Source organism: Arthrobacter gyeryongensis (assembly GCF_039543785.1).
Lineage (GTDB): Bacteria > Actinomycetota > Actinomycetes > Actinomycetales > Micrococcaceae > Arthrobacter > Arthrobacter gyeryongensis.
The window spans coordinates 228,219-281,874 of record NZ_BAABKK010000024.1 but is presented as its reverse complement, the minus strand read 5'-3'; the positions used below and the strand labels follow the sequence as shown (position 1 = coordinate 281,874).

Sequence of the window (53,656 nt, the reverse complement as noted above, 5' to 3'; positions counted from 1 at the left end):
CAAGATGGGACGGGCTGAATAGGGCCTTGAGACCCTGCTCAATGCCGAACACCGAATGCCAGGCGAAGTCGGCCGCTCCGGAGATGAGGAAGAGGAGGACTCCGGCTGCCGCGGCCCCATAGCCGGCCGGGATCGCGTCGGTCCACCGCGCGCCGGGGGCGTGCCGGCGCCAGGTCAGGGCGGCGATCCAGACGGCGCAGGCCGCGAAGCCCGAGTAGAGGATCGCATGCCACGGAGTGAAGAACGTCTCGAGGTCGCGGAGGTTGTTGTGCGCCCAGCCGTCAACATAGGTTCCGGTGAGGAGCCAGACGCCGGCCGCGAGGGTGATGATGTCTTCAACGGCAGTGGTGGGGCGGTGGAGTGATACCGGTGGAGTCGCAAAGGCGTGGGCTGCTGTCGCGTCCATAACTCCACAGTAAGTCTCGCCGCCTTCCGCGGCGAGAGGCAATCCCCTTTGGACGGCGACCCCTGGCCGCTTCGCCTTTTGCGGTGCCTGTTGACCAGGGTTCTTGCCCGGACCTAGCATGGCGTTGCTGGCGCGTGAAGCTCTTGGTCATGAGCGGAGGGGAGCCGCACCCCGATGAACGCTGAGCAGGCTTCGGGACAGGAACGTCTGGGGTTGATGACGCGTGCGCTGGTGCGCGGTTTGGCTTGGGACGTGGGGGCACCTCTGGCTACCTATTACGTGCTGCACTTGGCCGGCGCCACGGACTGGGTCGCGCTGCTGGCGGCGACGGGAGCGGCCGGTTGCCGGCTGTTGTGGACCGCGTTCAAGCGACACTCCCTGAATCCGTTTGCGATGCTGATGGTCATCGTCTTCGGACTCGGTCTGGGATTGTCTTTCCTCACAGGTGACCCGCGGTTCTTGCTGCTCAAGGACTCGGCTATCACTGGCGGAATGGGTATTTCGTTCCTGGTTTTTGCCGCCTTGGGGCATCCCTTGACTTTGGACGCAGCCAAGACGTGGAGACCGGAGCGTGCCAGGGAACTGGATCGCGATTTCCACAGCAACCCCGCGGCGCACCGCTGGCACCTCAAGGTTTCCGCCGTTTGGGGTGCGGGACTGATTGCCGAAGCCAGCACCCGGGCCGTACTGGTCTATCTGTTGCCTATTGATGTCATGGTGGGGGTTTCCGCCGCCCTGGCAGTGATCGTTTTCGCCGCCCTCATCGCCTGGACTGTCTGGGACCGGAAACGACGGCAGGCATCGTCGTCGTCCTGACGGCACGATGTCAGGGTGGTCCGGTCCGCCTGTGCGTCGGTTACCGCCGGTACTGGCCCGCGAGCGGACAGGTGAACGGGTCCGCTGCCGTGAGTCCGACCTTGTTGAGGTGGCGGATCACTATTGCGTACGAGTGAAGCAGCCCGGTTTCGGTGTAGGCGATCCCCTCGGCGTCACAGTGGGCCTTGACCAGTTGGCGGACCTCCCGCAGGTGGGGGCGGGGCATATCGGGGAATAAGTGGTGTTCTATCTGGTGATTAAGGCCGCCCATGAGCAAGGTCACGAATCGTCCTCCGGCGATGTTGCGGGACGTGACCACCTGCCGTGTCAGGAAGTCCACCCGGCTGTTTTCGGACAGGATCGGCATCCCCTTATGATTCGGCGCGAAACTTCCGCCCATGTACAGACCGAACACGGCGACCTGCACCACGATGAATGCGACGGCGAGCGCGGGGGAGAGGACGAGGAAAAGCAGGCCGACGTAGGCACCGAAGCGCAGACCCAGCAGGGCGATCTCAAGCCACCGGTACTTTACCGGCCCTCGCCGGAGCAAATACTTCAACGAGTCAATATGCAACGTCCATCCGAGGAACAAGAGCAAAGGGAAGAGCAAGTAGCCTTGGTGCTTGCCGAGGGCCCTGCCGATTCGTCCGCGGCTGCTTGGCACTTCGTTGTGGAAGATGACCGCACCCTGTGCGATGTCCGGGTCTTGATTGACCATGTTCGGGCGGGCATGGTGCCGTGAGTGCTTGTCGGTCCAGTACGCGAAACTCATGCCTACTACCAGGGTGGCAATGAGCCGTGCAGTCCACTCGTTCGCGGACCGGGACGCAAACACTTGCTGATGGGCTGCTTCATGGCCGAGGAAGGCGAACTGCGTGAAGACGACGCCGGAGGCGCCTGCCACGGCCAGCTGAAGCCAGGAGTCTCCCAAAATGAAGAACACCACCCAGATCCCCGTCCCCACCACGGCCAGGATCGTCAGCAGGAGGAGGTAGTAGCGTCGGCACCGCCGGAGCAGCCCCGCTTCCCGGACGGTTTTCAAGAGGCCCGCATAGCTGCTCGTGACCTTGTTGATCCGGTTCCTTGGCGGAGCGGGTCGCGGCGGCATCATAAACGCGGGCACGGACGGTGAAGGCTGGTTGGTCAAGGGCAAGTAGTTGCCTCCTCGGATGCGCTAATGACGCGCTGCCGGGGTCCGGGGCAACACCACCAGCCTAGGCGCCGCTGGCCCTACCAGTCCAGAGGAACGGGATCAGGGGCGGGACGATCAGTCGGCGATTGGTTTGGCATTCGATACGGTCCGGGGTCGACCAGCGGGTGCACGTTTTCTCACAATTGCAGCACGCTATTGCAACCCGCCGGTAAGTTACCGCAAAGTAGCTAGGGATGCCGCGGACATAGGGGTTCGCGGCCAGGAGAAAGGCAAGGCCATGCGCCGATTCAGACTCACCGCCGTCCTCGCCGTTGCGGCGCTCACGATTGGACTCTTCGCCGCACCTGCGGCTCAGGCCGACTCGATCTCGCCGGACCCGCCCGGAGCCAATGACTGGACGTGCAAGCCGTCGAGCGTGCATCCGTACCCGGTAGTCCTCGTCCCAGGGACGTTCGAGACGATGTACAAGAACTGGGCGCTGTTCTCACCCGTACTTAAGAATCAGGGGTACTGCGTCTTCTCGCTCAACTACGGGGTAGTCAATGGTGTCCCCGCCAGTGGACCAATTCGTGACTCCGCGGCTGAGCTTGCGACGTTCGTGAGCTCAGTTCTCCGTGCAACGGGTGCGAAGCAAGTAGATCTCGTCGGCCACAGCCAAGGCGGGATGATGCCGCGCTACTACATCGGCTTCCTCGGAGGCGCCAAGTATGTACACCATTTGCTTGGCATTGCGCCGTCGAACCATGGCACCCAAGGCCTTATCGCGCCGTCGCCCGCAGGGATGATTCTCGACACGACCGCAACGAGCACCCTGTGCCAGGCCTGCGCGGACCAGCATGCCGGGTCGGCATTCATGGCCGAGCTCAATTCGATCGGCGACGCCGTACCGGGGCCGTCCTACACAGTGATCTCGACCCGCTACGACGAGGTCGTGACGCCCTATACGAGCCAGGCTCTTGTTGGGCCGCTCAAGCAAGTGTCCAACCTTGTGCTGCAGGACTACTGCCCGCTCGACACGTTCGAACACGATCAATCTCCCAACGACCCGAACGTGTGGTCTCTTGTCTCCAACGCGCTTCTCCAGAGCGGCCCCGCAGATCCGAGGTATCGCCCGGAGTGCGTGTAGCGGGTGGTGGCCCGCCTGGGCTTTTGGTCCAGGAGGTTGCAGGCCCCGACGGCCATGCACGGTCCGCAGATCAGTCGGGCCGCCGATAATGTGCTGCCTGTATTCTCGCCCGGCACCGTTAGGATCGGTCCTGTGTACCAACGACAATGCGAAAGCCCATGATCCCCGACCCTTTCCCGACTGGTACAGGTCTGCCTCCGGACCCGCCGGAGGTTCCCGGCAAAGGTCCAGGCACAGAGCTCAGTCCCGGGCTGCTGACTGACCGGGTACCGGGACAGGCCGTGATAGCCGAGCTCTTGGCCGTGCGGGAAAGGGACGCTCCGCGGTCCCGGCTGGGGCGCGTGTTCGGGCTTGACCCGCTGACCGCAGACAGCCGCCCCTGGTACACGGGCGCCGTCGGGGAATTGGCGGTGGCTCGGGTTCTGGCGCGGCTGGGACCGGAATGGACAGTCCTTCATGCGGTTCCGGTCGGGGCCGGCACGTCAGACATTGATCACGTGTTGATCGGGCCGGCAGGGGTGTACACAGTGAACACCAAGAATCATTCAAACCAGAGAATCTGGGTGGCTGGCCGCACTCTGATGGTGGCCGGCACGAAACAGCGCTATCTTCCCAACGCCATGCACGAGGCGGCCCGAGCCGCCAAGCTCCTCTCCGCAGCAGCAGGTCTGGCGGTGGAGGTCACCGGTGTCCTGGTGTTCGTGGAGCCCAAGGGCATCACGGTCCGGGAACGGCCCGAGAGCATACCTGTGCTGAGCGATGGTCAGCTGTTGCGCTGGCTTAACCGGCGCAGACCGGTCCTCACTCCGGAGCAGCTCGCCCGCATTGTCGCCGTTGCTGGGTTGCCGGGAACCTGGCACCGCGATCCCGCCGCGCCCGGGGACGCCGTCGCCCTTCAACGGGGTTTCGCCGCCCTCCGGACGGAAGTCGTCGGGGCCCGACGACGGCGGGCGGTATGGGCGCTTGCCGTCGCGGCCTGTTTCGTCACTGCTGTTTTCAAACTTCCGGTGATTATCGCGTGGGTCTTGCCGATGCTCACGCACGCGGGATAGCCACTAAAGCGACAAAGTGGGCTTTGGATTGCCAGCAGGCGTTGTGCCTGGATTGCCGGAATCGGTGAAGCCCAGGCTTCGGTATGGAGCAGCAGCATAAACGCCAAGAACCCTGACTTCATCGGTGAAGAACTCCAGCTCCTCGAGCGCAAGTCGCACGGGTGTGTCGGATGGGTGCCCTTCAACGTCGGCCATGAACGTGGTGGCAGCAAACTCGTTACCCACCATGTAGCTTTCCAGGCGCGTCATGTTCACACCGTTCGTTGCGAAACCACCCAGGGCTTTGTACAGGGCCGAGGGGACGTTCCTGACCCGGAAGACGAAGCTCGTGATCACGGGACCGGGCAACTCGTCGCGGGTTTGCTGCCGACGCTCCCTTGACAGGGCGACAAACCGGGTCGTGTTGGTGGCGTCGTCCTCGACGTCTTCTGCCAAGACGTCCAGCCCGTACATCTGGGCGGCGAGCGGAGGCGCGAGCGAGACCTTGGAAGCGTCATTCCAGTCGCGGACCTCCCGTGCGGATCCTGCCGTGTCGCCGGCGACAACTGGTTTCAGCCTGAGTGACCGGATCAGTTTCCTGCACTGGCCGAGGGCATGAACGTGGCTGTGCACTTCGCGCGCCTGTTCGAGGGTGCTGCCGGGTATGCCCAGCAAGTGGAATCGGATCCTGAGAAAATGTTCGCCCACAATCTGCAATCCGGATTCAGGCAGGAGCACATGGATATCCGCAACGCGCCCGGCGATGGAGTTCTCAATCGGAATCATGGCGAGGTCCGCGTCGCCGGATTTCACTAGTTCGAAAGCATCTTCGAAGCTGGGGCACGGTACTGGCTCCATGTCGGGGAACATCTGTAGGCAGGCGATGTTGGAGTTGGCGCCGGGCTCTCCTTGATATGCAACTTTACGAACCATGGAGCAAATGGTGTCACATTTTGCCGGGTGGGAAGCGCCGCGCCAGAACGGACTTTGGGTGTGAACCGGCTCGGAGCGCGCCGATGCGTGTGCGGAGGTATCGGGTTACCCTCACTGAACGGGTCGCACACTCGGACTACGCCCTGATCCACGAGCCGCCGGCTGGCAGCAGCTCAGACGGCGGTGTAGCCGCCATCGACGAGTACGTAAGAGCCGGTCATGAAACTGGCCTTGTCGGAAAGTAGGAACGTGGTGACGTTCGCGATCTCCTCAGGCTGTCCCAGGCGGCCGAGCGGATGCTTCGCCTCGAGCCCATTGAGGACTTCTTTCGGCGCAGCGGCCAGCAGCGGCGTATCTATATAGCCGGGGCCGATAGCGTTGACGCGCAACCCCTGGGCCCCATATTCAGCCGCAGCATTCTTGGTCAGGCCCACGACGCCGTGCTTGGCCGCGGTGTAAGCGGCGTTGCCGGGAGCGGCGACGGTGCCGTGGATCGACGCCATGTTCACGATGGCACCTTCGGAGGCGCCTGCGGCAAGGATGGCCGGAACCTGGTAGCGCATTCCGTAGAGGACTCCGCTCAAGTTGATGGCGATGACCCGGTCCCAGTCCTCGACGTCGAGGTCTCCGACAGGAGCGTTGGCGCCCCCGATGCCTGCGTTGTTGACGGCATAGTTGAGGGCGCCATAGCTCGCCACCGCGAAGTCGACAGCATTCTTACTATCCTCGGCGACCGCTGTGTTGCCCTGAAAGGGAACGGCGGTGCCGCCAGCGGCCGTGATCTCGTTGGCCACGCGGGTGGCACCGTCCAGGTTGATGTCGACGACGACGACGTTGACACCGTTCTTCGCGAGGTCTTTGCTGATCGCTTCCCCAAGTCCGGAGCCTCCGCCGGTGACGATCGCGGTCTTGCCTTCGAAGTTACTCATAGTTCCTCCTCGTGCGGCGGGATCGGTTCCGCGATTTCAGTGTTGAGCGGTGGTTGAACCGCTCGCTTGTGGCAACCGTACTCCGTCCCGCGAGAAGAAGCCGCGACTTCGAATCTCCTGGCTCCACAGGGAGGGTCCTTTGACCTCGGGGTCAGGGCTCCGAGGTCACGGGTGACCGATGGTCCACATCCTCGTCCACAACAGCCACTACCTCAACGCGAACCCCGGAATCCCGGAACTTCTCCAGCTGCTTTGCATCGGCGCCGTCGTCCGTCACCAGGGTCCAGGGCAGCGGCAGCCGCGCCCACGCGTGGAACGGCCGCAGGCCCAGCTTGGAAGAATCCGCAAGCACGTAGACGTCGTCACCGCGCCGTGCCATGAGCTCCTTGAGCCTGGTCTGGGAATGGTCCGCTTCACAGATTCCGTCCTCGGCCGTCACTGCATCAGCACTGAGGAACACGCGGTCGAAGCTCATCCTTTCCAGGGCCGTCTCGGCGAGCGGTCCGACGAAGCTCTGGCTCAGGCTTCTCAGCCGGCCACCCAGGCAGTCGACCTCGACGCCTTCCGAATCTGCCAGTTCCTGCATGGTGTTGATGCCGGGGGTGGTCACTGAGAGCCGATCGAAGTCGCGCAGTTCGTGGGCCAGTGCGCCCACGGTGGATCCGGCGTCGAGCAGGATGTTCTCTCCGGGCTGGACGGTCGAAGCCGCCCAGCGCGCAATGGCCTGCTTCTGTTCGAACGCTTCCCCGGTTCGCTGGCGAAGGGAAGCTTCAGGGTGCGCGCTCAGCGCCATGGCGCCGCCGTAGGTTCGTGCCAGCCGGCCCTGTCCGTTAAGGAGGGCAAGATCGCGGCGGATCGTGGAGGCAGTGACATCAAAGCGGGAGGAGAGTTCATCGACGGATGCCAGGCCAGTGGTGACGGCAAGATGATAGATCTCCTCGCGCCTGGCGTGTGCGGACAGCATTCCGGGTCTCCTTCCCGTGGGTGTGGTAACCATGCTAGTTGCGGCCCAGGGAAACCATGTGCACCACTGCCGGCCCGCCTAGATGGCCACAATGGGCCTGGTGGCCATCTCGGCGGCCTGGTGCAAAGCCTCCACCATACTGCGCGGATCGGCGGTGCCCTTGCCTGCAATGTCAAAAGCAGTGCCGTGGTCCACGGAGGTCCGGATCACGGGCAAGCCCACAGTAATGTTGACGCCGGCCTCGATGCCCAGGACCTTCACCGGGCCGTGCCCTTGATCGTGGTACATGGCTACGACCAGGTCGTAATCGCCGCGGCCGGCCAGGAAGAAAAGCGTGTCTGCCGGCAGCGGGCCCGTGACGTCGACCCCGGAATCCCGGGCTGCCTGGACTCCGGGTTCGATTTTCTCGGCTTCCTCGCCTTGGCCGAACAGTCCGCCCTCCCCGGCGTGCGGGTTGATGGCGCACACCCCGATCTTCGGCTGCGGGATGCCTGCCCGGATCAAGGCTTCGTGACCGCGGAGGATGGTGCGTTCCACAAGGGCCGGGTTGATTTTCCGTACGGCGTCCATTAGTCCGATGTGGGTGGTCACGTGGATGACTTTGATCTTGGGGGTGGAGAGCATCATGGAAACTTCCTCGGTTCCGGTCAGCTGGGCGAGCAGCTCGGTGTGCCCGGGAAAGACGTGGCCGGCCGCGTGCAGCGCCTCTTTGTTCAGCGGAGCGGTGCAGATCGCCTGCACCTCGCCTCCCATGGCGAGCTCGCTGGCGACCCGGATGTATTCGTAGGCCGCGTGCCCCGCTACCGGGGACAGCTTTCCCCAGGGCAGGTCCGCAGGCAAGAGTGCCAGGTCGATCACATTCACCCTGTCCGGGCTGAACACCATGTCACGGACCGAGTCCACCGCATGGATATCTGCGTGAATGCCCAAGATCTCCGCAGCCTGGCGGAGGCGCTGGACGTCTCCAATAACCACAGGGCGGCACTCGTTGCCTATCTGCGGGTCCAGGACAGCGGCCACCACCACCTCGGGTCCCACGCCGGCGCCGTCGCCCATCGTGACAGCAACAAGAGGGAGCTTCGCGGGATCAGCAATGTTCATGGAGGGTCCTTTTTCGGGCAAGGGAGGCTGGATTGCCGCCGGGAGAGGGGAGTGCGTTGAAGAGGGGAGTCCGCTCGGGGCGAGGGGCGATTCGGGGTAGCGACCCAAGGCGGCGAGGATGGTTTTGAGGCTGCTGGGGTCGCCGAAACTGCCGGGCCGTGTGACTACCGGGTCCCCGCCAGGGGTCACCGACAGCACCGCGCCGTGTTCAATCTCGCCGAGCACACTCAGCCGCCGAACCCCGAGGGCATCCAGTACCTCACGGGCCGTCTCACCGCCAGTGAGCATGAGAGGCCGGGCGCCCGCCAGCGAACCCAATGCCGTGGCCAATCGCGCGGCGATCCGTGAGGAGAGCTCGTGATCCACCGTAGAGACATCCATGGTCACCGCCGCGGGGCCTGCCGCCAAGGCAGTCTCCAGCGGGGCGAGGTCTGCCGTCCCTGCCAAAATGTCTGCGGGGGAGAGCGTAAGTACGGGAACGCCATCAGAGGCGAGTACCTGGAGTTGTTCTTGAGTGGGAGCGGAAGCCGAACCGACCACCAGGAGGGGAGAACCGACGTTGTGCCCGGATCCCGGGACGTTGCCGTTGGCTGAAGGCATGGCGGAAGGCTGCCGCGGCGGCCATCCGGGGCTGCGGGCCAAAGCGCCTCCCAAGGCTGAGGCGCCGGCGAACCGGATCTTGGGGATCTCAAGGGCTGCACTGACGATTGCGTCCAGGTCGGCCGAGGTCTCGGCGTCGCAGATCACTATGGGAAACGGGCGTCCGGCGCTGGCGGTCTCCAGCGCGACCTTGAGGGCTTTTTTGTCGCTGCGGACGGTGGCCAAGTCCACGATCGCAGAAGTGAGCGGCGCGATCGTTGCGGCTATGGTGGTGGGCGGAGCGGACGGCTCGGCGTGCCACAACGTGGTCTCATGCAGGGGCACTCCGCCGTGGTGCACCGTTCCGTTGACAGTGGTGCGGTTCAGTGGGGGAAGCGCCGGAGCCAAAAGGACGGGACCGTCGGCCGCGAAAACCGCCAATTGGGATGCCACCGGGCCACGCAGTAGCGAATCGACCTTGAGGAACACTGTGGCGGCGGGGTCGCTTTCGGCCAAGGTACAAAGGATCCGCCGCAGTCTCGACGCTGCCTCGATTGCGGGGAAACGGCGGTTGTCCGAGTCCAGCACTAGCGTGCCGGTGCCCGCCGCGAGCCCTCGTCCGACGTGTTCAAGGTCGTCCAAGCGGTGCGGTACCAAGCAGACCAGGGGTGCTCCGTCGTCGGACAAGGTTCCACCATGCGGTCCATCCTGCTTCCACGGCACGAATTGCGCGCTTCGCGCAATAGTGTGGGAAAGTCCCAACGCTTCTTTCCGGAGGGCCGCTGCGGTCTCGGCAGCCCCGGAGAGGTCGTCCGCAATGGCTACGATGCGCCGCATTGCTGCCTCCTTTGGCCTGGGAACTGGGTGCAGCTGGCACGGTATCAACCTGCTTGCACAAAACACGCTAACTCACTTGCGCACTTTGCGCAATCGTGACATTGTGATCGGAGTAACAGCCATGGCGGTCGTGTCAGCAGGATGCGGACGCCCAGCCGGCAGGAGCCGGCTCTGACTTGGAGGTCAAAGATGACTCGATCCGATAGCGATGCCGGCGGCAGCGGATTCCTCGGCGAAGTAGCGCAGCGGTCCCTGTCCCGGCGTTCCGTCCTCCGGTGGAGCGCTGTGGCCGGACTCGGCGCTGTGCTGGCTCCCGCAGTCACGGCTTGCGTGGGACCGTCCGCCCCGGCCGGCAGCGCAAGCGGCACCAGCACACTTACCCTCGGACTGAACCGCTCGCTGGTGAGCCTGGACAACAAGCTCAACCAGTTCGACGCCGCCGTGACCGTCCAGCGCGCCGTCCGTCAAGCCCTCACTGAGATCGGCGACGACCTTAAGCCCCAACTGGTCCTGGCTGAAAGCTTTGAACTAACAAGTCCCACCCAATGGACCGTCAAACTGCGGAATGACATCAAGTATTCGGATGGCACAAAGGTTGCGGTGGAGGACGTTGCTACCGCGCTGCAGATGTACAGCAAGGTCAATGGCTCGTTCCTGGCGCCACAGTTCCCGGAATGGCCCACCGTCAACAAGAAGGACGATCTCACCTTCACCTTGGACACAAAGTCCCCGCTTCCGGTCCTCAAGACCCTGATGTCGAACATCCTCATCACCCCCGCCGCCGCCAACAAGGCTGAAGAACTCCAGACCGGAGTGGGGACCGGGCCCTACAAAGTGGCGTCCGCGGACCGGGGCACGGGCACCTACAAGCTAGTGGTCAACGAGAACTACTGGGGCGCGAAGCCGAGCGTCAACGAAATCAACGTCCGCTTCATGTCCGAGGAGTCCAGCCGCGTTGTGGCCCTGCGTTCCGGCGAAGTGGACATCGTCGACTCCATCACTCCCGACTCCGTTGCCCAACTGAAGTCAGTTGAGGGCATCAAAATCGAATCCATCACTGGAACCCGCTACAACCAGTTGTTCTACAACTTCCGTAAACCCTCAAGCAGCCCCATGTCGGACCCCAAGGTCCGCGAGGCCCTCTCCTACGGCTTCAATAGCCCCAGCGTCATCGACGGCATTCTCGGCGGCACCGTCACCTCGGCAAAGGGCGTTGTACCCCAGACCCTGGCCGGCGCGGTCGAAACCGGCGAGTACAAATACGATCCCGCCAAAGCGAAGTCCATGCTCGCCGCGCTGGGTGTCTCCAACCTGACCATCAAGGTCATTTGGGAAACCGGCGAATTCGCCGGTGACGTGTCCATCATGGAATCGCTGGTTGAAATGATGAAGGAGATCGGGGTCAAGGCCGAGTTGCAGCAGTTCCAGCCCGGCGGTGACATCTCGACTTGGCGCCAAGGCAAAGCCGGCGACTGGGATCTTCTGGGCAACGGATACGGCAACCAGACCGGCCTGGCACTGACCAACCTGCAGGGTATGTACGCCGGTACTGCCGAGAAGGAAGTTACCCGCGACACGTACCACGGCTTCATTTTCCCCGAGATCAGCAGCCAGATCATCAAGGCCACGTCCGAAACCGACGAGGCTGCCCGCGAGAAGCTGCTTGCCCAGGTCCAGAAGGACATCTGGGCCAAGTGGCCATGCATGTGGTCCTTCATCCCCAACGCGGTGCTTGCCCGCCGCGTCCGCGTCGAAGGCATCAAGCTGCGACCCACCAACTCGTACCAGCTCTCCGCAGTCAAGGTGAACGGCTAGTCCAATGCTCAGATATGTCGCCAAGCGGTTAGGGCAAAGCCTGCTCACGATCTTCCTGACCGTGTCCACAGTCTTCGTCCTGATCAGGATGGCTCCCGGAGACCCGGCCTATGCACTGGCCGGGCCTCTGGCCTCCACCGGGGACCTTGAGAAGATCCGGGTCTCGATGGGTCTCAACGAACCACTCCTCACCCAGTACGGCATCTTCCTACGGGATCTCGCCGCCGGAAACATCGGAAAGTCCTATTCCTTCCAGGCTCCCGCCCTGGATGTGGTCATGTCCAGGCTGCCTAACACTGTGTTCCTTGCCGTGCTGGCCATCGTGGTGGCCATTGTTGTGGCCATTCCGCTGGGCGTCTGGATGGCCAAGCATGCGGACACCAAGCGTGAGCTTGGGGTCAATGTGCTGACAATCGCGGGGCAGTCCATGCCTGACTTCTGGATCGGCATCATGCTGCTGACCGTCTTCGCCGTTGTCTTCCCCATCTTTCCGTCCTCGGGCTTCACGAGTTGGTCGGGTGTGGTGCTCCCCGTCGCCACGGTGGCGATCCTTCAGATCGCCTTGGTGTCCCGCATGGTCCGTCGTGAGGTGGGCGCCAATATGGCGGCCCCTTACCTCACAGTGGCCCGGTCCCGCGGTACCGGCGAACAGAAACTCACCTGGGCGTACGCGATGCGAAACTCCTCCATCCCGATCTTGACCACCCTCGGCACCCGGTTCGCCGGCATGCTCAACGGCGTGGTGGTGGTTGAAGTGGTGTTCAACTGGCCAGGCTTGGGATCGCTGGTGGTCCGGGCCCTCGAAACGCGCGACTACCCGCTCATCCAGGCCACGGTGCTGGTCACGTCAGTGCTCGCCGTCGGAGTCCAGCTCCTGATCGATTTGTGTTACCCGTTGCTTGACCCACGGGTCAGGCTCGGAAAGGTGTCCGTCGCATGAGTACTGTCAATGAAATCCCGCTCGCCGTGGAGGCAATGAGAAGGCCGACGGCGGTCACCAAGCGCTTGCTGCGTCGCTCCTCCGCCGCCCGGCGGGAACGCTCAGCCAAGGTGAAGATGGTCCTCGGGGCTTTCCTGACCGCATTGGTAGTCCTGCCCATCGTCCTGGCTCAGCTCCTTCCGCTGCCGGACGTCGATACCCAGGCCATCATGTCCCGGTTCCTGCCTCCGCTCAGTCCAGGCCACCTCTTCGGCACCGACCAGCTGGGCCGGGATATCCTGTCCCGCGTGCTGCACGGAGGCCAGGTTTCACTGACCATCGGCGTGCTCGCCGTCGTAATCTCCGGCGTCGTCGGCGTGGTCCTGGGAGCGCTCGCCGGTTTCTTCGGCGGCTGGGTGGACGCTGTGGTGTCCCGCCTCATCGAGGCCCAGCTCTCACTGCCTCTGCTTATGATGCTCCTGCTCGTGGTAGCCCTTTTCGGCCCTTCCATCCCGGTCATCACTTTCGTGATCGCCATCGCCCAATGGCCCGAACCCGCCCGCCTCACCCGTTCCCTGGTGCTCGTGGAACGCGAGAAGCCCTATGTTCAAGCCGCCAAGGTCCTGGGCCTGCGGCAGATCACCATCCTGGCCAAGCACGTCATCCCCAACATCATCAACCAGGTGATCGTGGTGGTCCTCCTGCTTCTGGCCACCGCCGTGCTGATGGAGAGCGCATTGAGCTTCCTCGGGGCAGGTCCGCAGCGGCCCTTCGCCACGTGGGGCAGGATCATCTCCGACGGCCAGGCTTTCCTCACCACCTCCTGGTGGATCGTCACGCTACCCGGAGTGGTGATTGCCGCCTTGGTAGTCGGCGTGAACCTGCTGGCCGACGGTCTCCGGGACCGCGTACGCCGCCGGAAGGGAGCAACGTCATGAGCGTCCTGGAGGTCAAGGATCTTTCCATCGAACTGATGACCACACGTGGGGTTGTTCGCGCCGTAGACGGCATCTCGTTCTCCATCGACGCCGGACAGACCGTCACCGTGATCGGCGAGTCAGGTTCCGGCAAGAGTACGACGGCGATGGGCCTCCTCAGGCTCTTGCCGGACGACCTTGCCATCATCTCCGGCCACGCGGTTCTGGACGGAGTTGACGTGGTGAGCGAACCGCGGAAATTCGCCAAGCTCCGCGGCCGGTCGGTAGCTCTGATTCCGCAGGACGCCATGACGGCGCTGTCCCCGGTACACACCATAGGCCGCCAGCTGGGCGAGGCGATCAACCGTAAGGGGGCCTTCTCGAAGACAGGGCTATTGAAGCGCTCGATGGAGCTCTTGCAACAAGTCCGTATACCGGCGCCCGAGGTGCAGCTTAAGAAGTACCCCCACCAGCTCTCCGGCGGTATGCTCCAGCGCGTACTTATCGCCATGGCGCTGGCAGTTGACCCCGTCCTCCTAGTGGCGGACGAACCAACCAGCGCCTTGGACGTCACAGTTCAGGCCGGCATCCTGGATCTGCTGATGGAACTGCAGGAACGCACCCAGGTGGCCATCCTGATGATCACACACGATCTGGGTGTGGCCCGGCTGGTTTCGGACCGGATCCACGTCATGAAGGACGGCCGGTTTGTGGAGAGCGGCGAGGTTGAACAGATCGTTGACCAGCCCCAGACGGACTACACCAAGAGACTCCTCGCCGCGGTGCCAAGGTTGGGGCGCTGGGACGGCGAACCACAATTGAATTCAGCAGACGGGGACGAATCCTCGGCCAGCCACGCAACCCTGAACGGAGCCCATTCGTGAGCAAGGCACAGAACGGATCAGCGAACACTCCGGCTGGGCAGGATCTGGTGCTGTCTGTCCGTAACCTCACGGTGGACTACGCCGCACACCGTACCAGCTTCCGGGCAGTGGATGATGTCAGTTTTGATGTCCCGCGTGGCAGCACTGTGGCCATCGTGGGGGAGTCCGGTTGCGGCAAGTCCACCATCGCCAAGGCGATTGTCCGGCTGCTGACACCGACCTCCGGGGAAATCCTGCTCAACAGCCAGGACATTGCGAGGATGCCGGCCCGGCAACTGCGACCCTTCCGGTCAAAGGTGCAGATGGTCTTCCAGGATCCCTACGGTTCGCTTGACCCGCACCTGACGGCCGAGGACATTGTGGCCGAGCCCCTGGTCCTTCGCGGTATCCGGTCGGGAAGGGAGCGCCGCGCGGAAGCTGCCAAGCTCATCGACCAGGTGGGCCTTCCCGTCTCAGCGCTGGGGCGTCGGCCGGCGGAGTTCTCCGGCGGCCAGCGCCAACGCATCGGGATCGCCAGGGCGCTGGCTGCAAAGCCGGAACTACTGGTCTGCGATGAAGCTACCAGCGCCTTGGACGTCTCGGTCCAGGCGCAGGTCCTTGAGCTCCTTGCGGATATCCAGCGCCACAGTGGTCTCACCTATCTCATGATCAGCCACAACCTGGGCGTGGTGCGCGAAAGCAGTAGCCACGTAGTGGTCATGTCCAAGGGAAGGATCGTGGAGCAGGGACCCACCGGTGAAGTCCTCAGCAGACCCAAAGACCCCTACACGCGGGCATTGCGGGCGGCCGCCCTGGATCCGTTGACCATGACCGGCCGAAAGCCCCGCGAGCTCGTATCAAGGCTTAACGTAATGCCGCAAGATGGACCGATACAGATGGAGGAAGCAAGCTGATGCAGGGAATCAATGTGGCCGGATTGGACCTGCCAGTTTCACAATTGGCACTGGGCACCATGACCTTCGGCGACACTGTGAAGGAGGAAGCCGCAGCCAGCATGCTTTCGACGGCGTTCGACGCCGGAGTTACGGTGGTTGACACTGCCAACGGCTACGCGGGCGGCTCGAGTGAAGAAATGCTGGCCAAGCTGCTCCGTGGAAAACGGGATGCCGTCATTTTGGCCTCCAAGGCCGGAATGCCGCACCCGGATGCGGGCGATCACGCTCCGCTGTCCGCGGACGGGCTCCGGCTCTCGGTCGAGGGCAGCCTCCGGCGGCTCGCCACGGACCGGCTCGATCTTTTTTACCTCCACCAACCGGACCGGATGACGCCGGTAGAAGAGACGCTCGCCGTCGTCGGGCAGCTGATCGCCGAAGGCAAGATCGGCGCTTGGGGTGTGTCGAACTTCGCCGCCTGGCAGGTCAGCGAGCTGAACGCGGCTGCTGACGCCTCCGGCGCACCGCGGCCGGTGGTCGCCCAGCAGCTGTATAACCTGCTGGCCACCCGGATTGAAGACGAATACTTGGAGTTCGCCCGCCACGCAGACCTCCTCACCATGGTCTACAACCCCTTGGGCGGCGGTCTCCTCACGGGTAAGCACTCCTTCACAGAGTCCCCCACGGAGGGCCGCTTCGGCACCTCGAGGCTGGCGGAAATGTATAGGCAGCGGTACTGGGATCCCAGGCTCTTCGAAGCGGTACGAAAGCTTGCCGGGATCGCAGACGGGGCCGGCGTGCCGCTTCCGGAGCTTTCCTTCCGATGGCTGCTGAGCAAACCGGGCGTCGGTTCGATCTTGCTCGGCGGGTCGAGGGTCGAACAGCTGCAGTCCAACATTTCAGCCGCCGCAAAAGGTCCGCTGCCACAAGACGTGGAGGCGGCGTGTGATGCCGTGGCAGCTGAAATCCGTGGTCCGATGCCCAAATACAACCGATGACTCCCGCGGCCCCCGCCGTGACCAGAACCTGAACCGCGAGCATCATTAGTCTCGCGCCACCGAACGAAGAGGAAACTGCCATGTCCGCTGCATCATTTGCCGTAAAAGCCCGAGCCAACCAGCCCGTTGTCGGATATTGGGTTGTATTGGATTCACCCGTTTCCACCGAGCGGGTGGCCCGGCTGGGCTACGACTACGTGGCCCTCGACGCCCAGCACGGTCTGATGGGCTATTCGGGCTGGCTCCATGGTCTGATGGCGATTGATGCGGCCGGGTCTGCCGGAATTGTCCGCGTGCCCTCCAACAGCGCAGCGTCCATCGGGCAGGCACTGGACGCCGGTGCGGCGGGCGTCATCGTTCCGCTTGTCAACAATGCGGAGGAAGCCGCGGCAGCGGTGCGTGCAGTGCGTTATCCGCCGCACGGGTTGAGGTCCTACGGGCCCATGCGGTCTGCCCTCCGGATCGGGCCGGTGCCATCCGAAGCGAATGCAACCGTGCTGTGCCTGGCGATGATCGAGACGCCGGAAGGACTGGAGAACGTCAAGGAGATCTGCGCTGTGCCTGGTATCGACGGGGTCTACATCGGGCCGTCGGACTTGTGTTTGGCAGTGGGCGGCAAATTTCCGAATGATCCGGACGTGTCCGAAGAGTTCGATGCCGCGCTGGTTGCCATCCGCGAGGCGGCCCAAGCCGCGGGGGTGATCGCAGCCATCCATACGGCCAGCGGCGAGATCGCCCGGCAGCGGATCGCGGAGGGCTTCACTTTCGTGACCGTGGCCTCGGACCTGACCCACCTTGAAATCGCGGCCGCGAATCACTTGTCCACCGCCCGCGGCGAGTAGCAAAGGCTCACCCGGGATAGCCCGAGGCCCTTTCGGGCTTCAATGCTCGACGACGTTGATGTGTGAAACGTGCAAACGGCCGGAAAGTCTTCCTTCAGGTGCGAAACGGCGGCACCATGAAGGAGAGCAGAACCCGTCCACCGATGGAAGGGAGAGAGCAGCGTGGATGAGCAGAGGTCCCGTCGACGTCCCGGGTTCCCGGGGTGGGAAGTCGGACCGGTGGCGGTCGGACTGGGCCTGGTCGCCCACCTGGTCTCGGGTGGCGTGTCTCCCGGGGTCCCGGTGCTGATCGCGCTGATGGCTCTGCTGAGTATGTGCGCTTCGCTGCTCGCCCGGATAAACCTACCGAGTTGGCTATTGGTCTTTCTCTGCGGTGTCGCCCAGCAGGTCCTGCATCTGGCCTTCGACCGGCTCTCCGGGACCTTCTCGGTTGTTGCGCCAGCCCAACATCAGCATGCAGGGTCAGGATGGCAGCCTGGGGAGCTGGCCGCGACGCCATCCGTGGCGGCCGGGCACTCACCGGATTTGATGCTGGACACGCACGTTGCGGCAGCCTTGCTGACAGCGCTACTGGTCTCTCGGGCGGACATATCGCTTACGCGGGCGTTGGCCCTGTTCCGGCAGTCCGGCCAGACCCCTAGGGCACATCTAGACTAGCTCGTGCCTCGGGAGGCGGCCGTCGACCTCAGGACTTAGCGGTCGCCAGCTTCGACCGGACCCGCACGAGGGGCGCGTTCGGATCCTGCGGTTGGGGGATAGCGGTGAGAGCGAACTGGTCGATGACACCGGGCCGGAAGACGAGGCACTCGGTCGAGCCGCCGAACTGGAAGTACCCCAGTTCGTCTCCCTTGTTCACGTGGTGGCCCGGTACGATTTCCGGATCGATGACGCAGGACGAGACTTCGACCATGCCTACCGGGATCGCCTCCGACGTCGGGCCAGGCGCCGAAGCAGGGGACCTCGGCGGTTCTGGCGCTAAAGGTGGCAGAATTGTCAGATGGCTCACCCTGGATGGCCACGGCTTCGGGCCGATGATTGGACCCCGACCCGGGAGACGGTGCACATGTGGACCCAGATCGTCGGAAAAATCCGCATGGCGCACAGCCCGATGCTGAACCACTGGTGGCAGGTGACGCTTTACGTCACGCCGCGCGGGCTGACGACATCAATGATCCCGTATGGCCGCGGTGCCTACGACATCGAATTCGATTTCCTTGAACACCGGCTGAACATACGCTCCAGCAATGGAACTTCAGCATTCGTCGTTCTCGGAGCCAAGTCGGTGGCCGAATTCCACTCCGAGGTATTCAAAGCCTTGGGCCGGCTTGGTATCGAGGCGTCTATCCGCAGCATTCCGAACGAGGTGGACCCGGCCATACCCTTCGCCGAGGACCATCAGCACGCCTCCTACGATCCGGAGGCCATTGGGCTGTTTTGGCGGCAATTGGTCCAGTCGGACCGCGTCCTGAACGAATTCAGGTCCCGTTTCAGGGGCAAGGCCAGTCCCGTGCACTTCTTCTGGGGAGGCATGGACCTCGCGTACTCCCGCTTCTCCGGACGGGACGCGCCCACCCACCCCGGAGGAATCCCGAACTGCGCCGACTGGGTGATGGTGGAGGGTTACTCCCACGAGCTAAGCAGCTGCGGGTTTTGGCCCGGGGGAGGGGACGAAGGAGCCTTCTATGCCTACTGCTATCCCGAGCCCGCCGGCTACGCCGAATATGTGACCGACGCCGACGGTGCCGTCTATAACAATGACGGCAGGCTGTACCTCCTCCCGTATGAGAACGTCCGCACTGCCGCGGACCCCGACAAGATGCTGTTGCGGTTCCTGCAGTCCACCTACGAGGCGGCTGCGGAGACAGGACGTTGGGACCGGGCCGCGCTGGAGGCGGATCCGGCCCGCTGGCGGCACTCACGACGAGGGCAGCATTCCTTCGGCGTGAAATAGCCGGGGCGTAAAGTAGTGGGTGGTCCAAAGGCACTCCAATACGAGGGAAAGCCACATGAATGCAAATCACGGAATCAACGTTTCGATTCCACCCAGCGGACCTGGTTGCGTCGAATGCGAGGCCAACGGTGGCTGGTGGCTCCATCTGCGGCGGTGCGCCCAGTGCGGGCACATCGGCTGCTGCGACAACTCGCCGGGGCAACACGCCACAGCCCATGCACAATCCAGCGGCCACCCGGTCATCCGCAGCTTCGAGCCGGGCGAGGACTGGTTCTTCAACTATCCCGACTCCGCATTTTTCGCCGGTCCGGAACTTGAACCGCCGGCGCATCACCCGCTCGATCAAAGCGTTCCGGGCCCAGCCTCACGCGTCCCGGCCGACTGGCAGCAGCGACTGCACTGACGGGGATGGAAGGACGATAGCGTGAGCGGCGTGCATCGCTTCCGGGCTGAACGCGGAGGTTGAGGCTGTGACCAGGGTGACGTGGTAGCCGAGATCCATGCCGAAGCGGCCGGTCTGTTCGTTGCAGCACGCGATCGAGCCCGGGAGCTGTTCTAGGACGCGTCGGTGATGTCAGCCAGCAACCAGTCCGGGGATCCGGGACTCCGCTGCAGATGGAATGTGAGCAATACGGAGTCTGAGTTGAGGCGAGCCTGTACCCGCCAGTTTTCAACGGATGCGAGGTGTTCGCTATCGGTGGCGGCGGAGTCGCCGCCATCCCGCCCGCTTCCGCGTCCGAACCAGTGCGCGGCGCCGCCGTCGGGATCCACAGCCCAGATGCCGCCGTCATATCGGACGGCCAACGGGGCGCCGTCGGGGCTGAAGCGGACGGCGATCTCTACTAGCGTATGAATGGCCTCGGCAGTGAGTGTCATTGATGTGTACTTTCCCGGGTTGTACGGCGCGCCGTTGTCATGCAGCCTTCACGAAGGTCAGCTCGGTATTGTCCACTCTTTTAATCGTTTGTGTCCACGGAACAGGTACGCCCTTTTCAAAATAAATTGGCCGGATTGGGGTGACCACGCACGGCCAACGCGTGTTTCCTCCGGGGGTTTCGACCACTTTTCTACGTGAACCTATTTCGCCCGATCCAACGCGTGCATCAAGGCATCGGGCTCACCAAGTTTGAAATACGGATACTGCCATCGTTGCAATGATAGATATTCGGGAGGCTTCGGAAATAGAGTGGCGAACACCTGTACCGATAGCTCGTTTCCATTCCGGGCGGACCGGGACGTGGTCGCATGCCGCCGGGCCTCGGCGGTGCCCCACCTAGGAGGCGATGAGATGCTTGCGGACATCATTGCCCAAGTGGTGGCAGAACTGATCCAGGGATGGTTCGACGGGCGGCCCACGCCTCGCCAGCGTGTCTTAAGGGCTCTGGATCTCTCGAGGGAGCCTGTCCTGTCTCCGAAGCAGCGAGAATTCGGCCGGAAGTGGCTCACGTACGGCTTGGGACATCTCGCGGATCTCGGGCTTGAATCGCGCGCCAAGGATATTCAGAAGGCACTGCAGCGTGTTGAACCCTTCCCTTGGGAGGACAGATGACGTTGCTGCGCAGAGACAAGTCGTAACGGACGTTCCGGATGCCAGCCGCTTGCAGGACTGCCTAGAACACCGGACGCCAGGTCTCGACGGCGTCGTCGCTGACTGCGACAACCTCGCGCCAGCGGTCGAACACCGAGCAGGGGTGGGAGATGCCAAGGTCCACGACGTCGCCGACCTGCACGCCGTCGGCGTCGTCCACGATGGCATGGTGGTCGAAGAGGCGGGTCAGCGTGGCGCCGGCGCCGGCAGGCAGGAGGGCCCCGTTACGGTACCGGGAAACGATCACGGGCATACCGGCGTCGTACGCCAACTCGCGCTTGCCGGCGTTCAGGACCACGCGCCCGGCTTCGGGGGCGGAGATGACAAGCGCCCGCACGACGACGGCCGCGGTGAGGCCGGGGACCGGGGAGACGCCCTGGTAGGTGCCGTGGTCGTGCACGACGTAGCAGCCCGAACGGAGCACATTGACGGAGGCGCTGTTGGGCAGGAACGCCGCCGCACGATCCTGGAACGCAGAGCCGCCGTTGCTGAAGACCGGCAGCTCCACCTCGAAAGCGGGGTGCAGTTCATCGAAGATGTCGCGGGCCAGGCGGCAGTGCGAATCGATTCCGGCCAGGTTTTCATCCGTCCGGGTGTTCGGTGCCACGCCCTCGTAAGCGCTCACGCCAGCCAGCAGCAGGCCGCTGGCGGCACGAATCTCCGCTGCCAACGGCCCGGCCTCGGACTCGCTGCGGATCCCGGTGCGGCCGCCAGGGGTCCCGACGTCGACCAGTACGTTCAGCGCGCGGGGCGAGTCTTCGAACACCTCGGCCATGGCCCGGACACCCGCAGCCGAATCGGCCAGGCAGTAGATCTCCAGCTCCGGCGCGGCCGCCAGCCAGGCACGCAACTGCTCGAGGTGGCCGCGGAACAGCACCTCGTTCGCGATGAGGATCCGGGTGGCACCCCACTCGATGGCCTGGGCGGCCTGCGCCCTGGTCGCCACGGTCACGCCCCAGGAACCGGGCAACTGCCGGCGGACAATTTCACCCGTCATGGTGGTCTTGATGTGCGGGGCCAGCACCATGCCGCGCTCCCGTGTCCAGGCCTCTTTGATGCCGATATTGCGCTCGACGGCGGCAACGTCCAGGAGCATTTGCGGCAAGGTGTGGAGCGGGAGGGCGGCGTCAAGGTGCGGCATGCGGTGCTGTTCTTTCGGGATCGTTCGGGAAGCTGGGTACCCGGAAATCCTAGCCGGGTTCAGTAACTAGAGAACCTTGGACAGATCGCGGCGAATGACAAGTAGTGGCCACTCGGGCGGTTGCCGGGCGGAGTGAGTATGGTCTTTCACGTGTCGGACCGTTCATGCGCATCGTTGTGTGGCCGGCTGCCACGAGCTGAGTCCAGGCCATAGGAGGTCACATCATGTCAGTCATCATTGCAACCAAGGTTTCCGGTGACACGAGCGTTTTCGCCAAGTCGCTCGAGGAGCGCGCGGACGAGTACCGCCAATGGGGCGAGCGCGGCCGGGCGGCGGGCGCGATCCACCATCAGTTCGCGGTCGGCGACGGGTTTGTCCTTGTGGTCGATGAATGGGAATCGACAGAAGCATTTCAGAAATTCTTCGGTGATCCCGAGATCCAGGCGTTCATCGGCTCGGTCGGCGGCGATCCGAACGTGGCCCCCGAAGTCACCGTCGGGGAATCCGTCGACTCTGCGGACAAGTACTAGCTGAAGATCAGGGCCCTTGCCGGTATGTCGGTCCCCGTCAACCTACTGACTGTTCGCCCGCGCATGCTGGCCGCCGTCCGGCGCGGGGTCGCGCCGGGCGAAGTCGGCAATCGAGGAGTGGATGGCGGCGAATCATAGGGAGTCTGCCGGTCACTCCTGGGAGATCTATGGAGACCCGACACCCGATCCGGCCGGCACCGAAACTATGGTCGTGCACTTGCTGAAGGAGGGGCAACACTTCACCGGGACCACAGTTCGTCGAGCAGTCGTTGCACTTTTTCGGGCTGCTCGATGTGGGCAAAATGGCCGCAGTGCGGGATTGTCACCAGCCGGGTGTGAGGGACCATAACCGCCAACCGGGCCAGATCAGGCTCGGGCGTGAACACATCCCTGTCGCCGCGGATCGCCAGCACCGGGCAGAGGATGCCGCGCCACCGGTTGAAATCATAGTGCGCGGCGGCGCTGGCGGCAGCGGAGAAGCTGGCCGGCCGGGCGTCGTAGCCGAGGCCTCGGAACACCGCCGGGGGAATGGCCGCGGGATCTGCGAAGAACGGGGACATCAACGGTCGCATCAGGCGAGTGGCGGCGATGGTACGGACAAGTGTCGTCCCTGCCGGACCAAGGACCGCCATGGAGCGCATGGCAAGCAGCATGGCTGTGAATGACGGGAATCTATAAAGGCCGGGGAGCGGCACGCGTCGGACACGCTGAATGTTGTGGCCGAAATGGCGGCCACGCTCGCAGTCTGTTCCGGCCATGCCGCCGCCATGTGCAAGGCCAGGAAACCTCCCATGGAATGGCCCACAAGATTCCACCGCCGGTAGCCGAGAGCACTTAGTACCCCGTTGACGGCGCGTGCCATCGCCTCGATGCTGAACCGTTCCAACCGGGCACCTCCTGTGGATTCGCCCCAGCCCGGTAGATCAATCAGGACACGGTCGTTGGCCGGTGCGCCTGAAAGCGGCATCCCGGAAAGGAGTGCCTGGAAGGTGGTCCAGGATCCCGCGGCGCCGTGAAGGTAGACCTCCGGCGTGCCGGACGCGGCACACAGTCCCCGGGTACGCGGCTGGACACGCACCACGCACGGACCCAACTCCGTGGGAAAGACATGCCGCCGCAGCGTAGCGGCGCTGTTCTGCTGAACACTCATGGTCACCTTTGTTCCTACTTTTTGAAACTGGTTCGTAGCCACAGAGGTGCCGGATGGGACTTAGGTTGACGGGTAAGCCCGCGATGCGCACAAGCCGAAAACCCGGTGGTCAGGGAGTGAGCGGGCCTTGCAGAACGCGGACCGCAAGGGCTTTGTCGCCTTCGATGAATGCTGTTTCTTGGAGATTGGAGCGGCCCCAGAGACCCACGTACATCCCGTGCAGCGGGGCGGTAATGGAGGCCTCGGCTACCCCCGGGCCGAGTTTCCAGGTCCCGGCCCCGGGTACTTCGAAGGTCACTGCCCCTTCCGGTTGGGGCATCCGTCCCAGCCGAAGTTGTCGCGGCGTGAACATTGTCAGGATTTCGTCGATTCCGTCGAGCATGAAATCTGCTGCGAAAGAGGGGGCCGCCAACGCTGAAGCTTGGCACGCGTCGATGAGGTGGACGGCGTGTTCATGTGCCTGGCGCCGGCGCCAGAAACCGGCTTTGCGCGGCGGTGGGCCAAAGTTCCAGCACGGTTCTTCGGGATCGAGCCCCGACATTGTCCCGAGAAAGGCGTCCGCGCCTTCGAGGAACCACGTTACGGCTCCGGTGGCCGGCGGTGCGGGTGCCTCGACGAACTTGCCCGAAACGACTACTTCGGCTGCCCAGCGTTCGATTGACCCAAGATGCCCGAAGAGATCCTTGAGCGTCCAGCCCGGACAGGCCGGCACAAGTCGAGTCAGAATGTCCTCGGGCTGGCGTGCCAGGACACTTAGGTGGTCCAGGCTGCTGGCCAGCTCGGTAAGGTAGCGATCCGCCGACATAACCCGAGCATAGTGTGCGAGCCGACCATGGTCATGGGTCCATCCATTGCACAGAGGCATCGCGCACTTAGGAAGCAGGCTTACTATGGTGGGAGTATGCCGGACTTAAACGACTGGACGACTCCACGGTTGCTCTCAACTGCAGCGCGATTGATCGAGCATGCCTGGAATGAGGAGCTTGCCGTCCTGGGCCTGACCCATGCGGGGGTCATAGCGCTGGAAGTTCTCGATGCGGAAGGGTCCATGGTGCAGGCCCGGCTTTCAGCCAAGGTCCGGGTGCAGGCGCAAACCATGGGACAGACACTTTCGAGGCTCGAGGCGCACGGGCACATTACCCGGGAACGAAGTCGCCTGGACGGGCGCTCGCAGCGGGTGGCGGTTTCCGAGTTGGGCAAAACGGCCCTTGCCCAGGCTCGGACGCTTGCCCGGAATCTGGCTCCCGGCGTCGAAATGGGCGTGGAGGACCTGCGCGACAAGCTGGTGGCCGTTATCCGCCGGCTCGGGTCTGCCCGCTGGGGCGAAGAGATGCCGGAGGCCGCGTCGACGGCAACAAACAAAGATCTGCCGGAGCAGGGCTAGCGGACCAGCGTGGGGTTGCGCGGGCAGGGTGGCGAGTTCCCCTGCTGTCACGCGGGGAGCCGAATGCAGGACACTGGGCTACGCCATTGCATGCTGCTGCCTTCGCCTCACCACCGTGGCAACCACCAGGATCACGACGACGGCACCCAGCCCGAGTCGCGCCGCCAACGGGCCGTAGGGCTCGGCGCCGGTGAAATACATCAGGGCCAGCACGGGAGCGATCGCGGTGAATTCGTAGCGACGGCTCAGCACCACGAACGGCAGAAGCAGCAGTGCGTACCAGGGGTAGCTGGGCGAAACGATCAGCAGCATTCCTCCGACCATCAAGACCTGCCCGTCCCACGGCCGGGAGACGTCCGTGGTCCGCCATACGTAAATTGCGAGAACAAGCAGCAAGACGAGTGCCGCCGCCCCTGCCCAACTGGCCGGGAGTACGAGCTTCAACAAGGTGAAGCGCGGGCTGTCCTGACCGTCGTATCCCTCCGAGCGAAGATATTCGGGCAAATAGCCCAGTACAGCCCAACCGCTGGCGAGGACATACGGCACGTACGCCACGGCAAACGTGGCCACGGCCGCAGCCACGAAGCGGACCGGTCGCCGGTACAGCAGGGCCGGGGCGCTGATCGCCGGAATCAGCTTAGTGGCCACTGCCGCGCCAAAGGCCACTCCGGAACCCAAAGTGCGCCCGCCCACCAGAAGCAGCGCCGCCGCCAATGCCAGGGAGGCGCCCAAGGCGTCCACGTGCGCTCCGTTGATGGCTTCGAAGGCCACCAGCGGAGACCAGGCCCACCACACGGCTTGATGCGCGGGCCGTCCGGTGCGGCGCAGGAACGCCAGCAACGCCGCCGTGATGGCGAGGCTGAGCAGGAGCCCGGCCAGCTGGAAGGCGATGAATCCCACCTCGGAACCAGTGGTGAGCCGGACTGCCAGAAAATACAACTCTGCTACCGCGGGATAGACGGTGGGCACGGCAGGTCTGTTGATGGCCGTGCACAGGGTGCTGCCGCCGGGAATGTTGGTGGTGGTCTCGGTACCCGTGGGGAAGGGATTGCTATGGCATGTTCCGTCCGGTCCGGCGTCTTGGAACAGCCAGGCCGGCCGCAGCGTCCGCAACGCCTCGTCTGCCGGAACGTGGGCGTAAGGGGAGATTCCGGCCTTCTGGACGATGCCGTCCCACGCATAGCGTGCGGAGTCGTTACTCGTGGCCGGCGGTGCGGCGATGGCTGCTGCTCCCACAAGAAGTGAGCCCACGAGCACGACGGCGGCCGCGTGGCGCGCCGGGATCCGGCGTGCCACCAGTGTCGCCGGGACGAAGACGGTCCACGCCGCCAGCGTGCCAAGGGGCGACACCCATTCCGCTGACGGATCGGTGGTGACCGTCCACCAGACGACGACGGCGAGCAAAGCCACGAGGGCCAGCGCCGCCGCAGCCGAAATGCCAGACGCGCGCCGGGGTGTTGATTCGCTCACCCTTTGATCCTGCATCACTCGCAGGCCGGCAGGCCATGAACCCTAGGGACCGTTTGCGTTTCGTAAGGTCTGGACCGGGACGACCGAAGGGTCTTGGTGGTGTGATCAAGGTATGGACAGATTGACCACTTTCCTCCAAGAGCGGATGGAAGCGGTGAACGGACGGTTCTCCTCGCCCTTGCGCAGCAGGCGACTGACGGTGGTGCTGGGCCGTTGGCTCGGCCTTGCCTTCACTGTGTGCTTCCTGACCGGGCTGTTCAGCCACCTTCTGCAGGATCCGCCGGCTTGGATGCTTTTCCTCACCCGTCCCGCGTGGCTGTACGTAGCTACGCAGGGCATCCACGTCACAACCGGGATAGCGTCCATCCCGCTCCTGGCGGCCAAGCTATGGTCCGTGTACCCCGAACTCTTGCGCTGGCCTCCGCTGAAATCCGTGGTGCATGCACTCGAAGGGGCCTCGATTGCGCTCTTCGTGGCCGCTTCACTGGTGGAAGTCACCATCGGCTTGCTCAACACTTTCCAGTGGTATCCCTGGCCGTTTTCCTTCAGGGATGTCCACTATTGGCTGGCCTGGGTCGTCATCGGATCCTTGGCGCTTCACATCGCCGTCAAGATGCCCCTCATCCTGGCCCATTGGAGCCGTCGATCGGAGACGGACATCATCGCCGCGGAGACCGAAGGGGGAGTGCCGGACGGCGAAACGGTTCAGGCCGCCGCGAAGGCTGGAACCGGGCACGGCTGGAGCCGCAGGGGGTTCCTGGCGGCAATCACCGCCGGCACCGGCGTCGTCGTTTTGACGACTGCGGGCCAGTCATTCGCCTGGCTGTCGGGCCTGAACCTCTTCGCGCCGCGCCGAATGGATACCGGCCCGCAGGCCGTCCCCATCAACAGGACCGCCGCCCAGGCAGGCGTGGCGGACGCTGCGCTGGCCCCCGACTGGGTGCTCACCGTGTCCTCGGGACCGGTGCAGAAGACGTTCACGCTGGCACAGCTCGCGGCCTTGCCGCAGTACAGCTACGGATTGCCTATCGCCTGCGTGGAAGGCTGGAGCCAAGGAGCACAGTGGCGCGGCGTTCGAATCCGGGACCTGATGGCGACGGTGGGCGCACCGGCTGATGCCGAATTGCAGATTTCCAGTATGGAGAAGGGCGGCGTCTATGGGCGCTCCTTCATGCCCGCCGCATACAGCCAGGACGAACAGACACTGCTGGCGCTGGAGCTCAACGGCGAACCCCTGGACCTCGACCATGGATATCCGGCGCGGATCATCGCACCTGGACGCCCGGGGGTCCTGCAGACCAAATGGGTGCATAAAGTGGAGGTGATCTGATGCGGCTCTCTTTGGTGACTCCGCCGGCGCACGGTGAACGCAGGACCGTCTGGTGGGTGCGGGCAGCCCTGGGCACTCTGGGCCTGGCAGCTCTCGGTTATGCCCTCTTCGGATTCCTGGCCAATGTGCCGCCTATGCAGCTGATCGGTGTGGCAGCCTGGCTTGCCGTGGCGTTGTTGTTGCACGACGGCGTGCTGGTTCCGTTGACAACGTTGGCCGGCGGCGGCTTGTCGAGGTTGACGCATGGGCTAGGCCCCGTTCAACAGGGGATAGTGCGCGGGGCCCTGCTGGTCGGGGCATTGGTGACGTTGGTGGCGGCCCCGCTGATCCGTGCCCAGCAGGTGCTCCAGCCAACAGGGCCGGGAAGCGGCGCCAACATCACCGTGCTGCAGGGAGACTATGTGCTGGCCTTGGGCGTATTCTGGGTGGTCCTGGCGGTGGCCGCGGCTGTGGTTGTGGCCGCCCTTGGACTCTACGGCCGCCGTTCCAAGGTCAGAAAGACCCGGTCCTGAACGGTCCGGGTGGCCACGGCATCCAGCCCCGCGCGGGCGGCATGGAAGGCGAGCGCTTTCGCACCGGCACGGGCCCAGGGAAAAGCCGCGCTGGCACGTCCGTCTGAATCCTCCAGCACCGCCAGATAAGCCACATCCAGAAAATCCGAGGCTTCGGCCTCCGCCAGCACTTGCCCGTCTGGCGCCAGCAATGAAGCAACACGCTCCAGCAGCACCCGGATGTTTCCGCCAATGCCGATGTTGCCATCCAGCAACAGGGCCGAACCCCAACCTCGCTCGTGCGGGATGGGGTCAAAGATGGAGCCAAGGATGGCCGCGCCGCCACGGTCGGTGGCCAGCCGCACAGCGGCTGGGCTCGAATCGACGCCCATGGATGCCAGGCCCAATTCCCGCGCGGCCTCCAGCATCCGGCCTGGGCCGCAGCCCACATCAAGGACGGGCCCGCGGAGGGCGCGAAGCAGCTCGCGCTCACTTGCCGTGGCCGGGGCGGACCAGCCGAGCATGTTGAAGTGGACGGACCCGATGGACTCCGGCAACTCCGATTCCGGACGCAGCGTGAGGCGCCCCAGGCCGAGGGGCAGGCTACGGGCGTACGGCTCGTAGCCGCCCTGTCCAAATAGAGCCTGTCCAAACAGGGCGCGCGTGCGGGAGCCCGCAGCAAAAGCGTCGGACCGTGCGCCGGGACCTCCGCGGACCGCCTGGATGCTCATCGCGAGGAACCCCCGGGAGTGACTGCAGCGGGGGACGGCAGCCCACGCGGCATGCCCGTCTCCGGTAGTCCCATGCCCAGGCGCTCGACTGCGAGCGCAAACCGGGTTCCCCTGCTTTCCCGCGCGGCAGCCAGAGCATCGGAAAAGTAGTCCACATCCCTCAGGATGGGAAGCAGTCCGACCTCCAGGCCGGCTCCTGCCAGCCGGGCCAATTGCTGCGCTCCCGTTTGCGGGGTGGACATGTCCACCCCGCGGAGCAGGCCGCCGTCGGGCCTGTACAGGCCCAACGCCCAGAAGCCGCCGTCCGACGCCGGGCCGAACCACGCGCCGCGATGCGGTAGCGGAGCGGGGGTTGCCCAGTCCGACAGCAGCGGGGCCAGTTGCTCCGGGCATAGCTGGGGCGTGTCCATGCCCAGAATCAGCAGGGGCCTGGCCGTGAGCGAACAGATCGCCGCCAGCCGCTCGTCCAGGCCTCCGGTGCCCTGGGCGAATACTTCAAAACCAGCAGCGTCCATTTTGTGTGGCGTGCCGTCAAACACGAGCAATCGCCTAGCTGCCGGAAGGGATCGCACTGTTTCCAGCGTCTGGCTCAGGCTGGCCTGGGCCAGGCCTGCGGCCTGCTCCGGGGTGAGCGGGGGAGTGAGGCGCGTCTTGACCCTGCCTGGGCTGCATTCTTTGGCAATGACGGCGATGGTGAGATTCACGGCGTCGCTCCATGGGCATCGGCTGGTGGTCGATCGGCTTGTCTTCCGCCCTTCGTCCACGGTGTTTGCATCGATGCGACGGCCAACTGTGTCCCCATGTCTTTGAGGGCCGTGAGAGTTCCGCGGAGTGTCCCTGTGACCTTGGACTTCCCCAAGCGGGGCGCGTAGTCGACCGGGATCTCGGCCACACGCCAGCCGTCGCGGTGGGCCTTGAGGAACATCTCCAGCGGGTAGCCGCTGCGTCGGTCCCCGAGGTCCAGTCCCAGGAGGGCGCTCCGGCGGGCAAGGCGGAGGGGGCCAAGATCCGTGACAGGGATGCCGGTTAGCCGGCGCAACCGCCGGCTCAGGGCCATGTTGGCCAAGCGGGCGTGGATCGGCCAGGCACCGCGCGCAGGTCGCCGCGCACCCAACACCAGATCGGCACGACCGGTGCGGACGAGGTCCAGCATCGGGGCCAGTTGGGCGGGGTCCAGTGAACCATCGCAATCGCAGAAAGCGACGAACTCCGCCGTGGCGGCGAGCAGTCCGGCATGTGCTGCCGCGCCAAAGCCGCGCCTCGGTTCGTCGACGACGGTGGCCCCCAGGCTGGCGGCCAGGGCGCCGGAGCCGTCGGTTGATCCGTTGTCCACGACGATCGCGCGGTATCCGGGCGGCAAAGCTCCGATCACCTTGGGAAGGGCCGAACGCTCGTTGAGGCACGGCAGCACCACGTCCACGAGCGCTTGCCGTTGACCGCCGTCGTCATCGGCCGGTCCGTTGGGGATGCCGGCCATGCCGATTCCATCGTGCGGACCGCGTGGACCGCTTTGCTCTTTCTCCACCCTTTGACCGTAGAATCTGCAGGCCCGGCGCAACAGGCGGATTTCCTTACGGAACCGGGACGTTTGCCTCCTACGGCCTAGCTCTGATCCCCGCGCAGCGGTGCAATGGCGAACTCCCGCATTCCGTCCTCGAAACCACGCTTGGGGATCCAACCGAGCTCGGCCCTGGCCCGGGCCGAGCTGGCGGTGATATGACGGACGTCGCCCAGCCGGAATTCTCCTGTGACCACCGGCGCGGGCGCCCCGGCAACAGAACTCAGGACCTCCGCTACCTGCCCTACGGTGTGGACCTCCGACGCGCCGATGTTATATGGCCTCAGGCTGCCCGAGGCAACCCGGCCGCCAACCAACGCGTCAACGGACAACAGATTTGCCTCCGCAACATCCCGGACATGGACGAAACTGCGCCGTTGCCCGCCATCCTCGAACACCCGCACGGCCTCTCCACGTGCCAGCGCAGAGCGGAACAGGCTGGCCACGCCCGCGTAAGGGGTGTTTTTGGGCATCCAAGGGCCGTAGACGTTGTGGTACCGGAGTGCGACGGCGGTGCCTCCGGTTGAGCGCGCCCATGCGGAAGCCAGGTTCTCCTGGGCCAATTTGGAGGCAGCATAGACGTTCCGCGGATCCATGACCGCGTCTTCGCTGACCAGCGCCGGGAGCAGTAGCTCGCCGGTGGCAGGGTCGCGGGGGTCAAAGACTCCGTGCTCCAGATCCTCGACCCGGCGCGGGCCGGGGCGGACCGGCCTGCCAGTGGAATCGGTGTAACTGCCCTCACCGTAGACCACCATCGAGGAAGCCAGGACAAGTTTGTCGACGCCTGAGGCTGCCATGCCTGCCAGGAGGACGGCTGTGGCCAGGTCATTGTTGCGGATGTAGTCCGGCGCGTCGAAGAAGTCCACACCGAGGCCCACCTTGGCGCTCTGGTGCACGACGACGTCGACTCCCGCGAGCGCTTCTGCCACGGCGGCCGGGTCTCCGACGTCGCCCACCTGCAGGAGCACGCCGCGAATTCCCGGCGGTCGATCCGGGTGCACAGCCGGATCCAACGAATCCAGGATCCGGACCTCCCAGCCGCGCGCCACGGCGGCGTCGACGATATGGCTGCCGATGAAACCGGCTCCGCCGGTGACCAGAATCCTCATGGCCCTGTTCGTTTCGTACCATGGCTGGCCGGGCCGGCGGCTCCCATCACGGTGGCCACCGCGGCGGGCGGCATGAGCGCCATCCGCCACATTCCGCCGTCGTTCGCTGGCTCAGCGCTGGCCAACCCCGCGGACACTGTCCGCACCGCGTCGGACAACACCGCGAGGATCCGCGGCTGCGCGGCCGCCAGGCGGCCCAGGACAAGATCCGCCGTCACTGGCTCGGAACCGTCGTGCCCCGTGTCGGCGTCAGTGATGAATGCCAGCGCGGCGAAGTGCATGTTCAACTCCGCCGCGAGCATCGGTTCCGGGTACTGGGTCATACTGATCAGCTGCGCCCCGGACTGAACCAGGGCCGCGGACTCGGCCTTGGTGGAGAATCGCGGACCATTGATGACGGCCACGGTGCCCGCCCCGGCGAAGTCTTCGCTCCGGCGCTCCAGGGCAGCGATGAGTGCCGCCCGCAGTGGGGCGCTGTATGGCTCGGCGGCGGGCAGGTGCTGCACTCCGGTGGGCAGCGAGCCGTCGTAGAAGGTGTCCGCCCGGCCCCAGGTCTTGTCCAGGACCTGATCGGGTACGGCAAAAGTGCCGGTTCCGTGGCTGGAGACCAGTCCGCCGACGGCCGCGGAGGAGATAACGGCTTCTACCCCCAGGCTCTTGAGGGCCCAGAGGTTGGCGCGGTAGTTGATCTGCTGCGGGGCAACGCTGTGCCCGCGGCCGTGCCGGCTCAAGAATGCGACCAAGGGGCCCTCGCCGTCACCGCCGCCGTCCCCGTCTTCGTCGCCGGGGCCGGCCTGCGTCGCGAGCCGGGCGACCGTCACGGCACTGGAGGGAGGTCCGAACGGGGTCGTGATGTCGAGCGTGTCGAGCACGACGGCCCCGGGCAGCTTGTAGAGGCCGGTGCCGCCAATGATTGCAATCCGGGCGCGGTGTTCTGTGCGGGGTTCTTGGTGGGGTTCCGGTAGCAATGACATGACCCCATCATGCCAACGCCGGCGTCCGGCGTCGCGGGTGGAATCCTTACGTGTCAGGAACGCGCGCGCTGGCACCCGGGGATCGATCAACTTAGCCTTCGCGGTCGATCTGCAGATAACTGAGTCCGCTCACATCGAGCCAGTACCGTGTGGGCGTCTCCACGAGGCGCAGCAGCACGCCCTCGCAGGAAGCGCAGCGCACGACGATTCCAGGAGCGTCAACGTACACCATCGTCTCCCCGAAGACCCGGACCGCGCCGCAATGCTTGCACCGTCCGATCGCGGCCACGATATCGAAGCGGAACAGTTCCCACAGCGGTCCTGCCACCGCGTTTCCGTCCAGATGGGCTATTGCATTGCGTGCGATTCCAGCGATGTCCTGATCCTCGAAGCCCGGATCTTTCGCACTGGGAGAATCGGAGCCGTTGTTGCCACTCACCGGGTTCCTCCTGTTCCGCCGAAGCGCTCGGTCTTGATCGACGCGGCGGGATATCCTGCTCGCACGAGCCATTCCGCGACCGTTTCCACAAAGACCGTCTGGCCGCAAATGAAGATGTCCGGGGTGGGGTCAGTCGGCAAGATGTTGGCCAGCAGGGTTTCCGCCGTGAGCCGTTGCGGAGCAGCCGGCCAATCCGCGGGCGCCTTGCGTGTGTAGACGTAGTCGATGATGAGCTTGCGGGATTCCTGGGCCAAGGTTTGAAGTTCTTCCCGATAGAACCCTGACTCGGGTGACTTGAGCGAATAGAGCAGCCGGAACTGCGCAGGATTCTCCGAAGCATGGTGCGCGCGGATCATGGACATGAGCGGCACGATCCCGGATCCTCCGGCAATCAGCTGAACGGGGTTTGTGTCCGTCGGTTTCCACACGAACCAGCCGCCCACTGGTCCGCGGATCTCCAACTGGTCCCCGACGGCCAGTTCCCTGACCAGATAGGGGGAAACTTCTCCGTTGGCCAGTTCATCAACGGTGATCTCCAAGGTTTCGTCCATGCCTGCCCTCGCCACGGAGTACGAGCGCACGGCCGTATAACCGTCGTCGGCGGTGAGGCGGATATCGATGTGCTGTCCGGCGAGATTGCCGTTCAAACCGTTCACCCGCAGCCCTATGGTTCTGGCGGTTTCCGTTTCCGGCATGCTGCTGACGACGTCGGCCACCCGCCACAGCGTGCTCATCCGGAGCACCTCATGAGTAGCGCTCCTCCCGCCACGGATCGCCGTGGATGTGGTAGCCGTTGGATTCCCAGAAACCAGGGACATCATCCTGCGTCAACTCGATGCCGTTGATCCATTTCGCGCTCTTCCAGAAGTACAAATGCGGCACCAGGAGGCGGGCAGGTCCGCCGTGGGCGCGTTCAAGCGGCTCACCGCCAAATTCCCAGGCCACCCACGACCTGCCCCCAAGAAGGTCCGCGAGCGGGACGTTGGTCGTGTATCCGCCGTAAGAGTGGGCCGTCGTGAACCTGCAGCTTGTTTCCACGTTCTCAAACAAAGTGTCCAGGGACACTCCCCGCCAAGTGGTACCCAGCTTTGACCAGCTGGTCACGCAATGGATATCCGTATGGATGTCCATCTGGGGCAATGACATGAAGGAATCCCAAGTCCACGCATGGCGCTGCCCTGCTTCAGTGATGATGAAGAATTCCCAGTCGTCAGTGGGGATCCGCGGAGCGGGGCCGGCGGTAAGGACAGGGAAGCTGCCGGTCTCGTATTGGCCCGCTGGCAGCGCTGGATTACCACTCTGCCGTCTTCCGTGAAATCCAGACGAGATGATGCCCACCATGTACCTCCGATGCGGAGACTCAAGCCGACTATGCTCGGTCCCCCCACGATAGGGCAACGGCCGGGCACGGTCTAGACACTGTGCAATGGAGGCCTAACGAACACCGCTACATTCTGCGTGGGAAGGGGAACGACGCCGTCACCAACCGCCGCGCGTGGGCGTGTGCCCCTTTCGTGCATCGTTGGGCATTGCCATTTCGGCACGCAGGCCCAGGAGCCGGATCGGGCGGCCCGCCTCGATTCCGGCTGCGAGGTCCAAGGCCCGCGAGAGGATTTCGTTCCGGTCGAAGGTCTCCGGAACCTTCTTCCCCAGGGTCGTGGTCAAGAACGGCGCGTAGCGGACCTTCAGGGTCAGCCCGATGACGGGCCGTCCTTCGGCCACAACATCCTCAAGGACATGGGCTGTCAGCTCCCGCACGGCGTCCTCGACTTGGGCCGGATCGGTCAGGTCCTGCTGGAAGGTGGTCTCGCGGCTATGCCCGCGGGCAACCCACGGGGTGTCGTCCACAACGCTGGTCCCGTCGCCCCGTCCGAGCTGTGCATACCACGGACCCATCCTGGGGCCGAACTCCGGGACCAGGTCCTGGGGGTCGGAAGCGGCGAGTTCGGCGACGGTGTTGATGCCGAGTTTGGCCAGCCGGGCCGACACCCTGCCGCCGACGCCCCACAGCTCCTTGGTGGGCCGGCTGCCCATGATATCAAGCCAATTCCCGGCGGTGAGGCGGAAGACGCCGGCCGGTTTTCCGAACCCGGTGGCGACCTTGGCCCGGACCAGGGTGTCGCCGATGCCCACGCTGCAATGCAGCTGTGTTCGCGCCAGGACTGCGGCCTGCATCTGGTGGGCATAGGCTTCCGGATCCTCTGTCTCAACCCCTACAAAGGCTTCGTCCCAACCAAGCACCTGCACTGTGGCGCCGGGCTGCGCGCGCAGGGTGGCCATCACCGCTTCAGACGCCGCGAGGTAGGCCTCCTGATCGACGGGCAGGATCACGGCGTCGGGCACTTTCCGCGCGGCAATGCGTAGGGGCATTCCCGAACCCACGCCGAACGCCCGGGCTTCGTATGACGCGGTCGACACCACGGCCCGTTCCGTGGGGTCCCCCCGGCCCCCGACAATGACCGGTTTGCCCGCAAGCTCCGGCCGCCGGAGCACTTCGACCGCTGCGATGAACTGGTCGAGATCAACGTGCAGCACCCACGGGTTTCCGCCCACGCCACCGGTTGTCATGTCTGTGCGCGCTCCGCCTCGATGTCGACGCCCGTGACCAGATCGCCCGCGCGATCGTAGACGAGCCAGACCGCACCCTTCGGGAAGGCCCGAGGCGGCTGGGCGACGGCGAAGGCGGCCGGAACGGTACCGTCCCGGAAGATCCGCTTGCCCGTGCCGAAAGTCACCGGGTACAGCCAGAGATTCAACCGGTCGACGAGGTCCTCGGTGAGGAGGGTCTGGAGGAGGTCGCCGCTGCCGATGACGTGCGTCTCGTCATGGCGTTCGCGGATCCCACGGACCTCGGATGCGACATCCGTCAGCACCGTCGTCCCGGCCCAAAGGGGGTCGGTCAGTGTGTGTGATGCGACATATTTCGGCACGGTGTTGAAGCGGGCCGCGATCGGGTCATCGGCCGGTGCGGTTGGCCAGAACCCGGCGAAGATGTCGTACGTTTTCCGGCCGAGGAGAAGCGCGTCGATGCCTTCGATGCCCGCGCCGATCGCCTCGCCGGACTCCTTATCGAAGTATGGTGCCTGCCAGCCGCCGAACTCGAAGCCGCCCTCGCGATCTTCGTCTGGTCCGCCGGGCGCCTGGTAGACACCGTCAAGGGTGCTGAACAAGTCGACGACGATGATTCCCATGCGCTCATTTTTCGGCGCGCACTGCGAGAAGGCAAGAGCTGGTACGAAACCTAGCTATTCGCTGAGTCCCGCTCGTCGAACAGGCGCGTCAGGCAATCGGTGTAGTGGATCATTGTGTCTGCGAAATTGAGCAGTCGGAGACCCTCGGCGTTGGCGCCCCCGGCCCTTTCGGTGCCTGCTTCGTTGGCGTGGCAAAGTAGTGGTTCGCAACTGGTTCCGTTCGCGGTGAGCCTTGCGATTCCCCAGGGATGACTGGGGTCGGCGACTGCTATGCCTGCCGCGTCGAAGGTGTCGCGAAGGACATATCTCGTGACGGTCCTCCAATACTGGAGGAATTGTGGCTGCAGCTGTTCAATGAGTTCATCGTCGTTACTGTCGTAGGCGCGACCCAAGTCAGCGGATAGCTGGTCCCACTCCTGGGCGTCGCGGACCATGAGGTGTCCGGCTCTCAGACGGGCAAGGGTTTCGTTCAACGTCATGGTCAGTCCCCAAACTTTGTGTCGTGTCTGTTCCCGCCGACGAAGCAGGTATCAAGGGAAAGAACGGACGGGACCTCGCCATGATTCCCACGCCAGCAGCAATTCCACACTCATCGGACCACGTCGATCGGTACTTCCAAGACTCCGTCGCCCTCGATCCACGTGCTCCGGGTGCCGAACTGCCTGCTCAACCGTTGCATCCGCCCGGCGATTTTCCCCGCGCTCCGGCCCGCCAGCCGGGTTTGCAGGTGGGTGATGTTCGTCGGATACAGGCGTAAAGTGCGGGGTACGTTTCCATCTGTTTCCACGACGAAGACGAATGACTGATCGTTGCGTTCATCCGGATCAACCGCGTAATCATCCACAAAATCGCCGGCGCTATAGACGATGGGCCGGCCCCGGTAGATTTCGATGCCGCGGAAAATGTGGGCCGAATGCCCGAACACGACGTCGGACCCCGCGTCAATCAACGCCCGGGCCAAACTCTGGTGCGCGGGCGGGACCTTGGACCCCCAGTTGGCGCCCCAGTGTGCCGAAACGACCAGTAGCTGGTTGCGGTCTTTCGTCCAACGGACCAAGTCCAGCAATTCCTTCACCCGGCGGTCACCGCTGTCCACAGGGACATAGTGGATTCCCGGAGCCCGGGCGGTTGCCTCCCAGCCCGGTTCATTATCGGTGAAAGCGATAAAGCCGACCGCAGTTGACCTGACCCGCCGGACCGCCGCTCGACGGGCAGATTCCAGGTCTATACCTGCCCCCGCGTGCACGATCCCGTGCTCATCGAGCGTCGGCAGCATTTCCAATAGCGCATCGACTCCGTAGTCGAGCACATGGTTGTTGGCCAGCGAGACCACGTCAATCGCCGCGGAGCGCAGGCTCTCCACGTTCTTGGCATCCGAGCGGAAGTGATACATCTTGCCGGCTGCAGGCTTTCCGTCGTCCGCCAGAACGCATTCCAAATTGGCGAATCTGATGTCGGCCTGCCGGAGGACCGGGAGGGTGTCGCCCCAAGGATACCCGGGAGCCGCCACCTTGAGCTGGTCGTTAACCAGCCGACCGAGCATGACATCCCCGAGGAGCGCAATCCGCATTCTCCACCTCCAACGTCGCAGGTCTTTGCTATCAGGATGGGCCGGTTCGTCGCCCGGTGCCAGTCAAGCGACAAAGGCGATATCCGCCGTCGAACCCGAAGGCGTGCCGATTCAGCGTTCTTACCGCAAAGGCCTCGCGTGGTCCGGATTCGTGGGGAATAGTGGAATCAGGAGGCCGCCCCAGGTGCATTTCTTGCGTGGCGCGGCAGCTTGATGGGAACGTCGCGGGGATGGGAATTTATCAGGACAGGGCTGACGCAGGGCGGCAGTTGGGGCAGCGGCTGACGCATCTGCGCGGCCAAGAGGCAGTCATCCTAGGGGTGCCACGCGGCGGCGTTCCGGTTGCTTTTGAGGTTGCAGTGGCCTTGGACGCGCCGCTGGATGTGATCGTCGTGCGGAAGCTGGGAGTCCCGTCCCAGGCCGAACTCGCGATGGGAGCCATCGGGGAGGATGGCGCATATGCGCTCGAGCGAGGCGTTCTCTCTGCCACCAGGGTCAAACGGGAAGAACTGCGGTCTGTCGAGGCACGGGAACGGACTATCCTCGAGGACAGGGTTGCGCGTTTCCGTACTGGCCGGGACCGCGTCGATCTGAGGGGCCGCATCGCCGTCGTCGTCGACGACGGGATCGCTACGGGCTCAACCGCCAGGGTGGCATGCCGCATTGCACGGAACTTGGGCGCCGCCAAGGTGATTCTGGCCGTTCCTGTCGCCTCGGCGGACGTTCTCGCGGGATTGACGGAACCGGACGAGGTGGTGTGCCTTGCTACGCCTCCGCGGCTTACGGCCGTCGGCTACCACTACCGTGACTTCTCACCGACGGGCGACGACGAAGTGGTGTGGCTGCTCGCCGCTGCCGCCGAGCGCCTGCAAAACGCCTCTTCGACGGCACGAGACCGCGGCCTCGATGAGGAGGTCCGGATCCCCGCTGACGGGTTGTGGCTTCAAGGACACCTTCACTTGCCCGGATCGACTGCCGGCGTGGTGGTGTTTGCTCATGGAAGCGGTAGCGGCCGCCATAGCCCGAGAAATAGATTCGTCGCCACAACGCTTCAGCGGGCGGGCCTCGGGACCTTGCTCCTCGACCTGCTCAACCCAGGGGAGGAGCTCAATCGTGCCAATGTGTTCAACATCGAACTGCTTGCGCGCAGGCTGATTGCGGCAACCGGATGGCTCGGCGGAAGGCCGGACACGGCCTCACGCAGCGTGGGATACTTCGGCGCGAGTACCGGCGCCGGCGCAGCGTTGTGGGCGGCAGCCGAACTGGGAGAGAAGATCGGCGCAGTCGTCTCAAGGGGAGGCCGTCCGGATCTGGCTGGCGCGAGGCTTGCCTTTGTCCGCGCCCCGACACTCTTGATTGTCGGCAGCGCGGATCACAGGGTGCTCGAACTCAACCGCCGGGCACAAGCCATGATGGGCTGCCCCAACGGGCTGGAGCTTGTCCCGGGGGCCACCCACCTGTTCGAAGAACCCGGAACATTGGAGGCGGCGGCGATTCTCGCCGTGGACTGGTTTGTTCAGTACCTGCCGCACGGAGAGGGCGGCGCGGGGAACCGAAGCTCTTGATGCAGAGGTCGGGCAGCCGCCCCTTGAACGTCTGATCGCTACAGGGCTAGCATTGCGGCCACGGGACCCGGCCGTCCTTGGCCGAGAGGCCAGGCGGACACTTACTCGGTCAACTTCAAGGAGACGGCCATGGGCGAGACAACGGCGGACGCGTCATCAGCGGACCTGATGGTCGACCTGATCATATCCCTGGACGGGTATGCCTCGGCCGAGGGATGGCCCGGCTGGTGGGGTTTGGAGGGGCCGGAATACCTGGCGTGGCTCGCTCAGGAGGGGGAGACGGGCTACACCTTCCTACTCGGCGCGAACACCTACCGGCTGATGTCCAGGATGTCGGAGGAAGCGCAGGCCCAAGGCTCGGGATTCTCCGAGGATGAGGGGGCCACCCTGACCGGCCTGCCTGCCGTGCCGAAGGTCGTCTTCTCCTCCACGCTGCAGGCTCCGCTTACGTGGCCGAACTCGGAGCTCGTCACCGGGGACGCGGTCCAGGCCGTGGCAGAGATGAAGCAGACCCGGACCGGGCCCTTGAGCACCCTCGGAAGCCTGAGCCTGTGCCGGTCGCTGCTGACCGCTGGACTCGTGGACAGGTTCCGGGTGGTCGTTTTCCCGGTGATCACGGGCAGAACCGGTCGGGAGCGGATCTACGACGGCTATCCCGACGTCAAGCTTGACATGGTGGAAAGCAGGACCTTCGATGGCCGGCTCCAGCTACTCGAGTACGCCCCCACCGTCCTCAGCGGTCCGCCGGGCGGCGGTCCGGCGTGAGCCAATTCGAAGGGAAAAGGTCATGAACTCGACCATATTGGTAACGGGCGGCACCGGGACCCTCGGGCGGCTCGTTGTTTCGCGGCTTCGGGACGGGGGCCACGCCCCGCGCGTCGCAGGCCGTCATGCCCCTCCACCGGAGCAGGACATCGAATTCGTTTCGTGTGACCTCGACACCGGCGATGGAGTTGAAACTGCCTTGAGCGGTGTCCGGACAGTGGTGCACTGCGCGGGTACCCAGAAGGGCGACGGCGACAAGGCCCGCCGCCTGGTCTCCGCGGCTTCCCGCGCGGGAGTCACACACCTGGTGTTCATCTCGGTGGTGGGGGCGGACACGATCCCGGTTGTGAGCCGCTTCGACCGTGCGGCTTTCGGCTACTTCGCGTCCAAGCGGGACGCGGAGGAGGTGGTGGCCAGGTCCGGGATCCCGTTCAGTACCCTCCGCGCCACGCAGTTCTTCGAGCTGACGCTGCTGACCGCGCGGGCTATGGCCAGGCTCCCCGTCATTCCCGTTCCGAGGGGTTTCCGGTTCCAGCCGGTGGATGCCGGCGAGGTCGCGGACCAGCTCGTCGAGCTCGCTCTCGGCCGGCCTGCAGGTCTCGTGCCCGATTTCGCAGGGCCGGCCTGCTACCCGATGAGTGACCTCATCCGCTCCTATCTCGCCGCGGCCGGTCAGAGACGCCTTCTCATCCCGGTTCACATGCCGGGGAATGCCGCCAAGGCAATCCGGGAAGGTGCAAACCTTTCCGAGGACAGGTCCGTCGGGCGCAGGACCTGGGAGGAGTTTCTCACCGAGCGTGTGTCTGGGGCTGTCCCGAGGTGACGCGGCCGGGGTGAGCTCAACTTTCCAGGTCGTCCACGGCCGGCGGGTGCAGGGCGGCGTGCCTGGCCCGCGCCGCCGGTTCAATGGAGTCCACAGCATAGGGTTTAGTGGCCGAGCGCTGCAAAGGAAGACGCAAGCGCACCTGATAAGCGCCGCTCCGGAACTTGGCGCGCGGATCCATCTGGATAACCAGGAGCGGCTCTTGGCGGGAGGCGTCCACCCGCAGCAGCATTCCGTGCCGAAGTCCATCGACGAGCAGCGGGGTGGCCGGCTCAACCGCGGCCTGCTTGAGGAGATGCTGATATTTCGGACCCGCAGCCAAGAACAGGACTCCATGGGAGAAGCCGACGACCCGCAAAGGGATAACCGTTTCAGGCTGACGGGTGGGCCCGGGTCCTTTATCGTGTTCCTTCGCAAAGGCTTCCGTGACTGATCTCAAGGATCGATCGCATTCCCGGCACTTGGTACGGGTTCCCACGTCGGCCAGAAGGGTCACAAGAAGTCCCCTGGGGCCGTTGCTCCACTTATCGGCCACGACGTGGCACCACGCCGGGTGGTACTCCTTGCCGTTCTTCATCACGTAGACCTGGCCTTCGCCAAGGAGGGGCTTGCCCTCGCGCCGCGCGGCCGGCTCGACAGGTTTGAGAGCGCCGAGGCCTTTGGCATCTGTGCGTACCGCGTCGCCGCCCTTGAGGTACATGCGGATCCATGGAGTGAGTGGTCGTCTTGGGCTAGGAATTGCGGGGCCTTCCTGTGCGGAGGGAGTGTTCCTTCCCTCGGTTCCCCCCGTACCTAGCTTGATGGCTTTTCACCCAAGTCGCCAGTCCGGCCGCCGTACCACCATCACGGGTTTCCGCCCCTTGACTTTTCCCTTAGGGGAAGGTGCGAAGCTGGCAAGCAGGGGGCGCTGCCAGTCGATTGGCAAGCGAAATGAATGGGATGGGGGCACCCGGCATCACAAAACGGGCCATTCAAGAAGGGGAAAAGCATGGCAAAAAACAAGGAAGTCACCGACGCGTCCTTCGACGCCGAAGTGCTGAAGTCAGCCAAACCGGTCATCGTGGAATTCTGGGCGGATTGGTCTGGACCCTGCGCCAGGCTTAGCCCGGTCCTGGAACTGCTCGCGGTCGAATACGCCGACAAAATCGACGTTGTAAAAGTCAATGTCGATGAGAATCCGGAAACCGCGGCTGCCTTCGGGATTAGCTCTATTCCGTCCGTGTTCTTGTTCAAGGACGGCGAACGAAGAATCTCCGTGATCGGCGTCGGGGCGAAGCGGTACTTCGAAATGGAATTCGCTGAATATTTGCGCTAGGCCTGCTTCATCCCATGAGCGCCTTCCCCTACAGTGGGAGGGTCAATGGGGAAGACGGGGTGCATGGTGCGAATCGGTGAAGCCGCCCGGGCGGCGGGGATGACGAGCAAGGCCTTGAGGTTCTATGAAGAGCATGGGCTGCTGCCGGCTGCAAAACGGACCGCCAACGGATATCGCGATTACACAAGCGAAACCATCAGCAGGCTCGACTTCATTCGCCGCGGGCGCGCGGCGGGACTGGCCCTGGCCCAGATCCGCGAAATCCTGTTTCTTCGCGATGAGGGCCGCGCCCCGTGCACCCATGTACGCGACCTACTGGCCGGTCAGTTGGCAGACCTGGACGCGCAGATCGCCGAACTTGTCGCGCTGCGCGCCGCCGTCGCCGGCTACCACGCCATCGCCGCTGCCGCGGATCCGGAGGCGTGCGACGCAGCCCGGATTTGCAGCTACATCTGAAAGGCTGCCTCAAAAGCGGCAGTCCCTATGAGAGGGAGGCGTTGCGCATGGCAATTCGATGCATCCTGGGCATCGCCGCCGCGGCGGCCGCGCTGGCGGTGCTGGGCGGATGTGCGATGCCGGCAACGCCGCAAAGCAACGTTCCGGCAAGTCCCACAACATCCGCTGCCTCGGGTGTCCCTTTCGCTCTGTTCACGCACTGTGGCATCTACGAGGCACAGGTGCAGGGCTCTTTCTTTGTTGCAGACGAGCCGCTGGACGACGGTAACGGCAATCCTCCGGCAGGCTGGGGCAACCCTTACCAGCCGGGCATCATGACTGTCGGGGGACAAAGGGCGGTCTTCCATGACGACAGCGGCCACACGGTGACCTTCCACGAGCGTGCTGGTGCCACGAGCTTCCTGAGAACGTGTTCGTGAGGTGAGTGAAGTGAAGCGATGCGTCGTGACCCTGCTGGCCGCGGCACTGTGGTTGTGCGGATGCGCCGCTCCGGGAGGTCCGGACGCGGGGCATACCGGTGTTGTCACTGGCGTTGTCCTGACCGCCCCGGTATGTCCCGTCGAACGTGTCGGTCAGGAGTGTCCGCCGCGCCCCGTCTCAGGGGCCGCGGTTGTCGCCTTGGACGGGGAAGCTGTCCGGGGCTCGACACGGACCGACGGCACCGGTGCCTTCCATCTCACGCTGCCTGACGGTCGTTACGTGATCAAGGCGAGCAACATCGGCGGTTACCATTCGACGGCGACCCAGCCGGTGGTCATCTCGGAGACCCCCGTTCACGTCACGCTGGTTGTCGACAGCGGGATTCGCTGAGCGGGCTACTCAGCGGACGGTCGTTTTCGTTGTTGTTTCGTCGCCGCCCGGTGTTCCTTTGCGACCCGGTGCCGACGCTTCGAGCTCCGGGTAGGTTTGCTCGCCCGGCGGGCAGCCGCTTCGGGAGCAAGACCCTCCGCCACGAGGCGCGAGAGCTTGGCCAGCGCGATTTCGCGATTCCGTAACTGGGACCGCTGCTCGGAGGCGGTCACGGTGATCACCCCGGCGATGAGTCGGGGTCCGAGACGCGTGACCAGCAGCAGCCGTTGGTCATCGGAAAGCGCTGCGGAGTCGGCGACATTCCATGACAGTTCAACGCGGCTGTCCGAGGTGTTGACGTGTTGACCGCCCGGCCCTGACGAGCGGGAGAACCGCCAGCCGAGTTCCGACGTCGGAATCGTGAGCGCAGGCGACACTTCGAGATCCATGCTGCAAGCGTTTCACGATATCGGCGGGAACAAAGCCCGTCGCGTGCTTCTCAGCTTCCGGAGGCCTTCGCCGCTTTGATGGCGGCCTTGGCAGCCTGCTTGTTGGCGCGAACTTTTCTCAGCGACTCCGGATCCACGATGTCGGCGACAGAAAGAAAAGCGCTCTCCTGGCCGTAGGCGCCCGCAGCCTCGCGCCAACCTTGTGCCTGGAGTCCGCGTTGCTTGCCGAGCAGTGCGAGGAAGATTTTTGCCTTTTGCTCTCCGAAGCCAGGCAATTCCTTCAACCTGCGGAGCACCTCCTGGCCGTCTGGGTTGTCCTGGGTCCAGATGGCGGTTGCGTCTCCATTCCAATCGCGCTGAACGGTCGCGGCGAGATCCTGGACGCGGCCGGCCATCGAGCCGGGGAAACGGTGGACGGACGGACGCTCCTTGAAGACCTCGACGAAGCCCGCCGGGTCATATTCGGCGATTGCGGCAGGGGACATGGATCCGATGCGCGTCCGGATCTTTTCGGGTCCGGCAAACGCAGACTCCATGGTCACCTGTTGGTCTAGCAGCATGCCGATGAGAAGTGCGAACGCGTCATCGCTGAGCAGTTGGTCGGCGGCGGGGTCGCCGGTAATGTGCAGTTCCATGCGCCCATCCTCCCACCTGCTTTGATTCGAGTCATGGTGGCCGACTCAGCAGTCTGATTCCGTCTTCGCCTGTGAGCTCCCCGGCAACTCGCGCCGTTCGAGTGTCTGCCCATAGGGCACGTCCCGGCTGATTGCGACGGTGTACCTGGTGAATCCGTGCTGCGTAACGAGGATTCCGTGACGATGCTCCCTGACGGCGTGTTCGCGGGCGATTTCGACGGCGGTGTTCAGGTCGTTCTCGATGGTGTCGGGGTCGTGGGCGGTGATTTCCAGGACGACGTCCGAGTGGCGTTTGATCATCGTGGGCTCTTTCTCGGTGGGAAGTACCGGGCTCTCAGCGGTCACGGGCTTCCGGGCCCGGTGCGCCCGGGGAGGCGGAAGGCGGTGGTTCGAGAGGGGCTGCCCGGCATTCTGTGATGGGGCGGTTGGTGGCCGTAGAGTCCGGCGGGTTTGATCGGCGGAAGGATTTTCCTGCGGATCTGTAGCCAGTGTGGATGATCGGCGGCTCGGGCACAAGTTGAAATGCCGAAAAAGTTGGCCGTGTCGGCGAGTTGCATCCGCGGAGGAAATTACGCGGGAGCGGGTGTCTGGCTGTCCTAGGACCGGGAGGGCCACGCGCCAGAGCCGGCTTGTGCCCTAGTGTCGAGTCAAGACCGCCGAGCTATATCGAGGGAGTACCGATGAGAATTGCAGTGACGGGTGGAAGTGGAAAACTGGGCAGGCATGTAGTGCGCCGGCTCAGCGGGGACGGGCACCAGGTGCTGAACCTGGACCGCTCGGGCAAGCGGAGCCCCGGTCTGGCGATCGTCGACCTGCGTGACTATGGCCAGGTGCTGGATGTGTTCCTGGGCCTGGACGACCGGCATAGTGGCTTCGACGCCGTCGTGCATCTGGGGGCCATTCCAGCCCCCGGCATCATCCCGGATGCAGCGACGTTCGAGAACAACATGCTTTCAACGTACAACGTCTTTCAGGCGGCCCGCCGGGCCGGCATCAAGAAGGTTGTCTACGCCTCAAGTGAGACGGTGCTGGGGCTGCCGTTCGACGTCGACCCTCCGTACATCCCGGTGGATGAGGAATACCCGGCGCGGCCGGAAAGCACCTATTCGCTCGTGAAGCATTTGGAAGAGCAGATGGCCATCGAGTTGACGCGCTGGGACCCAGAGCTGAGCATCGTGGGGCTGCGGTTCTCCAACGTCATGGACGCGGAAGACTACGAACGGTTTCCGTCCTTCGACTCCGACGCCAGGCTGCGCAAGTGGAACCTTTGGGGTTACATCGATGGCCGCGACGGGGCACAGGCTGTGGCCCGGGCCCTTGAAAACGGCAAGCCGGGGTTCGAAGCATTCATCATCGCAAACGCGGACACGGTCATGAGCCGGTCCAGTGCCAGTCTGGCCGCGGAGGTGTTCCCCGACGTGAAGGTGACCAAGGATCTGGAAGAGCACGAAACTATGCTTTCCATCGACAAGGCCAGGCGACTCCTGGGCTTCGAGCCTGAACACACTTGGCGCACCTACCATTCGAACCGCACCACCCCCGTCGAGGATTGAGGAACAGCATGCAATACCGCACTTTGGGCAACAGCGGCGCAGTGGTTTCCAACTACGCGCTGGGAACCATGACATTCGGGGCCGAGGCTACCGAGGAAACGTCCCACGCCATCCTGGACGGCTACGTCGCGGCCGGCGGCAACTTCATTGACACCGCCGATGTTTACAGCGCTGGTGTATCGGAAGAGATCATCGGCCGTTGGCTGGCCGAACGGCCCGATGCGCGGGACCGCGTGGTGCTGGCCACCAAGGGCCGCTTCCCCATGGGGACGGCGCCGAACGACGTCGGCACCTCCCGACGCCACCTCACGCGGGCGTTGGACGACTCGCTGCGCCGCCTGGCCGTGGAGCAGATCGACCTCTACCAAATGCACGCGTGGGACCCCATCACACCGTTGGAGGAGACGCTGCGCTTCCTGCACGACTCCGTCAGCAGCGGCAAGATCGCCTACTACGGTTTTTCCAACTTCCTGGGGTGGCAATTGACCAAGGCCGTCCACGTCGCCAAGGCCTTTGGCTGGAGCGCACCGGTGACCTTGCAGCCGCAGTACAGCCTGCTGGTCCGTGAGATCGAATCGGAGATCGTTCCGGCCTCGCTGGATGCTGGAATCGGGCTGCTGCCGTGGTCTCCCTTGGGGGGCGGTTGGCTCTCTGGCAAGTACAAGCGCGACGTGCCGCCCAGCGGTGCGACCCGCCTTGGTGAAAACCCGGAACGCGGCATGGAAGCCTGGCAGGCCCGGAACGACGACCCCCGCACTTGGGACGTCATCGGGACAGTGGAAAAGATCGCAGCGGACCATGGCGTCAGCGCCTCCCAGGTTGCACTGGCCTGGTTGGCGGACCGGCCTGCCGTGACCTCCGTGATCCTCGGCGCCCGGACAACCGAACAGCTAGCAGACAACCTGGCTGCGGCAGACCTGGAACTCAGCCCCGAGGAAACCGACCGGCTCACGCAGGCCAGCCAACCGCGCGTCGGCGTCTACCCGTACGGTCCCATGGCGCAAAACCAGCGCAGCCGGAAGATCGAGGGTGGAAGATAGGTTCCATTGCCCACGAGGCGGGACAGGCGTTGAATGTGGCTTATGGTCGACTGGGTCCTGATCTCCAACCTCGGCACCGCTCTCGGTACGACCGTTCTTGCCGTCGCGACGTTTATTTCCACGCGCTCGGCCAACCGGTCGACGCGGCTGGCCGAGCGCGCCCTGCTGAATGGATTGCGCCCCATCCTGCTGCCCTCCAATTGGTCTGACTCCCCGCAGAAGGTGCGGTTCATGGAAGGCAAATGGATGGTGGTGCGCGGTGGCCACGCTGCTCTCGAGATCAGCGACAACGCCGTGTACCTGTTGATGTCTGTGCGCAACGCCGGTGCGGGAGTGGCGATCCTGCACGGTTGGCACCTTCCACCGGACGCCAGGGCTCCGTTGTCACCGGTGGAGGAGTTCCACCGGCTGACCCGGGACATCTACGTGCCGGCCAACGACGCCGGATTCTGCCAGGTCGCGATCCGGGATCCGGAGTCGGCCGACTTCCGCAATGCGACCGCGGGAGCGGCCGGCGAGGGCTTCGCCGTCGACGTGCTCTACGGAGACGCCGAAGGTTCGCAGCGCGTTGTCTCCCGCTTCTTCATCACCCCGGGACCAGCGGGCGCGGGGCACGACGACGACGTCGATTGGCTGCTGATGGTCTCGCGCCACTGGAACCTGGACTTGCCGGCACCGCGAGGCTGAGTCCGGGTACGACGCCGGACGTGTTGCCGGCGGTCCTAGCCGGCTTCGGTCTGGATGCGGTCCTTGACGCTTTGGGGCATGGTGGAGCAGGCATCGTTATCGGTGCGCTGGCCGGCATGGCTGTCGGCGGTGTCCGTGATGCCGACTGTCGCGACGGCCCCCTGCCATCCGCCCAGGCCAGCGAGCTGCCGGGGCACCCAGACGTTGGCGGCTCCATTCACAAGGTTCCACACGGCGGGGTCGACGCCCGTGCCAAGGTAGATGCCTCCGTTGGGGTCCCTTTTGACCAGATCCGGCAGTGGGAGGACGCCCATCAGCTGCGCCGACTGGTAATCGGTCATGTTCCACGGCGGTGTTCCGAAGTAGTACCAACTGGCAGCACAGACGCCGTACAGATGGGGACCGAACTGGGCATAGTTCAGATAGAGCACCAAGGTCCGCTGAGGGCTCAACGTGTAGCTGAACTGGGTTGCCAGGACGGCTTCAATGCCCTTGCGCACGGCGTTTTGGTCATCCCAGAGAAAAATGTTCTTGACCAGCTGCTGGGGGATGGTGGAACCGCTCGGGTCGGGCTTTCCCTGGAAATACGCCTGGGCCCTCGCCTGGAGGTCTCCGAGGTCGAAGGCGCCGCTGCGTGTGCCGAGCTGTTCGTCTTCATGGGCGATGGTCGCGGCCAGCAAGTGCCGGCTCATGTGGTTGATCGAGACGAACTGGTAGACGTTCGGCTCACCCGCCTCCAGCATGTAAGCGGTACGGGTCGGGGTCACGCCCAGGCTGAACATGAAGGCAATAATTTGGACCAGAACGAGCGGGGCGATCAGCGCCAGGAGGAGTTTGCGGCGCCACTTCCGTTTGGATCGATTGGCCTTCTTGGCGTCTTTGGGAACCGGCTGTGGGGCCGGATCCGGCTCCTGCGGCTCCAACGGGACAGGCACCGGGTAGCTGATGACTTTGGCCCGGGCAGGATAAGGGCGGCCCGCCGAAGGAGGCCTTCCTGGCTGCGGACGCCGAGGCGGGGTCGGTGGTGTTGGAGTGTCCATCGGTCTGCCTTTGCTTCTCGTCCCGCGGTTACCCCTTGAAAGGGGGAGAGGATGGCACGGAAGTCTACAGGGCCTTGCTGATTGTTCCGTTCAGCTAAGTTGGCCGGAACCCGGTCCCTTAAGGTGCGGGGGAAGATTGTAAGTACACTTACCGAAGTCATCACGAGCAAATATCGGAGCGGCAATGACTTCTGCACGGACCTTTGAATCGATCGTCATCATTTTTAATCCCAACAGCACGGGGGATGCACGCAGGCTGGCTGAGGGTCTCCAGGGCGAGCTGGAGGGTCTTCTTAGCTACCCGGTGGACATCAGGCTCCAGCCGACCAGCCATGCCGGTCATGCAGTGGAGCTCGCGCGCGACGCTGTGAGCGGTGGTGGGGACGTGCTGGTTGTATCCGCTAGTGGTGACGGCGGCTACAACGAGGTGGTCAACGGCGTGATGCAGGGAGGCAACCCCAAAGCGGTGTGCGCTGTGCTGGGGGCGGGAAATGCCAATGATCACCGGCGGAGCACGGGCACCCAGCCGCTGGGGGAGGCGATCGCCGCGGGCCGGGTGCGGAGCATCGATTTGCTGCGCGTGCACACTGGCGGGGAAGCGGACTCGCCCGGGGAGTACGCGCACTCCTATGTCGGTTTCGGGTTGACCCCGGTGGTGGCGATGGACTTGGAAAAGGGCGGCAAGGGGGCCCTGAAGGAAATGGTCTCTGTCATCCGGACCTTCTCGAAGTTTGAGCCCTTCGAATTACGCCAGGCCGACGGCGCGCGCCGCCGCCTGGACAGCCTGGTGCTCGCCAATATTCCGGAGATGGCAAAGTACGCCACGCTCAGCGACGCGGACGACAAGCTTGCTGACGGCAAATTCGAAGTGGTCCTCTTTGCCCACAAGCCAAAGTGGCGGGTGCTCTTGACGGCGCTGCGGGCCGCTACGAAGGGGCTGGGGGACCAGCCCAGCGTGAGCAGCTACTCGTTCACCACCCTCAAGCCCCTGACTTACCAGATCGACGGTGAAGTGAAATCCGTTGACGCGGATACGCCGGTCAGGATCGAGTGCGCCCCGGCGGCCCTCGCCACCCTGGGATAGGAAGGCGCGGGGCCTTGCCTGCCGGTAAGCATGCTGATTAACTCAAAGGCGAAGCGCCGGACTGGCGCTGCCCTCGATTGCAAAGGAGACGCACCATGGGACTTCTCGCTTTTCTTCTGCTCGGCCTGATCGCGGGCGCCATCGCAAAGGCCATCCTTCCTGGAAGGCAAGGCGGCGGCTTGCTGCTTACCCTTCTTCTGGGAGTTGTCGGGGCGTTTCTTGGTGGCTGGATCGGTTCCCTCGCCTTCGGTGGCGGCTTAGGAGACTTCTTCGATCTGAGGACATGGCTGCTGTCCATCCTGGGCGCCGTCATCGTGTTGCTGATCTTCGGTGCACTCAGAGGACGCCGAAGCAGGGTCTAGACACGGACGGCTCGCAGATGGCCTGTCCTGTTCTGGCCAAACAGATTATGTGGCATGGGCGGCCAATGGTTTCCGGTTCAGCCGGAGCGGGAGGATCGTGTCCCATTGTTCGTGAGTCACGCGTCTGGTGCCTTCATCCGCAAAGTCCCAGCGGCGGCCGCGGCCGCGACTACCGCGGCCGCACCGAAAAGTAACGCCTCACGGTAGCCGTGACTCACCCAGGGCGTGACGATGAGGGGACCGAGAATCTGGCCGACGCTATATCCGGTTGTGAGAAGTGCGGTGGCGCGGGGGAACCGCAGGTGAGAGCCGATCGCGAGGGCGAGCGTTGCGATACCCAGGAATGTCGCGCCGAAGAGAAGCGCGGAAATAAGTGCCGGCACTGCGCCCCCAAATAAGGCAGGAAGCGCGATACCGATCGCCTGCGCGACAAGTGCGGCAATCAGGAGTGTCGCTCGTCGGAATCGGTAGGCGAGCCAGGCCCAGAAAGCTGTCGATGGGAGGGCCGCCAAGCCGACCAGTGTCCAGGCGTTCGCACCGGTCAAGCCCGGCGCCGACTGGTCGATCGCGGCTACGAGGAACGTCCCGGCGACGATGTAGCCCACTCCTTCAAGGGAATAGCTGATCAAGATGAGGACGAACCAGAGAAGCGGGCCTGGGTGCGTCGGCGTCGGGGTCACGGTGGTCGTGGAAACCGGAGGGCCGGTCTTTAGCGTCCAGCAGAGGGTGGAGAAAATTGCGGCCAGCACCGCAGAAGCAAACCAAGCAGCGTTCCAGTTCGACACGCAACCCAGCAGTAGGACCAGGAATCCGGATGCCGCGATCCCCGCCCCGACTCCGCCGAAGCCCCAACCAATGAGGTGGCTGCCGTACTCGCGGAGGCGGGTGAACATTGAGCTCGCGGCGATAATAAAAATCAGAGCGCTGGCGACGCCGGCAACCAGCCTCAGCAACAACCAGCCAGTAACACTGTCGGTTAGCGGCATTCCTGCCAGGGTTACGGTGAGGACTACTAGTGAGGTCCGTAGTGCGAGTGTCGACTGCAAAAGCCGCGGAACGATGATTCCGGCGATCGCGCCGAGCAGGTATCCGAAGTAGTTGGCGGTGGCGATCAGCCCGGCGGCCTGCTGCGACAAGTGGGCTTGGGCGATCATGAGCGGCAGAACCGGCGTGTACACAAACCGGCCAACACCCATCCCGACGGCGAGGGCAGCAGCCGCTTGCCCAACTACAATCCTCGGCGACGAGTTGGGGCCTTTCGGGGCCATCTGCCGAGACTTCATGGCAAGGAACATGTGGAGTTTGCGCTTTCTATCGTCCGGACCCGCGATGCTGGTTATGCCTTCGCCACCTCGGGATCGTTCGGGTGTGGATTCAGTGGCGTGATCTCCACAGTCATCCACACATGCAACGGCAGCGAGGCCAGGATTTCGTTGAGTTCGGCCTCCGTGTCGGCGCTCCAGAGGCCGAGAGTGCGCCATTCACCCGGCTCCGTGGGCGGCCTCCACAATCGCAGGAGGCGGCCCATCTGCGCCAATTCGGCAGCACGGATAGCCTCGCGATCCTTGGTAGCGTCGACCGTCGATTCCGGCGTTCCATGCGGGACGTTCGTGGTGAGGGTGGTGAGGAATTCCATGGGACTCTTTCTTTGTGGTTGTGTGATTGTTGGTCCGGGCTGCGGGTGCCCTTGCTTTGAGTCAACCCGAGTGGCCGCCTGCGGTCCACGACTTGTATCCGAACACTGGTAGGCCCGGCCTCTCACCGGTCATCCCGGCGTACAATCAACCCGTGGAACTCCGGCAGCTCACCTACTTCGTCGCTGTCGCCGAGGAGCTGCATTTCGGTCGAGCCGCAGAGCGGCTTCATATTGCCGGGCCGTCGCTCTCCCAGCAGATCATCAACCTTGAGCGCGAGCTCGGGACCCGGCTCCTCGTCCGCGATCGCAGGCACGTCGAGTTGACGCCCGCCGGCAGCGAGTTCCTGACTGATGCCCGGGAGGTCTTGGCCGCTGCGGCACGCGCGTTCGATCGGGCTCGCAACGGCGACCAACAATTGCCGCTGCGGCTGGGCTATGTCAGTTGGCTTCCTCCAGGGATCGCGACAATGCCCAACCTTCGGATCCGTCTCGACGAGTGGGTCCTGCCATCCCACACTCAGGCAGCGCGGGTGGCCGAAGGCAGCCTCGATCTCGCCATCGCGTGGATTGAGGAGGCCGACGTGGTGCGGCAGGGCCTGGCCGCCGAGCTTTTAAAGTACGAGCGACTGCAAGCGGTCATGCCAGGCACGCACCCCGCGGCTCGTCACGACAGCGTGCCGGCAGCCGGACTCACGGTCCTCGTCGATGTCGACGAAGCGTCCTGGGACTCGTGGAACCGCTACGCGTTGGCCTTTGCGCAGGCCAGCGGCGCGTCCGTCACACACATCGACGACGGTGGCATTACGGGACCCGCATTCTTCGAGCACGTGGCCCGTTTGAGGCGGCCAGTGCTCCAGTCGCCAAAGCGTCATGCGGCGCCGATGCCACCCACGTTGACCCGTCGGCCTGTGACGTCCCCGGTACCGCTCTGGGCTTGGGATCTGCTGCACCGCGCGGATGACATGCGGCCTATGGTCACGAACGCGATCCGAACGTTGATCGACGGCGCCTCGGCGGCCGGGTGGCGAATGCCGCCGATCGAAACCCACTGGCCCCCTACCATGGGAAAGCAAGCGTGATGGGTTTCGCACCCTAGGACTGGATTTGCTCGTTGCCGAAAAGACCTGGCAGCCCGCCTGTATGGAGAAACACCGCTGTGCCTTCTGGCAGACGATGGTGGCGCGCTGCGCTGATCAAGCCGGCCATGGCGCGCCCGGTATATGTCGGATCGAGGATAATTCCTTCCATCCGAGCGGTCAGATCAATAGCTTCCCGTGCCGCCTCCGTGAGGTATTCGTACCCGGCTCCGACCTGCTCTTCATCGATGCGAAGCGCACCGCTGGCAAAGCCCATCTCGTCGATGAGGCGTGCGACGGCGGCTCGCGCATCTTTGAGCGCTCCAGAGTCAACGCCGCGTACGCGCTCCGCTCCGATGGCCGCGACTAGGCCAGCCATCGTCCCTCCGGAGCCTACTGCGACCGTGACGCTCCCCAGATCAGGTACCTGCTCGAGTAGTTCCACTCCCGCTTGCCGATACGCCTCCGCGCTGAGTGCGTTCGTTCCGCCGAAAGGTATCCGAAACGCGTCGCGCTCGGTTGCTAATTCTGCGGCAATGGTTTCAGTGTCCGAGGTCCCGGCGAATACAAACTCAGCGCCCAGGATTTGATCGAGCAGGAGGTTGCCAGTGAGTTTTTCCGGGCGTTCTCCCGCAAGTACCAGTATCAC

At 64.3% G+C, this 53,656-nt stretch carries 64 protein-coding genes (2 of these 64 only partly in view); 31 read left to right on the top strand and 33 right to left on the bottom strand.

Translation table 11 applies throughout. The features are described 5' to 3' along the window. Positions 1-406 carry the beginning of a hypothetical protein gene (locus ABEA18_RS17105; protein WP_345451049.1) on the bottom strand. 686 nt of this gene lie to the left of the window's left edge, so 406 of the gene's 1,092 nt are visible here — the first part of the coding sequence; the start codon lies at positions 404-406; the stop codon falls past the left edge of the window. Between the two features lie 174 nt (positions 407-580). On the opposite strand from ABEA18_RS17105, the gene ABEA18_RS17100 reads away from it, so the two are divergent. Next, positions 581-1,222, top strand: a complete 642-nt coding sequence (locus tag ABEA18_RS17100; protein ID WP_345451047.1) for a VC0807 family protein — start codon at positions 581-583, stop codon at positions 1,220-1,222. 40 nt (positions 1,223-1,262) lie between these two features. Here the strand turns inward: ABEA18_RS17100 and ABEA18_RS17095 are convergent, their stop codons facing one another. After that, entirely contained in the window at positions 1,263-2,372 is a 1,110-nt protein-coding gene (locus ABEA18_RS17095; protein WP_345451045.1) for a fatty acid desaturase family protein, read from the bottom strand. A 283-nt stretch (positions 2,373-2,655) separates the two neighbouring features. Between ABEA18_RS17095 and ABEA18_RS17090 the strand changes: the two genes are divergently transcribed. Further along, positions 2,656-3,504: an esterase/lipase family protein gene (locus ABEA18_RS17090; RefSeq protein ID WP_345451043.1), complete on the top strand. Its 849-nt coding sequence runs from the start codon at positions 2,656-2,658 to the stop codon at positions 3,502-3,504. Between the two features lie 158 nt (positions 3,505-3,662). Then, positions 3,663-4,556, top strand: coding sequence for a nuclease-related domain-containing protein (locus ABEA18_RS17085; protein ID WP_345451041.1), 894 nt, complete (start codon positions 3,663-3,665; stop codon positions 4,554-4,556). Positions 4,557-4,559: 3 nt separating this feature from the next. Here the strand turns inward: ABEA18_RS17085 and ABEA18_RS17080 are convergent, their stop codons facing one another. The 4 genes from ABEA18_RS17080 to pdxA form a co-directional block, all read right to left on the bottom strand. Beyond that, positions 4,560-5,468, bottom strand: a complete 909-nt coding sequence (locus tag ABEA18_RS17080) for a prephenate dehydratase (protein ID WP_345451039.1) — start codon at positions 5,466-5,468, stop codon at positions 4,560-4,562. Between the two features lie 173 nt (positions 5,469-5,641). Next, positions 5,642-6,397: an SDR family NAD(P)-dependent oxidoreductase gene (locus ABEA18_RS17075; protein ID WP_345451037.1), complete on the bottom strand. Its 756-nt coding sequence runs from the start codon at positions 6,395-6,397 to the stop codon at positions 5,642-5,644. A gap of 151 nt (positions 6,398-6,548) precedes the next feature. After that, entirely contained in the window at positions 6,549-7,361 is an 813-nt protein-coding gene (locus tag ABEA18_RS17070) for a DeoR/GlpR family DNA-binding transcription regulator (RefSeq protein ID WP_345451035.1), read from the bottom strand. Between the two features lie 78 nt (positions 7,362-7,439). Continuing rightward, complete coding sequence (pdxA, locus tag ABEA18_RS17065; RefSeq protein WP_345451033.1) at positions 7,440-9,878, bottom strand: 4-hydroxythreonine-4-phosphate dehydrogenase PdxA; 2,439 nt, start codon at positions 9,876-9,878, stop codon at positions 7,440-7,442. A 189-nt stretch (positions 9,879-10,067) separates the two neighbouring features. Between pdxA and ABEA18_RS17060 the strand changes: the two genes are divergently transcribed. From ABEA18_RS17060 to ABEA18_RS17025, 8 genes are all read left to right on the top strand, one after another. Beyond that, entirely contained in the window at positions 10,068-11,693 is a 1,626-nt protein-coding gene (locus ABEA18_RS17060) for an ABC transporter substrate-binding protein (protein ID WP_345451031.1), read from the top strand. A 4-nt stretch (positions 11,694-11,697) separates the two neighbouring features. Then, complete coding sequence (locus tag ABEA18_RS17055; protein WP_345451029.1) at positions 11,698-12,633, top strand: ABC transporter permease; 936 nt, start codon at positions 11,698-11,700, stop codon at positions 12,631-12,633. Continuing rightward, positions 12,630-13,550, top strand: a complete 921-nt coding sequence (locus ABEA18_RS17050) for an ABC transporter permease (protein WP_345451027.1) — start codon at positions 12,630-12,632, stop codon at positions 13,548-13,550. The genes ABEA18_RS17055 and ABEA18_RS17050 overlap by 4 nt, the downstream gene beginning before the upstream one ends. Beyond that, on the top strand, positions 13,547-14,413 hold the full coding sequence (locus ABEA18_RS17045) for an ABC transporter ATP-binding protein (protein ID WP_345451026.1): 867 nt from the start codon (positions 13,547-13,549) through the stop codon (positions 14,411-14,413). Before ABEA18_RS17050 ends, ABEA18_RS17045 begins: the two co-directional genes overlap by 4 nt. Further along, positions 14,410-15,306 carry an ATP-binding cassette domain-containing protein gene (locus ABEA18_RS17040; protein ID WP_345451024.1) on the top strand — a complete coding sequence of 299 codons (897 nt, stop codon included), beginning with the start codon at positions 14,410-14,412 and terminating at the stop codon, positions 15,304-15,306. Before ABEA18_RS17045 ends, ABEA18_RS17040 begins: the two co-directional genes overlap by 4 nt. Then, entirely contained in the window at positions 15,306-16,283 is a 978-nt protein-coding gene (locus ABEA18_RS17035; protein ID WP_345451022.1) for an aldo/keto reductase, read from the top strand. The genes ABEA18_RS17040 and ABEA18_RS17035 overlap by 1 nt, the downstream gene beginning before the upstream one ends. 80 nt (positions 16,284-16,363) lie before the next feature. Beyond that, complete coding sequence (locus ABEA18_RS17030; RefSeq protein ID WP_345451020.1) at positions 16,364-17,125, top strand: HpcH/HpaI aldolase family protein; 762 nt, start codon at positions 16,364-16,366, stop codon at positions 17,123-17,125. A 162-nt stretch (positions 17,126-17,287) separates the two neighbouring features. Then, a complete protein-coding gene (locus tag ABEA18_RS17025; protein ID WP_345451018.1) occupies positions 17,288-17,782 on the top strand; it encodes a hypothetical protein in 495 nt (164 codons plus the stop codon). A 28-nt stretch (positions 17,783-17,810) separates the two neighbouring features. On the opposite strand, the gene ABEA18_RS17020 is transcribed toward ABEA18_RS17025, so the two are convergent. Beyond that, entirely contained in the window at positions 17,811-18,131 is a 321-nt protein-coding gene (locus ABEA18_RS17020) for a phosphatidylserine decarboxylase (protein WP_425550546.1), read from the bottom strand. Here ABEA18_RS17020 and ABEA18_RS17015 point away from each other — a divergent pair. Next, positions 18,123-19,076, top strand: a complete 954-nt coding sequence (locus ABEA18_RS17015; protein WP_345451016.1) for a DUF5996 family protein — start codon at positions 18,123-18,125, stop codon at positions 19,074-19,076. The genes ABEA18_RS17020 and ABEA18_RS17015 overlap by 9 nt on opposite strands. Positions 19,077-19,131: 55 nt before the next feature. After that, positions 19,132-19,479 (top strand): UBP-type zinc finger domain-containing protein, encoded by a 348-nt coding sequence (locus tag ABEA18_RS17010; protein ID WP_345451014.1) that lies wholly within the window; start codon positions 19,132-19,134, stop codon positions 19,477-19,479. A gap of 152 nt (positions 19,480-19,631) precedes the next feature. Here ABEA18_RS17010 and ABEA18_RS17005 read toward each other — a convergent pair whose 3' ends face one another. Further along, the gene (locus ABEA18_RS17005; RefSeq protein WP_345451012.1) at positions 19,632-19,952 is read right to left on the bottom strand and encodes a hypothetical protein; all 321 of its coding nucleotides are present in this window, start codon (positions 19,950-19,952) and stop codon (positions 19,632-19,634) included. A gap of 412 nt (positions 19,953-20,364) precedes the next feature. Between ABEA18_RS17005 and ABEA18_RS17000 the strand changes: the two genes are divergently transcribed. After that, positions 20,365-20,625: a hypothetical protein gene (locus ABEA18_RS17000; protein WP_345451009.1), complete on the top strand. Its 261-nt coding sequence runs from the start codon at positions 20,365-20,367 to the stop codon at positions 20,623-20,625. Between the two features lie 61 nt (positions 20,626-20,686). On the opposite strand, the gene ABEA18_RS16995 is transcribed toward ABEA18_RS17000, so the two are convergent. Continuing rightward, positions 20,687-21,805 (bottom strand): alanine racemase, encoded by a 1,119-nt coding sequence (locus ABEA18_RS16995; protein ID WP_345451007.1) that lies wholly within the window; start codon positions 21,803-21,805, stop codon positions 20,687-20,689. A gap of 224 nt (positions 21,806-22,029) precedes the next feature. Here ABEA18_RS16995 and ABEA18_RS16990 point away from each other — a divergent pair, with 224 nt between their 5' ends. Beyond that, positions 22,030-22,335, top strand: a complete 306-nt coding sequence (locus tag ABEA18_RS16990) for a hypothetical protein (protein WP_059388952.1) — start codon at positions 22,030-22,032, stop codon at positions 22,333-22,335. Positions 22,336-22,574: 239 nt separating this feature from the next. Here the strand turns inward: ABEA18_RS16990 and ABEA18_RS16985 are convergent, their stop codons facing one another. From ABEA18_RS16985 to ABEA18_RS16975, 3 genes are all read right to left on the bottom strand, one after another. Then, a complete protein-coding gene (locus tag ABEA18_RS16985; RefSeq protein WP_345451005.1) occupies positions 22,575-22,907 on the bottom strand; it encodes an alpha/beta fold hydrolase in 333 nt (110 codons plus the stop codon). After that, positions 22,907-23,485, bottom strand: coding sequence for an alpha/beta fold hydrolase (locus ABEA18_RS16980; protein ID WP_345451004.1), 579 nt, complete (start codon positions 23,483-23,485; stop codon positions 22,907-22,909). The genes ABEA18_RS16985 and ABEA18_RS16980 overlap by 1 nt, the downstream gene beginning before the upstream one ends. A gap of 109 nt (positions 23,486-23,594) precedes the next feature. Beyond that, positions 23,595-24,290, bottom strand: coding sequence for a maleylpyruvate isomerase family mycothiol-dependent enzyme (locus tag ABEA18_RS16975; protein ID WP_345451003.1), 696 nt, complete (start codon positions 24,288-24,290; stop codon positions 23,595-23,597). A gap of 96 nt (positions 24,291-24,386) precedes the next feature. Between ABEA18_RS16975 and ABEA18_RS16970 the strand changes: the two genes are divergently transcribed. Beyond that, positions 24,387-24,869 carry a MarR family winged helix-turn-helix transcriptional regulator gene (locus ABEA18_RS16970; RefSeq protein WP_345451001.1) on the top strand — a complete coding sequence of 161 codons (483 nt, stop codon included), beginning with the start codon at positions 24,387-24,389 and terminating at the stop codon, positions 24,867-24,869. 78 nt (positions 24,870-24,947) lie between these two features. On the opposite strand, the gene ABEA18_RS16965 is transcribed toward ABEA18_RS16970, so the two are convergent. Further along, the gene (locus ABEA18_RS16965; RefSeq protein WP_345450999.1) at positions 24,948-26,339 is read right to left on the bottom strand and encodes a glycosyltransferase 87 family protein; all 1,392 of its coding nucleotides are present in this window, start codon (positions 26,337-26,339) and stop codon (positions 24,948-24,950) included. A gap of 112 nt (positions 26,340-26,451) precedes the next feature. Here ABEA18_RS16965 and ABEA18_RS16960 point away from each other — a divergent pair, with 112 nt between their 5' ends. Both ABEA18_RS16960 and ABEA18_RS16955 read left to right on the top strand, forming a co-directional pair. Next, positions 26,452-27,669: a molybdopterin-dependent oxidoreductase gene (locus ABEA18_RS16960; protein ID WP_345450997.1), complete on the top strand. Its 1,218-nt coding sequence runs from the start codon at positions 26,452-26,454 to the stop codon at positions 27,667-27,669. Beyond that, positions 27,669-28,181, top strand: coding sequence for a hypothetical protein (locus ABEA18_RS16955; RefSeq protein WP_345450995.1), 513 nt, complete (start codon positions 27,669-27,671; stop codon positions 28,179-28,181). The genes ABEA18_RS16960 and ABEA18_RS16955 overlap by 1 nt, the downstream gene beginning before the upstream one ends. Here the strand turns inward: ABEA18_RS16955 and ABEA18_RS16950 are convergent. The 12 genes from ABEA18_RS16950 to ABEA18_RS16895 form a co-directional block, all read right to left on the bottom strand. After that, positions 28,142-28,891: a methyltransferase domain-containing protein gene (locus ABEA18_RS16950; protein WP_345450993.1), complete on the bottom strand. Its 750-nt coding sequence runs from the start codon at positions 28,889-28,891 to the stop codon at positions 28,142-28,144. The two genes, ABEA18_RS16955 and ABEA18_RS16950, sit on opposite strands and share 40 nt — an antisense overlap. After that, the gene (locus ABEA18_RS16945; RefSeq protein WP_345450991.1) at positions 28,888-29,595 is read right to left on the bottom strand and encodes a TIGR04282 family arsenosugar biosynthesis glycosyltransferase; all 708 of its coding nucleotides are present in this window, start codon (positions 29,593-29,595) and stop codon (positions 28,888-28,890) included. The genes ABEA18_RS16950 and ABEA18_RS16945 overlap by 4 nt, the downstream gene beginning before the upstream one ends. Continuing rightward, positions 29,592-30,368, bottom strand: a complete 777-nt coding sequence (locus tag ABEA18_RS16940; RefSeq protein WP_345450989.1) for a glycosyltransferase family 2 protein — start codon at positions 30,366-30,368, stop codon at positions 29,592-29,594. Before ABEA18_RS16940 ends, ABEA18_RS16945 begins: the two co-directional genes overlap by 4 nt. 125 nt (positions 30,369-30,493) lie before the next feature. Further along, positions 30,494-31,558, bottom strand: coding sequence for an NAD-dependent epimerase/dehydratase family protein (locus ABEA18_RS16935; RefSeq protein ID WP_345450988.1), 1,065 nt, complete (start codon positions 31,556-31,558; stop codon positions 30,494-30,496). Next, positions 31,555-32,532, bottom strand: a complete 978-nt coding sequence (locus tag ABEA18_RS16930; protein ID WP_345450987.1) for an MTAP family purine nucleoside phosphorylase — start codon at positions 32,530-32,532, stop codon at positions 31,555-31,557. Before ABEA18_RS16930 ends, ABEA18_RS16935 begins: the two co-directional genes overlap by 4 nt. 91 nt (positions 32,533-32,623) lie before the next feature. Next, positions 32,624-32,971, bottom strand: coding sequence for a DUF6510 family protein (locus ABEA18_RS16925; RefSeq protein ID WP_345450986.1), 348 nt, complete (start codon positions 32,969-32,971; stop codon positions 32,624-32,626). Continuing rightward, a complete protein-coding gene (locus ABEA18_RS16920; protein WP_345450985.1) occupies positions 32,968-33,705 on the bottom strand; it encodes a ferredoxin reductase in 738 nt (245 codons plus the stop codon). The genes ABEA18_RS16925 and ABEA18_RS16920 overlap by 4 nt, the downstream gene beginning before the upstream one ends. A gap of 10 nt (positions 33,706-33,715) precedes the next feature. Continuing rightward, positions 33,716-34,312, bottom strand: a complete 597-nt coding sequence (locus tag ABEA18_RS16915) for a molybdopterin-dependent oxidoreductase (RefSeq protein WP_425550545.1) — start codon at positions 34,310-34,312, stop codon at positions 33,716-33,718. A 138-nt stretch (positions 34,313-34,450) separates the two neighbouring features. After that, positions 34,451-35,539, bottom strand: coding sequence for a DNA polymerase IV (locus ABEA18_RS16910; protein ID WP_345450983.1), 1,089 nt, complete (start codon positions 35,537-35,539; stop codon positions 34,451-34,453). Further along, positions 35,536-36,162 (bottom strand): dihydrofolate reductase family protein, encoded by a 627-nt coding sequence (locus tag ABEA18_RS16905; protein WP_345450982.1) that lies wholly within the window; start codon positions 36,160-36,162, stop codon positions 35,536-35,538. Before ABEA18_RS16905 ends, ABEA18_RS16910 begins: the two co-directional genes overlap by 4 nt. A gap of 50 nt (positions 36,163-36,212) precedes the next feature. Then, complete coding sequence (locus ABEA18_RS16900) at positions 36,213-36,641, bottom strand: hypothetical protein (RefSeq protein WP_345450980.1); 429 nt, start codon at positions 36,639-36,641, stop codon at positions 36,213-36,215. Between the two features lie 110 nt (positions 36,642-36,751). Beyond that, positions 36,752-37,732, bottom strand: coding sequence for a CapA family protein (locus ABEA18_RS16895; RefSeq protein WP_345450978.1), 981 nt, complete (start codon positions 37,730-37,732; stop codon positions 36,752-36,754). Between the two features lie 230 nt (positions 37,733-37,962). On the opposite strand from ABEA18_RS16895, the gene ABEA18_RS16890 reads away from it, so the two are divergent. From ABEA18_RS16890 to ABEA18_RS16880, 3 genes are all read left to right on the top strand, one after another. After that, the gene (locus ABEA18_RS16890) at positions 37,963-39,297 is read left to right on the top strand and encodes a phosphoribosyltransferase family protein (RefSeq protein ID WP_345450976.1); all 1,335 of its coding nucleotides are present in this window, start codon (positions 37,963-37,965) and stop codon (positions 39,295-39,297) included. 129 nt (positions 39,298-39,426) lie between these two features. Further along, the gene (locus ABEA18_RS16885; RefSeq protein WP_345450974.1) at positions 39,427-40,062 is read left to right on the top strand and encodes a dihydrofolate reductase family protein; all 636 of its coding nucleotides are present in this window, start codon (positions 39,427-39,429) and stop codon (positions 40,060-40,062) included. Positions 40,063-40,084: 22 nt separating this feature from the next. Next, on the top strand, positions 40,085-40,885 hold the full coding sequence (locus ABEA18_RS16880; RefSeq protein ID WP_345450972.1) for an SDR family oxidoreductase: 801 nt from the start codon (positions 40,085-40,087) through the stop codon (positions 40,883-40,885). Positions 40,886-40,901: 16 nt separating this feature from the next. On the opposite strand, the gene ABEA18_RS16875 is transcribed toward ABEA18_RS16880, so the two are convergent. After that, positions 40,902-41,585, bottom strand: a complete 684-nt coding sequence (locus ABEA18_RS16875) for a hypothetical protein (protein ID WP_345450970.1) — start codon at positions 41,583-41,585, stop codon at positions 40,902-40,904. A 288-nt stretch (positions 41,586-41,873) separates the two neighbouring features. On the opposite strand from ABEA18_RS16875, the gene trxA reads away from it, so the two are divergent. The 4 genes from trxA (at position 41,874) to ABEA18_RS16855 (ending at position 43,466) form a co-directional block, all read left to right on the top strand. Continuing rightward, a complete protein-coding gene (trxA, locus tag ABEA18_RS16870; RefSeq protein WP_345450968.1) occupies positions 41,874-42,200 on the top strand; it encodes a thioredoxin in 327 nt (108 codons plus the stop codon). A 66-nt stretch (positions 42,201-42,266) separates the two neighbouring features. Continuing rightward, the gene (locus ABEA18_RS16865; RefSeq protein WP_345451200.1) at positions 42,267-42,656 is read left to right on the top strand and encodes a heavy metal-responsive transcriptional regulator; all 390 of its coding nucleotides are present in this window, start codon (positions 42,267-42,269) and stop codon (positions 42,654-42,656) included. Positions 42,657-42,703: 47 nt separating this feature from the next. Next, positions 42,704-43,075 carry a hypothetical protein gene (locus tag ABEA18_RS16860; protein ID WP_345450966.1) on the top strand — a complete coding sequence of 124 codons (372 nt, stop codon included), beginning with the start codon at positions 42,704-42,706 and terminating at the stop codon, positions 43,073-43,075. Between the two features lie 10 nt (positions 43,076-43,085). Further along, positions 43,086-43,466 carry a carboxypeptidase-like regulatory domain-containing protein gene (locus ABEA18_RS16855; protein ID WP_345450964.1) on the top strand — a complete coding sequence of 127 codons (381 nt, stop codon included), beginning with the start codon at positions 43,086-43,088 and terminating at the stop codon, positions 43,464-43,466. A 5-nt stretch (positions 43,467-43,471) separates the two neighbouring features. On the opposite strand, the gene arfB is transcribed toward ABEA18_RS16855, so the two are convergent. From arfB to ABEA18_RS16840, 3 genes are read right to left on the bottom strand one after another with little or no spacing between them, the layout of a single operon-like run. Continuing rightward, positions 43,472-43,894: an alternative ribosome rescue aminoacyl-tRNA hydrolase ArfB gene (arfB, locus tag ABEA18_RS16850; protein ID WP_345450962.1), complete on the bottom strand. Its 423-nt coding sequence runs from the start codon at positions 43,892-43,894 to the stop codon at positions 43,472-43,474. A gap of 50 nt (positions 43,895-43,944) precedes the next feature. Further along, positions 43,945-44,529: an HhH-GPD-type base excision DNA repair protein gene (locus ABEA18_RS16845; protein ID WP_078105204.1), complete on the bottom strand. Its 585-nt coding sequence runs from the start codon at positions 44,527-44,529 to the stop codon at positions 43,945-43,947. Between the two features lie 45 nt (positions 44,530-44,574). Further along, a complete protein-coding gene (locus tag ABEA18_RS16840) occupies positions 44,575-44,874 on the bottom strand; it encodes a hypothetical protein (RefSeq protein ID WP_345450956.1) in 300 nt (99 codons plus the stop codon). Between the two features lie 335 nt (positions 44,875-45,209). Between ABEA18_RS16840 and ABEA18_RS16835 the strand changes: the two genes are divergently transcribed. Genes ABEA18_RS16835 through ABEA18_RS16825 form a run of 3 tightly spaced genes read left to right on the top strand, consistent with a single transcriptional unit; the run spans position 45,210 to position 47,809 of the window. Next, positions 45,210-46,082: an NAD-dependent epimerase/dehydratase family protein gene (locus ABEA18_RS16835; RefSeq protein ID WP_345450954.1), complete on the top strand. Its 873-nt coding sequence runs from the start codon at positions 45,210-45,212 to the stop codon at positions 46,080-46,082. Positions 46,083-46,090: 8 nt separating this feature from the next. Further along, the gene (locus ABEA18_RS16830) at positions 46,091-47,122 is read left to right on the top strand and encodes an aldo/keto reductase (protein ID WP_345450952.1); all 1,032 of its coding nucleotides are present in this window, start codon (positions 46,091-46,093) and stop codon (positions 47,120-47,122) included. Positions 47,123-47,164: 42 nt separating this feature from the next. After that, positions 47,165-47,809: a hypothetical protein gene (locus ABEA18_RS16825; protein ID WP_345450950.1), complete on the top strand. Its 645-nt coding sequence runs from the start codon at positions 47,165-47,167 to the stop codon at positions 47,807-47,809. 35 nt (positions 47,810-47,844) lie between these two features. Here ABEA18_RS16825 and ABEA18_RS16820 read toward each other — a convergent pair whose 3' ends face one another. Beyond that, a complete protein-coding gene (locus ABEA18_RS16820) occupies positions 47,845-48,849 on the bottom strand; it encodes a transglycosylase domain-containing protein (protein WP_345450948.1) in 1,005 nt (334 codons plus the stop codon). A gap of 184 nt (positions 48,850-49,033) precedes the next feature. Here ABEA18_RS16820 and ABEA18_RS16815 point away from each other — a divergent pair, with 184 nt between their 5' ends. Next, entirely contained in the window at positions 49,034-49,933 is a 900-nt protein-coding gene (locus ABEA18_RS16815; RefSeq protein ID WP_345450946.1) for a diacylglycerol/lipid kinase family protein, read from the top strand. Positions 49,934-50,028: 95 nt separating this feature from the next. After that, a complete protein-coding gene (locus tag ABEA18_RS16810) occupies positions 50,029-50,295 on the top strand; it encodes a GlsB/YeaQ/YmgE family stress response membrane protein (RefSeq protein ID WP_345450945.1) in 267 nt (88 codons plus the stop codon). A 116-nt stretch (positions 50,296-50,411) separates the two neighbouring features. On the opposite strand, the gene ABEA18_RS16805 is transcribed toward ABEA18_RS16810, so the two are convergent. Then, positions 50,412-51,563, bottom strand: coding sequence for a YbfB/YjiJ family MFS transporter (locus tag ABEA18_RS16805; protein WP_345450943.1), 1,152 nt, complete (start codon positions 51,561-51,563; stop codon positions 50,412-50,414). 68 nt (positions 51,564-51,631) lie between these two features. Next, positions 51,632-51,931 (bottom strand): muconolactone Delta-isomerase family protein, encoded by a 300-nt coding sequence (locus ABEA18_RS16800; protein WP_345450941.1) that lies wholly within the window; start codon positions 51,929-51,931, stop codon positions 51,632-51,634. Positions 51,932-52,083: 152 nt separating this feature from the next. On the opposite strand from ABEA18_RS16800, the gene ABEA18_RS16795 reads away from it, so the two are divergent. Beyond that, positions 52,084-53,010, top strand: coding sequence for a LysR family transcriptional regulator (locus tag ABEA18_RS16795; RefSeq protein ID WP_345450939.1), 927 nt, complete (start codon positions 52,084-52,086; stop codon positions 53,008-53,010). A gap of 13 nt (positions 53,011-53,023) precedes the next feature. Here the strand turns inward: ABEA18_RS16795 and ABEA18_RS16790 are convergent, their stop codons facing one another. Beyond that, positions 53,024-53,656: the 3' portion of a pyridoxal-phosphate dependent enzyme gene (locus tag ABEA18_RS16790; RefSeq protein ID WP_345450937.1), read on the bottom strand. 264 nt of this gene lie beyond the right edge of the window; the window shows 633 of its 897 coding nt (coding positions 265-897); its start codon lies beyond the right edge, outside the window; it ends in the stop codon at positions 53,024-53,026.

Coding starts and splice junctions, on each gene's coding strand:
- ABEA18_RS17100 (WP_345451047.1), top strand. CDS start 581: ATGAACGCTGAGCAGGCTTCGGGACAGGAACGTCTGGGGTTGATGACG.
- ABEA18_RS17090 (WP_345451043.1), top strand. CDS start 2,656: ATGCGCCGATTCAGACTCACCGCCGTCCTCGCCGTTGCGGCGCTCACG.
- ABEA18_RS17085 (WP_345451041.1), top strand. CDS start 3,663: ATGATCCCCGACCCTTTCCCGACTGGTACAGGTCTGCCTCCGGACCCG.
- ABEA18_RS17080 (WP_345451039.1), bottom strand. CDS start 5,468: ATGGTTCGTAAAGTTGCATATCAAGGAGAGCCCGGCGCCAACTCCAAC.
- ABEA18_RS17075 (WP_345451037.1), bottom strand. CDS start 6,397: ATGAGTAACTTCGAAGGCAAGACCGCGATCGTCACCGGCGGAGGCTCC.
- ABEA18_RS17070 (WP_345451035.1), bottom strand. CDS start 7,361: ATGCTGTCCGCACACGCCAGGCGCGAGGAGATCTATCATCTTGCCGTC.
- pdxA (WP_345451033.1), bottom strand. CDS start 9,878: ATGCGGCGCATCGTAGCCATTGCGGACGACCTCTCCGGGGCTGCCGAG.
- ABEA18_RS17060 (WP_345451031.1), top strand. CDS start 10,068: ATGACTCGATCCGATAGCGATGCCGGCGGCAGCGGATTCCTCGGCGAA.
- ABEA18_RS17055 (WP_345451029.1), top strand. CDS start 11,698: ATGCTCAGATATGTCGCCAAGCGGTTAGGGCAAAGCCTGCTCACGATC.
- ABEA18_RS17050 (WP_345451027.1), top strand. CDS start 12,630: ATGAGTACTGTCAATGAAATCCCGCTCGCCGTGGAGGCAATGAGAAGG.
- ABEA18_RS17045 (WP_345451026.1), top strand. CDS start 13,547: ATGAGCGTCCTGGAGGTCAAGGATCTTTCCATCGAACTGATGACCACA.
- ABEA18_RS17035 (WP_345451022.1), top strand. CDS start 15,306: ATGCAGGGAATCAATGTGGCCGGATTGGACCTGCCAGTTTCACAATTG.
- ABEA18_RS17030 (WP_345451020.1), top strand. CDS start 16,364: ATGTCCGCTGCATCATTTGCCGTAAAAGCCCGAGCCAACCAGCCCGTT.
- ABEA18_RS17015 (WP_345451016.1), top strand. CDS start 18,123: ATGGCTCACCCTGGATGGCCACGGCTTCGGGCCGATGATTGGACCCCG.
- ABEA18_RS17010 (WP_345451014.1), top strand. CDS start 19,132: ATGAATGCAAATCACGGAATCAACGTTTCGATTCCACCCAGCGGACCT.
- ABEA18_RS17005 (WP_345451012.1), bottom strand. CDS start 19,952: ATGACACTCACTGCCGAGGCCATTCATACGCTAGTAGAGATCGCCGTC.
- ABEA18_RS17000 (WP_345451009.1), top strand. CDS start 20,365: ATGCTTGCGGACATCATTGCCCAAGTGGTGGCAGAACTGATCCAGGGA.
- ABEA18_RS16995 (WP_345451007.1), bottom strand. CDS start 21,805: ATGCCGCACCTTGACGCCGCCCTCCCGCTCCACACCTTGCCGCAAATG.
- ABEA18_RS16990 (WP_059388952.1), top strand. CDS start 22,030: ATGTCAGTCATCATTGCAACCAAGGTTTCCGGTGACACGAGCGTTTTC.
- ABEA18_RS16985 (WP_345451005.1), bottom strand. CDS start 22,907: ATGCGACCGTTGATGTCCCCGTTCTTCGCAGATCCCGCGGCCATTCCC.
- ABEA18_RS16980 (WP_345451004.1), bottom strand. CDS start 23,485: ATGAGTGTTCAGCAGAACAGCGCCGCTACGCTGCGGCGGCATGTCTTT.
- ABEA18_RS16975 (WP_345451003.1), bottom strand. CDS start 24,290: ATGTCGGCGGATCGCTACCTTACCGAGCTGGCCAGCAGCCTGGACCAC.
- ABEA18_RS16970 (WP_345451001.1), top strand. CDS start 24,387: ATGCCGGACTTAAACGACTGGACGACTCCACGGTTGCTCTCAACTGCA.
- ABEA18_RS16960 (WP_345450997.1), top strand. CDS start 26,452: ATGGACAGATTGACCACTTTCCTCCAAGAGCGGATGGAAGCGGTGAAC.
- ABEA18_RS16955 (WP_345450995.1), top strand. CDS start 27,669: ATGCGGCTCTCTTTGGTGACTCCGCCGGCGCACGGTGAACGCAGGACC.
- ABEA18_RS16950 (WP_345450993.1), bottom strand. CDS start 28,891: ATGAGCATCCAGGCGGTCCGCGGAGGTCCCGGCGCACGGTCCGACGCT.
- ABEA18_RS16940 (WP_345450989.1), bottom strand. CDS start 30,368: ATGGCCGGCATCCCCAACGGACCGGCCGATGACGACGGCGGTCAACGG.
- ABEA18_RS16935 (WP_345450988.1), bottom strand. CDS start 31,558: ATGAGGATTCTGGTCACCGGCGGAGCCGGTTTCATCGGCAGCCATATC.
- ABEA18_RS16930 (WP_345450987.1), bottom strand. CDS start 32,532: ATGTCATTGCTACCGGAACCCCACCAAGAACCCCGCACAGAACACCGC.
- ABEA18_RS16920 (WP_345450985.1), bottom strand. CDS start 33,705: ATGAGCACGCTGTGGCGGGTGGCCGACGTCGTCAGCAGCATGCCGGAA.
- ABEA18_RS16915 (WP_425550545.1), bottom strand. CDS start 34,312: ATGGTGGGCATCATCTCGTCTGGATTTCACGGAAGACGGCAGAGTGGT.
- ABEA18_RS16910 (WP_345450983.1), bottom strand. CDS start 35,539: ATGACAACCGGTGGCGTGGGCGGAAACCCGTGGGTGCTGCACGTTGAT.
- ABEA18_RS16905 (WP_345450982.1), bottom strand. CDS start 36,162: ATGGGAATCATCGTCGTCGACTTGTTCAGCACCCTTGACGGTGTCTAC.
- ABEA18_RS16900 (WP_345450980.1), bottom strand. CDS start 36,641: ATGACGTTGAACGAAACCCTTGCCCGTCTGAGAGCCGGACACCTCATG.
- ABEA18_RS16895 (WP_345450978.1), bottom strand. CDS start 37,732: ATGCGGATTGCGCTCCTCGGGGATGTCATGCTCGGTCGGCTGGTTAAC.
- ABEA18_RS16890 (WP_345450976.1), top strand. CDS start 37,963: ATGGGAATTTATCAGGACAGGGCTGACGCAGGGCGGCAGTTGGGGCAG.
- ABEA18_RS16885 (WP_345450974.1), top strand. CDS start 39,427: ATGGGCGAGACAACGGCGGACGCGTCATCAGCGGACCTGATGGTCGAC.
- ABEA18_RS16880 (WP_345450972.1), top strand. CDS start 40,085: ATGAACTCGACCATATTGGTAACGGGCGGCACCGGGACCCTCGGGCGG.
- ABEA18_RS16875 (WP_345450970.1), bottom strand. CDS start 41,585: ATGTACCTCAAGGGCGGCGACGCGGTACGCACAGATGCCAAAGGCCTC.
- trxA (WP_345450968.1), top strand. CDS start 41,874: ATGGCAAAAAACAAGGAAGTCACCGACGCGTCCTTCGACGCCGAAGTG.
- ABEA18_RS16860 (WP_345450966.1), top strand. CDS start 42,704: ATGGCAATTCGATGCATCCTGGGCATCGCCGCCGCGGCGGCCGCGCTG.
- arfB (WP_345450962.1), bottom strand. CDS start 43,894: ATGGATCTCGAAGTGTCGCCTGCGCTCACGATTCCGACGTCGGAACTC.
- ABEA18_RS16845 (WP_078105204.1), bottom strand. CDS start 44,529: ATGGAACTGCACATTACCGGCGACCCCGCCGCCGACCAACTGCTCAGC.
- ABEA18_RS16835 (WP_345450954.1), top strand. CDS start 45,210: ATGAGAATTGCAGTGACGGGTGGAAGTGGAAAACTGGGCAGGCATGTA.
- ABEA18_RS16830 (WP_345450952.1), top strand. CDS start 46,091: ATGCAATACCGCACTTTGGGCAACAGCGGCGCAGTGGTTTCCAACTAC.
- ABEA18_RS16825 (WP_345450950.1), top strand. CDS start 47,165: ATGGTCGACTGGGTCCTGATCTCCAACCTCGGCACCGCTCTCGGTACG.
- ABEA18_RS16820 (WP_345450948.1), bottom strand. CDS start 48,849: ATGGACACTCCAACACCACCGACCCCGCCTCGGCGTCCGCAGCCAGGA.
- ABEA18_RS16815 (WP_345450946.1), top strand. CDS start 49,034: ATGACTTCTGCACGGACCTTTGAATCGATCGTCATCATTTTTAATCCC.
- ABEA18_RS16810 (WP_345450945.1), top strand. CDS start 50,029: ATGGGACTTCTCGCTTTTCTTCTGCTCGGCCTGATCGCGGGCGCCATC.
- ABEA18_RS16805 (WP_345450943.1), bottom strand. CDS start 51,563: ATGGCCCCGAAAGGCCCCAACTCGTCGCCGAGGATTGTAGTTGGGCAA.
- ABEA18_RS16800 (WP_345450941.1), bottom strand. CDS start 51,931: ATGGAATTCCTCACCACCCTCACCACGAACGTCCCGCATGGAACGCCG.